Source organism: Paenibacillus caseinilyticus (assembly GCF_027533645.1).
Classification (GTDB): Bacteria; Bacillota; Bacilli; order Paenibacillales; family NBRC-103111; genus Paenibacillus_G; species Paenibacillus_G caseinilyticus.
In genome coordinates this window covers 3,393-61,063 of the sequence record NZ_JAQAGY010000032.1, presented here as the reverse complement: position 1 = coordinate 61,063, position 57,671 = coordinate 3,393, and the positions used below count along the sequence as shown (strand labels likewise).

Sequence of the window (57,671 nt, the reverse complement as noted above, 5' to 3'; positions counted from 1 at the left end):
AGCGTAGGGAATGCACGTTCATGGTCTGGATCCGGGTCTGTGAAGGAAGCCCGATGGAGCTCATTAATCCCGCTTCAACCCCTTACGGTACCCTGCTTCCCATTCAGGAAAAGGAGATGAATCTGGTGGCGATACATGGTACATTCCTTCTGAAAGCTGGGAGGTGCTCGGGCCGAGTGCCCTCTCTGGTCAAGTACTTGGCGATGCTCCTGCAGGCCAAACGGCAGCGCGGCGGAGCGGCAGGTCCATGAGCACGGGGCTGCTTCTCATCTGTCTCCTGACGCTCGTCATTCATGCGGCGGAGACCAGCTCCTATGCGATCCGGCTGGCCGGCATCCGCAGCCGGAAGCTGGCTGTAGCTCTGTCGCTGACCGGCATGGTGCTGCTCGTGGCCCGGACATCGAATTTATTCCAATCCAAGTACGTCGGGGCGTTGGTGGATGAGGCGAAGGCGGGCCAGGGCGCCGATCTCGGCATGCAGCTGCACCTGATTCTCGGAGGCGCGGCTCTTGGGACACTGGCCTCTATCCTGCTCTTCCCAACGCTGGCCTTCCTCTCCATGAGGCTGGTAGCCCGCCTGGAGGCGGTAGGTTCGATCCCTGCGCTTATGCGCGAATCGGTCTCCGTAGATAAGCTGAAGATGGTTAGGCACTATGCCCGTCTGCCGAGATTGCAGATGCTCTCCCGGCTGCGTATCGGCGGTATTCCGAAGCGGCTCCTTCTGCTCAACACGTTGATTACGGGCATCTATACGGTGGGCGTGCTCTCGGCCATGTACGCGGCCTTCTTGGTTCCCCAATCGGCGACGGAGGCAGTAGGCTCTTCCGGCATCATCAATGGGGTCGCCACGATCCTGCTGACGCTGTTCGTCGATCCCCGGGTAGCGTTGTTGACTGACCGCGTCATGGGCGGGAAGACGTCTGAGGCCGAGATGCAGCGGATGTTCGGTCTGCTGATGATCTCCCGCCTGGCCGGTACGCTGCTGGCGCATCTGCTGCTGTGGCCCGGCGCCCAGTTCGTCGTCTGGTATATATCGCTCGACTAGGTCTATAGACCCCGGATGAATACAAGTTGGAAATTTAAGGTTTCGTAAAAGGGTCTCATGGGAAAAAGGAATACCTCGGTTTATGTCGAATACGATGAAGGTCAGCTAAATTTTGCTTAAAGGGGCTAACGGGTAGCTTATGATTGAATTCCAGAATGTATCGAAGGTCTATCCCAACGGTACGGCAGGTCTCAAGAACATTAACCTGACGATCAAAAAAGGCGAGTTCATCGTCATCGTCGGGCTGTCGGGAGCAGGTAAGTCCACGCTGCTCCGTTCCATAAACCGCCTTCACGAAATCACCGACGGTCAAATTCTGATCGACGGCCGTTCGATTACGGGGGCCAAAGGGCTCGAACTGCGCCGGCTGCGCCGCGATATCGGGATGATCTTCCAGAGCTTCAACCTGGTCAAGCGGGTGTCCGTGCTCCGCAACGTCCTCTCGGGCCGGGTGGGCTACCATTCGACGCTGCGCACGCTTCTCGGCCTGTTCCCGAAGGAAGACGTGGAGCTCTCTCTGAAAGCGCTCGAGCGCGTCAACATCCGCGAGAAGGCCTATGCCCGGGCGGATGAGCTCTCCGGCGGCCAGCAGCAGCGCGTGTCCATCGCCCGGGCCCTCGCGCAGGAAGCGAAGATCATCCTCGCGGACGAGCCGGTCGCTTCCCTGGATCCCCTGACGACCAGACAAGTCATGGACGACCTGAAACGCATCAATCAGGAGCTCGGCATCACGACGGTAGTCAACCTTCACTTCATCGATCTGGCCCGGGAATATGCCACCCGTATCATCGGGCTGCGTGCCGGCGAGGTGGTCTTCGACGGTCCCGTATCCGAAGCGACCGACGAGAAGTTCTCGGAGATCTACGGACGCGCGATCAAGAAGGACGAGCTGCTGGGGGTGGATGCGTAGATGACGCCCACCGAACGCAAGGACATCCTGAAGAAGCCGCCGCGCACGAAGTCTTATATGACGACGCTGCTGCTTATCGTACTCTTGTGGTGGAGCGCGGATATGACGGACTCCAGCCTGTCGACGCTGATCACGGGCATGCCCGAGATGGGCAAGCTGCTCGTCGAGATGGTTCCCCCGGACTGGAGCTATATCGACGTCGTCTGGGCGCCGATGATGGAGACGGTCCAGATGGCCGTCATCGGCACGACGGTCGGCGGGATCTTCGCGATTCCCGTCGCTCTGCTGGCCGCAGGCAACGTCACGCGCTCGCCTTGGATCTACCAGCCGGCGCGGATGATCTTGAACCTGATCCGGACCATTCCGGAGCTTCTCTTCGCAGGTCTCTTCGTAGCGATCTTCGGGATCGGCGCGGCACCGGGCGTACTGGCTCTCGCGTTCTTCTCCTTCGGCCTTATTACGAAGCTGACGTATGAGTCGATTGAAGCGGTCGATCCAGGTCCCCTCGAAGCCATGACAGCGGTCGGTGCGAACAAGCTGCAGTGGATCCACTTCGGCGTGCTGCCGCAGGTGGCGGCACAGTATATGGCGTATTTCCTGTATACCTTCGAGGTCAATGTCCGCGCCGCCGCGGTGCTCGGGCTCGTAGGTGCCGGGGGGATCGGTCTGTTCCTCGACCGGACGCTGCAGCAGTTCCGTTATGACCGCGCCTCGCTGATCATTCTGTTAACGCTGGCGATCGTTCTCGTGATCGACTACGTCAGCACGAAGGTGAGGGAGAGATTGTTATGAGAACGGAGACATCCAAGACTTCTTCTTTCCGTATCCGGTATTGGCTGGTAGCCTTGGTCGTTCTGGCGATTTATATTTGGTCCTTCCTCGGTATCGAGTTCGGGGGGCTAACCGAGAACGCAGGACGGGATTTCGTGACGATCCTCAAAGGATTATTCAGCCCCGACTGGAGCTATGTGTATATTCCTGAAGGCGAGGACTTGCTCCGCGGGCTGCTCGATACGCTGGCGATCTCCATCATCGGTACCTTCATCTCGGCGATCTTGTGCGTGCCGTTCGCCTTCTGGGCGGCAGTGAACATGAGCCGCCACGGCTGGGTATCCGGCAGCGGGAAGTTCATGCTGAGCTTCATCCGTACCTTCCCGGAGATCATCATGGCGATTATCTTCATCAAAGCGGTCGGTCCCGGGGCCTATGCCGGGGTGCTCGCGCTCGGGCTGCACTCGATCGGGATGCTCGGCAAGCTGTATTCCGAGGCGATCGAGAACCTGGACCTCGGGCCGACCGAAGCGCTGACGGCCTGCGGCGCGAACCGTCTGCAGGTGCTGTGGTTCGCGGTCATTCCGCAGGTGCTGCCGCACTTCTTCTCCTTCGCGCTGTACCGCTTCGAGATCAACATCCGCTCCGCGTCCATTCTGGGGCTGATCGGGGCCGGCGGGATCGGCGCCCCGCTGATTCTTGCGCTGGAAGCGAGAGCATGGGACCGCGTCGGTGTGATCCTGCTCGGCATCATCGTCATGGTTACGGTCATCGACATCATCTCGTCGTCGATCCGCAAGAAGCTCGTATAGAGCCCATCGGCCCCATGCAGGCAAGCCTGCTCTCCCAAGATCCGGGAGGGCGGGCTTTTTGCAGTATGGCTGCTGCGCCTCATACACCGCCGGGCCAAAGAGGCAGAGGCCGGCGAAGCGAAGGCGACATCCAAAATGCGAGTTATGATTTGTCTCCCGGGAACCGATACTAATGGATAAGAAGACCAGGCCGGAGTGCCTGCCGGAGCCGCCTTGGAGTCAAGGCCACCTATCCTGCGGATTTCGGCCTACGGAGGAGTGCAGATGAATAATCACATCAGCGATGATGAGCTGCTGGGACTGATCAAGAACATGGATCTCGAGGAGACGGCTCTGGAGAAGGCAGAAGTGCGGGCTGCAGGCGATTCCGCCCCGTCCGGCGAAGGGGCTGCCGTCTCCGTGGAGAATAACCAGATCCTGGTGAGGGAGATAAAAGGCGGAGCTTATCCGGTCGTGGAAGCCCTTCCCCCCGTCCAGCTGTTTAAGAATGGTCAGCTTGTGGAGGGGAAGACCCGTGTGGGAGCGGGGGATAAGCTGGAATGGCAGATTGCCCGCGAACCTCTGTACCGGATTGAAGTAGCGGAGAACAAGCTGGAGGCCTACTTCCAGCTCCTGTCTAAGGTAAGGCATGGATGGAACCTCTTGGACCGGCAGGCAGACGCCCATCTGGTTATCGAGGCGGTGGAGGACAAGAATGTCGTACTCGAGACGGTGAATCTCTCTGAAGTCATGAAGACGCTCCAGAGCATGGCGATCGTGAAGAATATCCGGAGCTCCGTCATCTTCCAGGAGCTGGCGAATCCGACGCATGAACGGCGCATCGTAGCCAAAGGAGTCCGGCCCGAGCCGAGCCAGGATGCGCGTCTGGAGCTGTATTTCTCGCAAGAGGTGCAGAGCAGCATCGATGAGCAGGACCGCAACAAGGCGGTGGACTACCGCAATCACCTGCATATTCCCTCGGTCAAAGGCGGCGACCTGATCGCCAGGAAGTTCCCTATGGTTCCCGGCGTCATCGGCTATACGGTATACGGCGAGGTGATCGAGCCCGTACCTCCCACAGATATCACGGTCATTGCCAAAGAGAACGTGGAGATCCGGGGAGACGGAGAAGTCTATGCGATGAAGGACGGGCGGCCCAGGGTGACAGGTACGCATCCCGTCCGGTATTTCGATATCGCGACGGCCTATGTCGTGAACGGGGATGTCGATCTCAAAACCGGGAATATTGCATTCTCCGGGGACGTGATCGTCCACGGCAGCGTCAAAGAAGGCATGATGATCGAGTCTCTCGGGAACGTCTATATCTTCGGCAATGCTTATCAGGCGACGGTGACGGCTACAGGCAGCATCCAGGCGACCGGCAACATCGTCAAAAGCCATTTCTATTCCGGGTATTACGGGGTCCTGTTCAACCGCCTCTATATTAACTGTAAAGCGTTGAATGAAGTGCTGGCCCATCTGATTCAAGCCAGTCAGCTGCTCATGAGTGTCATCGAGTCCAAAGGCCAGATCGTGCGGATCGGGCAGGTTCTGATGACGCTGATCGAGAGTAAGTTCAAAGAAATTCCGAAGACTGCAGCGGATACGCTGGCCTGCGTCAAGAGTATCCAGCGCTTGGCGAGCAAGGAAATGAATGAGCTTCGCGACCAAATTACGCTGCTGACCGATCCCAGGCGAATCCTGGCCTTGGATTCGTTCAACTTGATCTATGCGATCCAGAATATTGTCCGCGAGACGTACGATATGGTGGAGCGCATGCAGGAGATCGGGGCGGACATCGACGTCGGCCAGTGCTATCTGTCCGAGGCGAAGGCGACTGGCGACATCCTCATCCGCAAGGAGGGCGTGCTGCAGAGCAGCCTGTACTCCAAGGGCAGCATCACGTTCTTCGGCCGGGATGCCGTCTGCCGGGGGAGTCAGCTCGATGCGCAGGATACGATCACGGCTCATGTGGTAGGCGGGGACTTCGGCGGGGAGACGATGCTGAAGGCGGGAAGGCGTATTACCATGCACCGGATGAACCCGGGCAAGCTCTGTATCGGCAAGCTGTGCCGGCAGATTCTGCAGCCGATCAAGCAGGTGAATGCTTATGTGCAGGATGATGAGCTGGTATTGGAATTTGAGAAATAAGCAGAGTAACCTAAGGATAGCAATGAAAAAAGCACTGCGCTGGGGCGCAGTGCTTTTGGGGATGTGCCGGATTATCCCATTGATGGGGCAGCCGGTTTATTTGCCGCTGATCAGCTTGTTGTATTCGCGTACGACATCGAACTTCTTGTCGTCAGACTTTACATAACCGCGGTGGGAGTAGACGTCATAGATGATCTGCTGGCTTGCAGGATCTTTGCCGATCTCGATGAACGCTTGAGCGATCTTCTCTCTCCACTCGTTGGACATATCCGTACGCACGGTGATCGTGTCGTTAGGAATGGCGGAAGTGAAGGTGAGCACCCGGGTCTTCTCGAAGATGTCCGGCATATCTTTCTTGACGGTGTTACGGGCATCCTGGAAGATTGCAGCCGCATCGACTTGGCCGTTAACGACGGCGAGCACGCCTTTGTCATGGCCTTTCACTTCGATGCTTGTTACGTCTTTCTCCGGGTCGACGCCGGCTTTCTTGAGCTCGTTGGCCGGCCATACATATCCGGCGGAGGAAGTTACGGCCTGCCAAGCGACTTTCTTGCCTTTGAGGTCCTTCAGTTCCTTGATCGGCGAATCGGCCTTGACGATAATCATCGCCTTATAGAAGTCGACGAGGTCTTTGGTCTCGGCGCCTGTTGCGTCTTCGATGCCGAAGCGCTGAGCCTGGAGCAGCAGATCCGCCGCTTTGCGCTCGTCATGAGCCATGACATAGGAAGTCGGAGGCAGGAAGCCTACGTCCACCTGCTTGGAAGCCATGGCTTCGATCACCGTATTATAGTTCGTGGAGACGGATACCTTCACCGGGATGCCGAGCTTGTCCCCAAGGAGCTTCTCGAGCGGCTTCGCTTTGGCTTCCAGTGTTTCGGCGTTCTGGGACGGCACGAACTGTACCTTCAATTCTTTCGGAGCATAACCGTTGGCAGCGGGAGCTTCTTTCTTATCCGCTGGAGCAGGGGTTGCGGGCGTTGTATTCTCTGTTTTTTGACCGCAGCCGGCTGCAAGACCCGCCGTAAGTACGAGAGACAGACCGAGTGTTGTGAACTTCTTAAACATGGAATTGACCTCCTGTTAAATGGGCTTCGTGCAATCAACAATGACTACTATACCACAAACTGGATAGGACCTGGAGTAAATCTTTTGTGAAGCTAGCGATCCTTGTCGGTATAAAGGGACTCTTGTCGGAATTGGTTGCACGGGCGGAATTTGGTATAGTGTAATCAATGACAATAGAGGCGGAGTTGACATTCCATGGACCCAAAAATGACAATCACCATTCTGGAAACCAGTGACATTCATGGGCATATCTTGCCCATTCAATATGCAAATCATAACCCCACGGAAACCGGACTCGCCAAGATCGCGACCCTGATCCGCAGGGAGCGGGAAGCAGCCGAAGCGCTGCTGCTCATCGACAACGGAGACCTCATCCAGGGGACGCCGCTCGCCTACCATCATGCGAAGCTGAACGGATCCCAGGAGAACCCGATGATCGGGATCTTGAACGAGCTCGGCTACGACGCCGCCGTCATCGGCAACCATGAGTTCAATTACGGGCTCGACCACCTCCGCAAGGCGATCCGGGAATCTTCGTTCCCTTGGCTCAGCGCCAACACCGTCGATGCGGCCACGGGGGAGCCATACTTCGGCCAGCCTTATGTGATCCGCACGCTTGAAGGCGGCGTGAAGGCGGCGGTACTGGGACTCACGACGCAGTATATCCCGAACTGGGAGAAGGCGGAGCACATCCGGGGCCTCCGGTTCGAGGATGCCGTCGATTCCGCCCGCCGCTGGGTCCGTCATCTTCGTGACAACGAGGGGGCCGATATCGTCATCGTCGCCTATCACGGAGGCTTCGAGCGGGATCTCGCCAGCGGCGAGCCGACCGAACCGCAGACCGGCGAGAATCAGGGCTACGCCATCTGCCGGGAGGTCGAAGGCATCGATGTGCTGCTGACCGGCCACCAGCACCGGCTGATCTCCGGCGTAGAGGTCGCAGGGGTGCCCGTCGTGCAGCCGGGCAGCGGCGGTGCGCGGCTCGGCCGGGTAAAGCTTACGCTCGTGCGGGAAGACGGAGGCCGCTGGCGCGTGGAGCAGGCGCAGACGGATCTCCTCTCCCCCGAAGGGGTGGAGCCGGATGCGGCGGTGCTGGAGCAGGCCCGCCCACATGAAGAACTGACGCAGCAGTGGCTGGACCAGCCGATCGGCCGGCTCCTCGGCGATATGCGCGTGCTTGATCCGATGGGCGTGCGCCTCAAGGAGCATCCGCTCATCGAATTCATTAACCGGGTGCAGATGGAACTCTCGGGTGCGGAGATTTCGAACACCGCCCTTTTCGACAACATCTCGCCGGGGTTCCCGGAGCATATTACGATGCGGGATATCGTATCGAACTATATTTACCCGAATACGCTGCAGGTGATTCGGGTGACGGGCAGCGACATCCGGGAGGCGCTGGAGCAGTCAGCCGGCTACTTCGCCACCTATCATGGGGAAGGGCCGATTCAGGTCAGCCCTGCATTCAGCGACCCGAAGCCGCAGCACTATAATTACGATATGTGGGAAGGCATCGAGTATACGATCAACATCTCCCGCCCGGTCGGGGAGCGCATCGTCCGCCTCACGCGTCAAGGGCAGCCGCTGGATCCGAACGGGGAGTACGAAGTCGTCATGAACAACTACCGGGCCGCCGGCGGCGGAAATTACCTGATGTTCCAGGGCAAGCCGGTCGTGAAGGACATTCCGACGGATATGGCGGAACTCCTGGCGGGCTACATCATGGAGCGCGGCACGATTCAGGAGTCCTTGAACCGGAACTGGGAAGTGGTATGGGATGCACATGGCACGGAGCAGACGGAGTAGCCGGTAAGGCGGTGCCCTGGGGCAGAGAGGTTAGGAAGGCGGAAGGACAGTAAGCATGCGGATCGTTGGGGCCTTAGGCCGCGTACGCAGTGCCGGAGTCCTTCCGTCTTTTTTTGGAGTTACGGATACAGGGCGTGAGGGACGGCCCAAACGGAATAGGGATGCTCTAGAAAGTTGAGTGGAAGCATGGAATGAAAGTTTGGATGGAAGCTTAGATGAAAGTTTGGATGAAAGCTGGGGATGGACGCGAGAGCCTGGGATAGAAACTTATGGCGGCGCGATGGGAAACTTGCCGTTTATGGGGAAGAGGTTCTGTAGTATGATAGGGTTATAGATATATGCAAACGTGAACAGGAGGCTGAAAAGATGAGTATAGCGTTATGGCCCGAAGGCACCCCGGGGGCTCTGGGAGAAGAAGCGGAGGATCGGCCGGTGCTGGTCCCTTACCTGGCGGAAGGATCCGAGCCGAAGGCGGCGGTGATTGTATGTCCCGGCGGAGGGTATGGCCGCAGGGCGGAACATGAAGGGGAACCGGTGGCCCGCTGGCTGAACGGGCTCGGCATCTCGGCCTTCGTCGTGCACTACCGGGTCGCGCCGTACAAGCATCCGCATCCCTTGTCGGATGCGCAGCGTGCCATCCGGATCGTGCGGCACCGCGCCGCGCAATGGAACGTGGATCCGTCCCGGGTCGGAATCCTCGGCTTCTCCGCGGGCGGGCATCTGGCCTCCTCCGCCGGAACGCACTACGATGCAGGGAATGCAGAGTCCCCCGATGCGGTGGAGCGGCAAAGCTGCCGTCCGGACCTGCTCGTGCTCTGCTACCCGGTCATTACGTTCGGCCCTCATACCCACGAAGGCTCCAAGCTGAATCTGCTGGGAGAGGACGCACCGGAAGCACTCGCGGATCTCATGTCGTCGGAACGCCAAGTGAACGCGGAGACCCCGCCGACGTTCCTCTGGCATACCGCCGATGACGGTGCCGTACCGGTCGAGAATGCGCTGCTGTTCGCTTCGGCGCTGAGCCGTCATGGGGTTCCATTCGAGCTTCACGTATACGAGAGCGGGCGCCACGGCCTGGGGCTGGCGGAAGAACATCCGGAGGCGCATACCTGGACTTCGTTGTGCGGCACGTGGCTAAAGAAGCGGGGATTCTGACGCCATGGGCGCAGAAGCGGGGGATAGGCTCCCCTACGAACTGTACCCGCTGGGGGAAAGTGCCGTAGTCATCCGCTGGCCTGGAGAGGCCGGAGAGTCAATCCTGCAGCGGTTGGACCGGGCCGTGAGGCTCCTGGAAGCAGCTGCTCCGCCCTGGGTAACTGAGTGGGTCCGGGCTTATACTTCGCTGACAGTCTTCTACGATCCATGGCTGGTCTATCATGAGGGGGCTTCGGGCTCTACCGGCGTATCTCCCCCCAAGGAGGGGCTCGGGCGGCCTAGACTTCCGGAGGCCAAAGCATGGTCTGAGGGTGCGTCACTGAAAGCGGCAGGGAGACCGGCTGAGGAAGCTGAATATAACGGGAGTGGAGCGGTCCGGGAGACTGACGGCTCTCCATTCGAGCGGGTATGCGGGTGGATGCGACAGATGCTGCAGGAGCTGGATCAGGAGGGAGAAGCAGGCGCAGAGGTTGGCCGGCTGCTGGTCATTCCCGCCTGCTTCGGCGGCCCGGCGGGACCGGATCTAAGTGGGGTGGCGGCGCGTGCAGGCCTCTCGCCGGAAGAAGCCGTGACGCTGTACTGCTCGGCGGTCTACACGGTTCATCTCATCGGCTTCCTGCCGGGATTCCCCTACTTAGGCGGCCTGCCTCCGCGGCTGGAGTCCCCGCGGCTGGCACAGCCCCGGACGGTTGTGCCTGCGGGTTCCATTGGAATTGCCGGCAGGCAGACGGGGGTTTATCCGGTGGACAGTCCGGGCGGCTGGCAGCTAATCGGCCGTACGCCGCTGCGTCTCTTCGATGCGGAGCATACACCGCCTGCGCTGCTGCAGCCCGGGGACCGCGTCCGCTTCGAAGCGGTGTCTGCCGAGACTTGCGCCGAGCTGGAACGGGAGCAGTAAGGGAAGAGGATAAGCCCGGTTGGCAGAGAGAATCGCGGCTGGAAATGGAACCTCTGCGGGTATCCGGAGCGGTGATTCTATCGGGAAGGCAGCGTCTCGGTTAAGAGGATAAGCCATAGGAAGAGATGCAGCGCCCAGGGAGTGAAGATGGTCCTGTAATAAGAGCGGAGGGGCCTTCGTCTGCGACGGAGCGTGCTGCGTCTGCGGGGCCATGTGAAGGAGAGGAGAGACGGCGATGAGCTTGGTGGTGGTGGAAGCGGGCCTGCTGACGACGGTGCAGGATCTGGGGCGGTTCGGCAGCCGGGCGTCGGGTGTCGTGACCAGCGGCGCAGCGGATCGATCGGCGCTGCGCACAGCCAACGCGCTGGTAGGCAACGAGCCCGGAGCGGCCGCGCTCGAGCTGACGCTGACCGGCGGTGTCCTGCGCTTCGAGCAGGACACCGTCGTCGCGCTGTGCGGCGCAGCGATGGACGGGCGCGCCGAAGGCGGGCCGCCGCTGCCGGCAGGGCGGCCCGTGCTCGTGCGCGCCGGCACGGCGCTGCGCTTCGGCGCTGCGGTCCGCGGCGTGCGCGCGTACCTCGCCGTCGCGGGCGGCCTCGCCGTGCCGGCGGTGCTCGGCAGCCGCAGCACGCATGTGCGCGCCCGGCTCGGCGGCGTCGCCGGCCGGGCCCTGCAGGCCGGCGACCGCCTGCCCGCAGGGCCGCCGACGGCCGCGGGCCGCGCGCTCGCGGAGCGCCTCGCGGCAGCAGCAGCGCCCGGGGCGGCGCTGACGCCGGCGCCTTGGGCGCTCTCGCTGCGGCAGGCGCCCGGCGCCGTGCCGCGCAGCGGCCCCGGCGGCGAGCTGCGGCTGCGCGCGGTGCCCGGGCCGGAGGCGAAACGCTTCGAGGCCGGGAGCCTCGAAGCGTTCTTCGCCTCGCCCTACCGCGTCAGCGCGCAGGCGGACCGCATGGGCTGCCGCCTGGAGGGCCCGGCGCTTACGCTGCGAGAGAGCGGCGAGATGCTCTCGGAGGCCGTTGTGCCGGGCACCGTGCAGGTGCCGGCCGGCGGCCAGCCGATCGCGCTGCTCGCCGACGCGCAGACGACCGGCGGCTACCCCCGCATCGCCCAGCTCGCGGCGGTGGACGTGCCGCTGCTCGCGCAGGCCAGGGCGGGGACGCTCCTGCGGTTCGAAGCGATCTCTCTGGCGGAGGCACAGGCGCTGTACCTGCTGCAGGAGCTTGCCTTCCGCAGGCTCGAGGCCGCGGTACGGGCTAGGATAGAATCGTTATAAGTATTCTTCACCTTGCCGCTACCGGCCCGATATGAGTTAATAAGAGGGTAGCCGGCCGGCTGACACTCGGGGCGAAAGGAGTGATCGTGAACATGATTACAACTGCTGAGGTGGTCTTCGCGTAAGCGAAGGCTCCATCATGTAAGGAGGGGCCTCCGGGCCCCTTATCTTTGCGGCGTGTTGGATTGCGGCACGGTAGCAGCACTCTTGGCGCACGAACGGCCTAGGGCCGGGTGGCAAGCCAATCCGGCGAGCAGGCAACGTCCCCTCGCGAAATTCCGCTCTCTTCCCGGTAGACAGCAAGTGGAGGCTGGGTTATAATGGGAGCGTGCAAGAGCATAGAATGTCACAGAACATTCAACAATGAAGCAAGGAATTCCAAGCAGGCAAGTTTCGTAACCGTAAGGCCGCAAGACCATACTATGACCTAATCAGGTGAAAGGAGTGTCGTACAATGTTGGTAACAATTGTCACGATCATGATGAATGGAAAAGGAACTGCTCCCAATTGAATAAGCATTTTCTCCATCACCGTCACCTGAAACCGTCAAGGACAGAGGCCTCCACATACTAGAGGCATTCGGGCACGATACGGCAGATCGTGTTTTTTTGTTTTATTGGAGGGTGCGCGTTTGGCCGCTTGCGGTCGCCGGCTCCGATAAAACCATGCCCCCACCAGCTCACGACGACGAACAGGTTTTGCAGGTGCAAAACTAAGGAGGTGTGAAGATGAAAATGCTTATTACTTTCGGAGCTAAAGCTATAACGGCACGAAAGGAGGCATTCATCAGTGGGGTACAAGAACGGGAAGGATATTCTTCCGGCTAGTTTGCTCAAACAGCTGCAGGATTACATCCAAGGCGAGATCATTTATGTTCCCAAAAAAGAGCAAACCCGGGCAGGCTGGGGCGAGAACAACGGCACCCGCCAGTCGATTCAGCGGCGGAACCACGAGATCTTCCGGTTGTATGAGAACGGTCTTTCGGTGAGCGAACTTATCGGACAATTCCATTTGTCCGAAGACAGCATCCGCAAAATTATCGTGAAGACCCGCGGCTTGACCGCAAGGCAGCAGGAAGCGGCGTCCACAAGGCACTAATTGACGGGATCCGCTGCGGTGGATCCGGTTTACCATAGCATGTACGGGAAGGAGCCAGAAGTGGACGCTTTTGGCTTTTTTTCTTATGTACGTACATCATCATCAGAGAGTATGAGGTGCAGGGATGGCGAAGGTGAAGCGTATCGACCTGAACGGCGACATGGGGGAGAGCTTCGGGGTGTACCGGATCGGAGCGGATGAGCAGCTCGTGCGGCTGGTGACGTCGGCGAATATTGCTTGCGGCTACCATGCGGGCGACCCCCAGACGATGAGAGCTACCGTACGCTTATGTGCGGAGCACGGGACGGCGGTCGGCGCCCATCCCGGGCTGCCGGATCTTGCCGGATTCGGGCGCAGGCATCTAGCGGTGACGCCGGAAGAAGTGTATGCGCTGGTGCTCTACCAAGCGGGAGCCCTGCAGGGATTCGCTCACGCGGAAGGGGTGCGTATGACGCATGTCAAACCGCACGGGGCGCTGTACAACATGGCGGCTGTGCAGCCGGGCCTGGCCGAAGCGGTGGCCGAAGCCGTGTATCGGCTGGATCCGGAGCTGATACTCTACGGTCTTGCCGGGAGCGAGCTGGTTGCAGCGGCCCGGCGGATCGGTCTGCGGGCGGCCCGGGAAGCGTTCGCGGACCGTACATATGAAGCGGATGGCACACTTACGCCGCGCAGCGAGCCGGGAGCGGTCGTTCATGATGCGGCGGAAGCGGAAGCGAATGTGATCGGCATGGTGAAGGACGGAATCGTACGAAGCCGGAAGGGGGAGATGATCCGGCTGGAGGCCGACACCGTGTGTATTCACGGGGACGGCCCCGAGGCGCTGGAGATGGCCGCGCGCCTCCGGCGGCGTCTGGAGGAAGAAGGGATCGAGGTGCTGCCCCCGGGGGGCAGCCTTAGATCAAGTTAATGCCGCTGATGAGGATGATGCTCGCCATAAAGGTGCGCAGCGGCTTCGCCGGCAGCTTCGCCGAGAGGCTGCTGCCGAGCAGGACGCCGGGAACCGATCCGAGCAGAAGATTCAGGGCCAGCAGGTAATCCACATTCCCGAGACCCGCGTGTACCAGGCTGGCGGCGCTGACGAGCAGGAAGGCATGCACGATATCGGTTCCGACCAGCTCAGCGGCTTTCAGGCGGTAGAAGAACATCATAGCCAAGGCGAACAGCGAGCCGGATCCAACGGAAGTCAGTCCGACGACGAAACCTAGCAGCACGCCGATGAGGATCGTCAGCCCCTTTTTTTCTTCGAGGGGCTTTTTTTGGATCGAATTGTCTTGCTCCTTCAAGATCCAGAGCTTCGCGATGCTCAGTACAGCGACGATAATCAGCACAATCCCGAGTGCATGCTTGATAATGGCGTCTTGAAGGATATGCAGCGGAGGAAAGAAGCGGATGAGCAGTACGGCTGTGACGGCCCCGGGAATACTGCCCATAGCCAAGTAAAGCACGAGCTTTTTCTGCAGGGTCCCTTGACGGAAATGCTGAATACTTCCGAACAATTTGGTGATGGAGTTGTAGAATAAGTCCGTTGCAACGGCTACGGTAGGCTGAATGCCGATCAGCATGAGCAGCGGGGTCAGCAGTGCGGCCCCGCCGACACCGGTCAATCCAACGAGCAGGCCGACCAGGGCCCCCATCAATACAATGCTCAGTTCCATTCGAATGGTCACCTCAATATAAGCTTTTCTCATAAATCCGATATGATTATGTTATTTCAGTATAATTCCTACTAATCACATATGCAATAACTATTTAAACGGTCTCTCCTTCTTTTTTGGATTCGGCCGGCCGGATTTCCATAGCAAAAAACACCGCTTCCGGCGGAAGCGGTGACGGGATTCCCCATTACTGTTCCGGCTGCCCGGAAGCTTTGCGCAGTGCATTGGCGAGCCGTTTGAATTCCCTGCGGGCCTCCTCCGACTCCGTGCAATAATAAGCGGCGGACAAAAAACGGATGATCTTCTCCGCATCTTCGGGAGTGAGCATGCAGAACCCTCCTTCTTGCTGTCGCTTGGCATTCTAAAACAGGCTGCGGCTGCTGTTCTTTCAATGTATGCATGGCGAGAGCGGAGTGTCACCGTCATGGCAATATCTGGGGTGGCAAGTCTCCCGCGCAGCATGGGCGGTATGATATGATAATCAAGGGTTAGGGTAAAGATATGGAGCTAAGGAGGGGCCGCATGATCCGTGTATTCGTGTACGGTACGCTGCTGGAGGGCGAAGCCAACCATGAGGTTGTCGCACCTCATCTTCTATCGGTTCGTCCCGGTGCGGTCAGGGGGCGCTTATATGATGCGGGCTGTTATCCCGCTTTGGTGCTGTCGGGGGATGTCTCTGCCGATCCGTTGATCGAAGGGGAGTGGATTGTCGTTTCGGAGGAAGGGCTTCTAAGAATGGATGAGCTTGAAGATTATCATGGACCGGGGGAGGATAACGATTACGAACGGGTATGGATCCGCGATGCCATCAAGGAAGAGCGGGAAGGGTGGGTCTATGTATGGCGCCATCCACGCGGCTGTCCGCCCTTGCCTTCGGGCTCTTGGAGAAAGTACCTCCGCGAGAGAGAAGCGGGTGGGAGCAGCCCAGGACATAGCGGCGCTGGATAACGAGGAATAACGCTGAAAAAGAAAGATTAACGGCGGGCGAGGGGCTTCCAATCGTCCTTCTCGGATTTTTTGACGATTTCGGTCAGCCGGATGATAATGCTCTCCGCCTCTTCTTCGCTGATCATGGCCCGCAGTTGTTCGAAACTTAGCGTTTCTCTCAGGAGCTGTCGGGTGACATTGCTCTCCCGGTACCAGGACTCGGTGACCGCGAAATTCCCGTCTTTTTTGAGCCAGAGTTCATAATAGTGCTGCTCTTCCGGGTTCTGCAGTTGGTTCATAAGATAGTAAGCCACAATGGGAATACGGGGGTCGGACAAACGCTGGCTGATGACGGATCCCGAAGAAACCGGCTGCCCGAAGGTAACATACTTGGAAGCCTTTTTGATCAAATTTTCTATACTATTCACAAATTATCATTCCTTTCCAGGTACTAAATACTTATTTTTTATAAAGTTATTATAAAGTTTTGTGGAATCACGAACATCATAGCATAATTGACAGAGTGAGGCTACCGTCAAAGGCGGCGAGAGGGACGCCAATTTATGCTTTTTGAGTAACCGCCGGGCGCATCGCTTCCCCCGACCATGGTATAATGCTCATAATAAAAAATGTTGCGGCAAAGGAGCGTGTCCCATGGCGAACTACCATATTCTTCTTGCAGATGATGAAGCCGCACTGCGATTCCTGCTTACGGAAACGCTGGCGGACGAAGGATACGACATTACGGAAGCAGAGGATGGACAGGGTGCGTTGGATCACCTGCAGGCGAAACGGTTCGATCTGATTATTCTGGATTATATGATGCCCGAGCGCACCGGCGTCGAGGTCTGCGAGTGGCTGCGGAGCCACGAGAACCCGAACCGGAAAACGCCGGTTATTCTTCTTACGGCCAAAGCGCTGGAGAAGGACCGCGAACGCGCCAAGGCTGCAGGTGTTACTCAATATATCGTCAAACCGTTCAGTCCGCTGCAGCTTTTGGATACGGTAGGAGATCTCATCGGAGACTCGGAGAAGTGACTCATAATTGTAGACAGGAACGGATGTGGCTATAATCCCATGAACGAGAAACCTGCCGAAGACCGGGCAAGCCGGGAGCTTCGGCTGATGAAGGAAGGAAGAAGAAGATATATCGACGAGCTGCACAAGCAGCTTCGTGAACTGAAAGCAGTCGTGACTGCCGGGGAGCCTAACAACTTGGCAGAACAGGCCAAGCGGTTCTACCGGACCGTACATACGCTCAAAGGCAGCGCCCCCATGTTCGGATTCGTCCGGGTAGGTACCGTGGCCGAGAAGCTGGTCGAACAATGGGAATGGACGCAGCAGGAGACTCTCTTGGCCGACCCGGGGGAAGTGTCCCGGCGGTTCCGCGAATCGGCCGCGGCCGCGGCACCCCGTCTTGTGGAGCTCGGACTGGAGCTCGAGATCTACACGCAGGAATTCGAGCTGGATGAGAACCAGGAGCAGCTGCAGCGCAAGATCGGGCTCCCGATGGGCGAGCGGCTGCTCGTGATTGACGATGACGAAGTGCTCCGCTCGTACCTCGTGCGCCGCCTGCGCTTGGATGGCTATGAAGTGGACGAAGCACCCGATGTGATTACAGCCCGCCGCCTCCTCCGCGAACATGCCTACCAGCTCATTACCCTGGACCTGATGATGCACCCGGAGAGCGGATATGAATTGTTCGAGCTGCTCAAGAACGATCCGACCTTGAAGTATGTCCCTCTGATCGTCCTCTCAGGGCGCAATGATGTGCACGATAAGGTCAGGTGCTTCTATCTCGGAGCCGACGATTACGTAACGAAGCCGTTCCAATATGAAGAGCTCCATGCCCGGATCTACAGCCTGCTCAAACGAACCCGCACCTTCGAGCAGATGGCGTTCCGCGACCCGCTCACGGGCGTGTATAACCGGCGCTTTTTCGATCATCAGATCGGGGTGGAGCTGCAGCGGATCGCACGCTACCCGTCACCGATCTCGATGGCGTTCATCGATATCGACCGCTTCAAGTCAGTCAATGATCTGAACGGACATCATATCGGGGATCTGGTGCTTCAAGGGCTCGCTTATCTGCTGCAGAACCATCTGCGCTCCACGGATCTGCTTGCCCGGTTCGGCGGCGAAGAATTCGTCATCGTCATGCCGGGATCCACGGGCGAAGATGCCAAGCGGGCCATCGAACATATCCTGGAGCTGGCCAGGGAAGGACCGGTCACGCAGAATGAGGGACAGGCCTATCATATTACTTTCTCTGCGGGGATCGCGGAGTGGACGCCCGGCCTGTCCGTGGAGGAATGGATCGCCCGGTCGGATGAAGCCATGTACGAAGCCAAGCAGGACGGGCGCAACCGGGTCGTGCTTCAATCGGGGCCCTCACGGCAGGAAGCGGGTGACTTGTCTTCGGGCGGAGCGGAACGCAAGAGGGTTCTCATAGCCGATGATGATAAAATCCTCCGTTCGATCCTGCTGGCGAAGCTAAAGCATCTGCCGGTAGACTTCCAGGAGGCGACCGATGGGGAAGAAGCGTATAGGGCGATTCTGGCTTCCCCGCCGGATCTCTGCATCCTCGACGGGGTAATGCCGCGTCTGGACGGCTACGGGGTGCTGGAACGCCTGCAGGAGCGCGGCGAACGGCCGCGGGGCACCCGGGTGCTCATTCTCTCGGGCCGCAGCCGGGAGGAGGATATCACGCGGGCTCTGCAGCTCGGCGCCCATGCCTATATGCACAAGCCGTTCTCCATGGTGGAACTGGAACTGAAAGTGAAGGAACTGCTGGAGATCTGGTAGGGCTGGATACTTCCTATTGGATCATCTGTCTTTCCTGTCTCAACGCAAAAAGACCGGCTTCGCGGCCGGTCTTTTTGCGTTGAGACTGATCACAGGTCGTCCCAGTTCAGGTTGGACGATTTGCTGTAGTTGGTCACTTTTTGTTCGAAGAAGTCGGTTTTGATCGCATTCATGTTGCTGAAGCTCTCCACCCATTTCATCGGATGCTCCACGACCTCCGGGAAGAGGATTTCGAGGCCGAGCTTCTTCATCCGCTCGTTGGAGAGATACTTGATGTATTGGTCGATGATCTCGTTGCTGAGGCCGTGAATCTTGTTGTTCGTGATATATTGGCCCCACTCGATCTCATGCGCTACGGCGGTGCGCATCATGCCGCGCAGGTCTTCGATAAGCTCGTCCGTGAATACTTCAGGATTCTCCTTGCGAATCTCCCGGAAGATGTTCTGGAACAGCGCCAGGTGCGTAAGTTCATCGCGCTGGATGTATTTGATCTCGGATACGGTGCCGAGCATCTTGCCTTGGCGGCCGAGCGCATAGAAGAAGGAGAAGCCGCTGTAGAAATAGATGCCTTCCAGGATGTAGTTCGCCATGATGGTGCGCATCAGGTTATCGGTCGTAGGCGATTCGATGAACCGCTCGTACAAGTCGGTGATGAACCGGTTGCGCTTCAGGAGATGCTTGTCTTCGCGCCACTGGTTGTAGATCTCGTCGCGGACGTCGGCGGAGCATACGCTGTCGAGGATATAAGAGTAGCTCTGGCTGTGCACCGCTTCCTGAAACGTCTGCACGGTCAGGCACAGGTTCACCTCGGAGGCCGTGATGTATTCGTTGATGTTCGGCAGGTTCGCGGTCTGGAGCGAGTCAAGGAAGATCAGGAACGAAATGATTTTATCATAGCTTTGGCGTTCTTCTGGTGTCAGAAACTTATAATCCTTCGCATCCTGAGCCAGCGGAATTTCTTCCGGAATCCAGAAGTTGTTCATCATGTTGCGGTACATCTTCGTGGCCCAGTCGTACTTGACGTTATTGAGCTCGATGAGGTTGGTCGTGTTGCCGCCGATCATACGGCGCTTGCCCCAATCACGGTCTCCGTTTTCGTTGAATAGTTTCTTTTTCTGCAGATCCATTGTGAATACCTCCTAATTGGCGAACAACCCCCTAAATCCCCCTTAGTAAGGGGGACCCCAGGAGGCACCGGCCCCCTGGACCCCGGAAAGCTGTCCGAATAAAGCGGCAGCCTGCAGGTGAGTTGCGTGTGATGTGGAAGAATCGCGTTCGTAAGCCGTGCAGTACCTCCATTGCTTGGGCAAGGAGGCACTGCACGGCTTACACGCTTGACGTTGGCGCAGATACGGCTTGTTCTCGCAGGGCTCGAACGCGGTTTCGGCTCCGGCTGCTGCGCCTGCCTGCGGCCGAAGGGAAGAGCGGGCGGATCGCTTCGCTGCCGCCACGTGGGGGAGGTCTGCGCGGCTCCAGCCGGCTCGACCTCCCCCACTCGAAGAAGACAAGGGCTTAATAAGCACAAGAGCACAAGAGCACAAGAGCACAAGAGCACAAGAGCCAAGAGCAAAGGACGATCGGACAGATTGCTTCGCTGCTGTCCTTGTCATGGGCGCGGCGGCTCCCGCCGCGCCCATGACTCAAGAGACAAACACCGCAAGGCGGCGCGTGTGTGTACCTTTACTTTGCCCTATAAAGCGGAGGGTCACCCGCGCATGAAGCGGGCATGACAGCGAGCGTGGGAATATCCCACGCCCGGCTGTTTGTGCTGCTTTATGCGCTGCAGGAGACGCAGTCTTCGACTTCGAGGCTCTTGTTGCGGCAGTAGTAGACGGTCTTCAGACCGTGCTTCCACGCAGCGAGGTAGAGCTCGAGGAACTCGCGTGCGGACATCTCCGGCGTGATATACAGATTGAACGACTGCGATTGGTCGATGTGGCGCTGGCGGGCGCCGGCGGCGCGGATGCTCCACAGCTGGTCGATCCGGTGGGCTTCCTTGTAGTACCACATCGTCTCGGCGTTCAGGTTCGGCGCCGTCTGCGGGATGACCGCGTTCTTTTTCTCTTCCACGAAGAACTTGTTGAAGATCGGGTCGATGCCTGCGGTGGAGCCGGCGATCAGGGAGGTGGAAGCCGTCGGTGCGATGGCGAACATCCAGCCGTTGCGCACGCCGTACTTCGCGACCTGCTCCTTCAGCTCCAGCCACTCGGGGCTCGTATAGCCGCGGTCTTCGAAGTAGACGCCGGTCTGCCATTCGCTGCCTTCGAAGGCAGGGTAGGCGCCTTTTTCCTTGGCGATCTCCATGGAGGCCTTCACGGCGTAGTAGTTCATCCACTCGTAGATCTCGTCGGCTTTCTCCACGTGCTCGTCAGACTCCCAGTTGATCTTCATCTGCGCGAGCATCTGGTGGTAACCGCTGGAGCCGAGCCCCACAGCCCGATACTTCTTATTCGTGATCTCCGCCTGCGGGATCGGGTAGTAGTTCAGGTCGATGACGTTGTCCATCATCCGCATCTGGGTGGTAACGACGCGCTCGATGTCCTCGCGGGTATATACGCGGCCGAGGTTGGTCGACGACAGATTGCACACGACGAAGTCGCCGCTCTTCACCTGCTGGGTGATGATGCCGTCCTCGTGCTGCGTCTGGATGAGCTCCGTCGGGCTCATGTTCTGCGCGATCTCCGTGCAGAGGTTGGAGCAATAGATCATGCCTTTGTGCTTGTTCGGGTTCGTCCGGTTGACAGTGTCGCGGAAGAAGACGAACGGCGTGCCGGTCTCGAAGGAAGAGGTCAGGACGCGCTTCATGATGTCGATCGCCGGAATTTCTTCCTTGGAAACTTTATCGTCGTTCACGCACTCCCAGTAGCGCTTCTCCCACTCTTCGCCCCACGAATCTTCGATGGAGTAGCCCTTGGCCTTGCGGATCTCATGCGGATCCATCAGGTACCATGTACCGCGCTCCTCGACCGTCTTCATGAACAGATCGGGAATGCACACCCCAGGGAAAATATCATGGGCCTTCATACGGTCGTCCCCGTTGTTCGTCTTCAGGTTCAGGAAGTCGAGAATGTCTTTGTGCCATACGTCGAGGTAGACGGCAACGGCACCGGAGCGCACGCCGAGCTGGTCGACGGCTACAGCCGTGTTATTGTAGTTCTTGATCCAAGGCACGACGCCTCCGGCTACGCCCTTGAAGCCGCGGATATTGGAGCCGCGGGAGCGGACCTTGCCGACATAGATGCCCATGCCGCCGCCGTGCTTCGATACCTGTGCGAAGTTCTGGTCGACATTATAGATGCCCCAGAGGTTGTCCGGTACGGTATCGATGAAGCAGGAGGAGAGCTGGTGCAGCGGCTTGCGCGCATTGGCGAGCGTCGGCGTGGCTACGGTCATCTCCAGCTTGCTCAGCACGTCATAGAAGTGCTTGGCCCATGTCAGCTTGTCAGCTTCCTTCATCGCCAGGTGCATCGCTACGCCCATGAACAGCTCTTGTGGGAGCTCCAGCACTTCTTTGTCGAGGCCGCGGATGAGGTAGCGGTCGGCGAGCGTCTTGAGCCCGATGTAGTTCAGAAGATGATCGCGGTCCGGCTTGATGTAGCCGCCGAGCTCCTGGATGTCTTCTTTGCTGTAGTGCTCGAGGATATAGCTGCCGTACAGCCCGGTGTTCGTCAGATAGGTAATCAGCGAATAGAGGTCGCCGTAGCCGAAATGTCCGTACTTGCGGTTGAGCTGGGCTTCCTTATATAGATCGTAGGCGAGCAGCTTCGCGGCGACATACTGCCAGTTCGGCTGCTCCACGCTCGTTTTCTCGACGGCGACTTGAATCAGCAGGCGCTGAATTTCTTTGGTGGAGATGCCGTTGCGGAACAGGGGGAGCAGTGCAGTCTCCAGCTCCAGCGGATCGCATTCGGGGTAGCTTGCGCAGGCGAAGTCGATCACCTTTTTCATTTTGGCGAAAACAAGCTCTTCTTGGGTGCCATCACGTTTGACGATAATCATGCTTACAGCTCCTTCGGGGGTTTACTCTCTCTTAGAAAAAGCATGCACTCTTCTGCTGGAGAAGAAATGCATGCCGAATGGATTCGAACGGTAGATTCGAGTCTTCTTAAGGGCAGCACTCCCTATCGCTCGTAGGGCATTCGTACTGAAGAATCCGGCAGGTCTTCTGGCTTCGAAGAGGCATAGCTCTGCGGCGGAAGCCGCGCAGCAGCGTTCTTCTTACAGTGGCGGGACCGCACCGGAGTCGCACCGGTTTCCCTATTCTCTTCCTACCATATCTCGTAGCAGGAAGCACCTGATTCTACCATATGTAGTTGTTTTGTAGAGACAATAGTATGAATTTACTCTTTTCCGCGACTCCTGTCAATCTCTTCTTTCGAACAGAGAGGGGCTGGAAACAGGCCCCAGACGTTACGAATTGGTGGCAGGCCTTGGTGGCTCCGAGAGGATTGTGCTACAGTTAGAAATGCGGTTACAATCGAGGCCCGGCGGGCCTGGAAGGGGTGCCGGAAGGATCGTAGGGATGGCCGGCATCGTCTTTACTTTTGGAACCCAATCATACCTTTGGATACAGGGGGAATTTCATTGCGGCTTCATCATATATTCATTAAATGTTCTCGGGGGTGTGCAGCGCTGCTGCTCCTCCTGACGGTACTCTTGTCGCTTGCGGCAGGAGGGACGCCTGCAGCGGCTCATGCTTCACTAGTAGAAGCGATACCCGCTGCGGGAAGCGAACTAAAGGCAGGGCCAGACAGCATCAAGCTGACCTTCAACGAGCAGCTGGAGAACAGTCTGTTCTACGTAAGAGTATACGACGGCCGCCAGAAGCAGGTGACGGAAGAGAAGGCGGTCCTGAACGCGGACCAAACCGCCGTTACTTTGGATCTGCCCGAACTGGGCCAGGGGAATTATCTCGTAACTTATCATGTGATCTCTGCGGACGGGCACCCGGTGGAGGGGACTTATCTCTTCGCTGTTGGCCAGAGTCTGTCGGAAGCCGCCCCGGCTGCCCCCTCAGCGGCACAGCATTCCCACGGAGGAGCGGTAGAGGTGGGCGGGACGTCCTTCAAGGAGGTGCTGCAATCCGCTTCGCGGATCCTGCTGTATGCCTCTCTGCTCATATTCACAGGCTGGGTGCTGTGGTACCGGCGGTTCGGCGCTTCCGCTGCGAAAGAGACGCGAGGCCGGCTGCGCAGCTTGGCGGAGAAGTGGCAGCAGCTCTATCTGATCGCCTACATTCTGTTCATGTGGGCGCACCTGCCGGATCTGATCGGAGACAGCGGCGCCGAGGGCATCGTGACGCTCTTCACGAAGACGGCGGCCGGCTATGCCTGGCTCGGGGGCCTGCTGCTCGCCCTGCTGAGCTTCGTGCTGCTGTACCGCCGGGTCTGGCTGGATCTGCTCTGGATCGCCTTGATCTGGCTGGCGAAGTCGCTGCTGGGCCATTCGGCCGCGTTCGAGCCGGTGCAGCAGACGCTGCTGCTGGATTGGCTGCACCTCGCAGCCGCTTCCGTCTGGGCGGGAGGGCTCGTTATGCTGCTCGTGCTGTGGAAGTCGGAACGGGCGCAGGCGAAGCTGCTCCTGCCGATGTTCTCGACGGCCGCATGGATCAGCATCGTGCTGCTCTCCGCCTCGGGTGTGCTGCTCACGCTGATTTTCCTCCCGGATATCCGATATGTCACCGAAACCGCCTGGGGCCGGCTGCTGCTGGTCAAATGCGCTTTGGTGCTCGCGGTAGCCGTGACCGGGGCTCTGATCCGCCTGGCTTACCGCAGAATGCGGGATCGGACGGGAGGCCGGCTGCTCCTCGCCGACACCATTCTGATGTCCGCGATCGTCGGCGTAGTCGGCGTGCTCACCTATTTGTCTCCGCTGCCAGTGAACGAGCCCTTGCACTGGCATGTGATGGGTGAGAAGATCCACATGACCGCGCAGATCTCGCCGAAGGTGCCCGGCGTCAATGATTTTACACTTAAGGTGTGGCTTCCCGAGAAGCTGGGGAAACCTAAGGATATCGTGATGAAATTGCATTCTTTGGACGGCCCTGACATGGCGCCGCTCACCGTGCCCGTCCAGCCCTTCGAGGACTCGAGCTTCGAGGACTCGTACGATATGAAGCGATATAGCTACCGTGTCCGCGGAGCCTACCTGCCTTATGCGGGGCGGTGGAAGGTGGAAGTGCGGGTGATGGATTCCGAGGACAATGAAACGGTGTATCAATCCGAGATCCGAGTGTACTGAATCGGCGGGAGAGCTCGGCATCTCTAAAGTATGGAGGCGGATCTGTCGAGATATAAGATGTACTCATTTTAGATCTCTAAGTCCATTCGGATACCAGGACGACAAGGAAAGATCACCTTTCAAAAAGGAAGCAGAGGAGCGACATGGCCCACAACAAAAGCCCTGCCGGAGAATGGCAGCGGACCAACAGAACCTGGCGTGACCGCTTATTCCAGCACGCTTCGTTGATCCGCTTGTGGTTCACCTTATCCGGCGCAGAGCTGATCATGCTGGCTGTCGGGCAGCTGCTCGGCGAAAGCAACGATTGGCTGGATGTTTCGAAATCGACCGTGGTGATTCTCCTTACCGCACCTGTACTTTATTACACCATCCGCAAGTTCCATGTCAAAGTGTCAAGTATCTGTGCTGCCGTCCTCCTCCTTCTGCTCAGCGCGGAAGTGCTGGAGACCGTGGTCCGTTACGGGCTGGAAGGGGTCCTGAGCTGGGAGGAATCTGCCGTCGACCTGCTGCTCACGCTGATTCTAGTAGGGCCGCTGACGCTGTGGATTGCCTCCGACGTACGTTACCGGGATTACACGGAGCGGCAGCTGACTTATCTCGCTTATAACGATATGCTGACGGGACTGCCGAACCGGCAGATGTTCCAGCAGTCGCTTACGAAATCCATTGGCTCCGCCAAGCTGGAAGAACGCAAACTCGTCGTGATGTTCATCGACTTGGACCGCTTCAAGAATGTGAACGATACGTTCGGACATGCCTTCGGCGACCAGCTGCTCGTAGAAGCCGCGGAGCGCCTGAAAGGAGGACTCGGTGCGAAGGACGTCGTCTCCCGCCAGGGCGGTGACGAGTTCACTGTGCTGGTCGAAGAGGCGGCAGACCCGGAGGATGCGGAGCAGGTGGCTCACCGGATTATCCAGCTGCTCAGCCAGCCGTTCTTAATCGAGGGTCATGAGCTGCGGGTAGGCTGCAGCATCGGCATCGCCATGTATCCGCAGGACGGCGAAGATTCCATCACGCTGATGAAGAATGCGGATACGGCCATGTACCGGGCCAAGGATTACGGTAAGAACGGTTATCAGTTCTATAAAGCCGAGATGAATGATACCGTCATCCAGAAGCTGGTCATGGAAGAGTGGCTGAACAAGGCGATCGAGCACAACGAGTTCGTCCTCTACTACCAGCCCCAAGTCGATATCTTCACCGGCAAAATGAACGGCATGGAAGCTCTCATCCGCTGGAACCATCCGCGGCTTGGCTTCATCTCGCCGGGAGAATTCATTGCGCTGGCCGAAGAGACAGGCCAGATTATTCAGATCGGAGAATGGGTGCTGCGCGAAGCCTGCCGCCAGAACAAAGCCTGGCAGGACGAAGGCTTCGCTCCCCTGAAGATGGCGGTGAACATCTCGCCTGTCCAGTTCCATCAGCACAACTTCATTCAGATTGTGCTGGACGCGCTGCAGGAGAGCGGACTCGATGCGCAGTATCTGGAGCTTGAGATTACTGAGGGCATCGCGATGTATCACGTCGACCAGGTCATTGAGAAGCTGAGGACGCTGCGGGAGCTCGGTCTTCATATCTCGATGGACGACTTCGGGACGGGGTATTCCTCCCTCAGCTATCTCAAGAAGTTCCCGATCACGAAGCTGAAGATTGCCCAGCAGTTCGTCCGCGACATTCCGGAGGACCCGGACGACGCGGCGATCGTACAGGCGATCATGGCGATGGCTCTCAGCCTGAAGCTCAATGTGATTGCCGAAGGGGTGGAGACGGACGCGCAGCTGTCGTTTCTGCTCGACATCAAGTGCCAGGAGATCCAAGGCTACATCTTCAGCCGGCCGATTCCGGCCGCGGACTTCACGGAGCTTTTGAAGCGGAACTCGGGGTAAGATCCAAGAGATCCTTGGGGAGGAGGGAGCTGGCTTCCGCCGGTTCTCCGATGCTGCGGATCCCGTAACATCCTTGGCTCCCCCGGTTACTGTACGGCCAGGAAAGCCAGAACGCCCCTTACCGGATACCGGTAAGGGGCGTTCTGGTTTATTGTGCGGATGCGGGTTCTCCGCCGGTCCAGTGCTGGGGATGGCCTTCTCCGACGTAGGCTGCCGCCGCGGCGTTAGCCAGCACCTGCTCGGGGCTCTTGCAGCCGGGAATGACGGCCGTGACGGCCGGATGCTTGAGGCACCAGGCGAGCGCCCAGGTCGGCATCGCCATGCCGGCCGGCAGCTCCTCGGCCTTGATGCGGCGCACTTCCTCGAGCTTCAGCCGGGTCTGCTCCGGATCGTGCCGGCGGCGCACGTCATCTTCGGAGAACGAGTCGCCGGGCTGGTATTTGCCGCTGAGATAGCCGCTCGCCAGCGGCACGCGTGCCAGCACGCCGAGGTTCTGGCGCAGGCAGGAGCCAAAGACGCGTTCTTCCGGCTTGCGGTCCAGCCGGTTGTATACGACCTGGATCACCTGCGAACCGACCTTCTCCGAGGCATCGGTCTGGTGCAGGTTATCATTGCTGCCGATGGAGGTGCCGAGATGGCGGATCTTGCCGGCCTGCACCTGCTTGCCCAGCAGCGTCCACAGCTCTTCCTGATCGAAGGCTTCGTCCGAGCCCGAGTGGAACTGGTATAGATCGATATAATCGGTCCGCAGCGCCTTCAGCGAAGCGTCCAGCTGATCGAGGACTTCCTGCGGGGACCAGTGCTGGCTGCGGTCCAGGTGGGCATGGAACTTGTGGCCGAACTTCGTGGCGATCACCCAGTCCTCCCGGCGCCTGCGGGACACGTAGTCGCCGATGAGCGATTCCGAAGTATGGTCGCCGTAGCATTCCGCGGTATCGAGCAGGTTGATGCCCGACTCCGCAGCTTGATCGAGGATTGCGTCGACTTCGCCTTGGGAGAACGGCTTGCCCCATTCGCCCCCGAACTGCCAAGTGCCTACGCCGATCACGGATACTTTCAGGTTCGTTGTGCCCAGTCTGCGGTACTTCATGGTTCGTCGCCTCCTGCGGTATAAGAATGATTCCTGCAGCAGCCAATCCGGGAGCTGCAGCGTTTATGCGGCTGCATCCGCTGTGATGCTCTTGCCTTTAGTTTGCCCGGCTTCCAGCCCTTTCTTCCAGTTCTATCTATGGAAGAACTTCACTCCTATTGTACAGGGCGGGAGAAGCGGCGTGCAACGGTTCGGGGAGGGAAGACAGTAAGGCCGTTCGGACTATGGACAAAAGGGCGGGGATCCCCTATGCTTTATCTAGGCAGCACTCGTATGAATGAACTGCGAAGCACTGCGTAATGCGCGGGTGTAGTTCAATGGCAGAACTCCAGCTTCCCAAGCTGGTGGCGTGGGTTCGATTCCCATCACCCGCTTACCGAAAAAACCTTGAGAAATCAAGGTTTTTTTCTTTTTTATTAAGGATTGCCGTTGTATTGATAGATCAGTTGGGGACGTAAGTTTCCGACGATCTATATATGGCCCGTTGCTGATAACAAATTGCATCCTACAGGAAATGGGTACGAAAAAGCAAATTCTTTGCCTGATGCTTGTCTCAAAACGACGGTTTTTGAGACGTGGTCATTCCAGTAATGGGCAGTTTAACGCAAAGACCCGTAACTCTCGCAAGGTAGTAGGGCCAGAGTAATTATAGCTAGTGAGTACCACCGAACCATACAAGCACGGCAACCCCCAATAGACCGACCCATCCAGGATGTTTCGCCTTTGTGCCAATCAAGATCAAAACCGCCCCAATAAGCATGGAGGCTGCCACAGTGTTTTCAAGTACTCTGAATGTACCACTGACCAATGACTGTTGAGCAAGCCATAACAGAAGGAGGGCCATACCCCACCCAAAGACAGTCAGTACATGCCAACTGGCCCAAAGAATGCGCACGTTAGATTCTCTCAGTACGCTTCCACCATGGGTCGGTATGAAACCATCACGCCTCATTCTTCGAAATATCAGGACCTCACCCAGTATTGTATGGATAAGTCCAACTACAAATGCGAGGACTGAAGCTGATAAAAGGTACCCGTTCATTTTGAATTCCCCTCCAATAGATCCCCTTTTATTAACATCTTATCATTATGTAGCCAATAAGAATCCAAGGAAATTTGAAACACTACCTCTCACCTCGTTGTAGGAATTGATATGGCCAAGGAAACTCCAGACGATAGCACCATAACCAGGGAGCATATCACGCGGCAGCTGCTCCCTTCTTCATTAAAGTAACGGGTAGTTTTCTTCAATTCATGCTAAGATACGGATGAGATGCTGGAATAAATTTATAAAGGGATACAAATTTATGACTAATTCAAGATTTAACGATACCGGTGAGGGAATTTACGATTTTGTATTCAAACATAACGTACTCATTGAGTGCCCACATTGTAAGAAATGCGCCAAAGGAATAAGAAAGGATGATGGTAAATTCGGTTATATCCTGCAGTGTAAACGTTGTGGGGTTTTAAGTGACCCACTAGTTAGCACGTGGGGAAATGGAACATTTATGGGTTTCAATCTTTGGTTAAGGACTAATTCTTGTGGAAATGTGCTCTGGGTTTATAATAAAGAGCACTTAGATTTTCTAGATGGGTATGTTAATTCTTCATTACGTGAAAGAATCCCCAATAAAAATCAGAGTTTGACTAGCAGGCTTCCTATTTGGATTAAAAGCAGAAAGCATCGGGAAGAACTCTCAAAAGGCATAGTCAAATTGCGAAAGAGGCTTGAGATAAGCGTTTAAAAGTAAATTTCATCCGCCGGGAACATGAGTTAGACCCATAATGGAGCAATTTTGCCCGGCGGCAGCTGCTCCATAAGGAACTCCACAGTATAAATGAAATGTTAGCTGCGGCAATAAATAACCCTGGCGTTGAACTAGTGGCACAATCGGACGAGTAAGATTCCCTCCTCAGGGTACCGTATTCAGGTAGACCAATGGAGGGAGGGAAGCGGAATGTCGAGGAACACAACGAACAACAACGGCAAAGGGAAACAACCCGGCAACAATCAGGATTCCGATGCAGCCGAGTCGACAAAGAACAAGAAGTAATAATAGCAAGTAAATAACCACGCAAGCCCTAAGCCCCTTTACCGGGTTTTAGGGCTTGTTCTGCTGCTTCCTTCGATCTTCCAGTTCATCGGATGAGACGATGCTCAGCTTGAGCAGCAGGGCCCAAGGTGCCATTTGGGCCGATTGAACCGGGTCATGGTTGATGATATTCGAACCGCTGCCTTCCATGCCAACCAAGGCACAGATACAGGCGCCCTCCGACTCGAAGGCGGTGAGCGGCTGGGTAATGGGACCCCAAGAATGACCGGTGCTGCCAGGGATTGCGGGAAAGGTGGAGCCAAGGCCGGATGTGCCACCGCCTGGTTTGGTGTAGGAAATCTTGAACTCCCATATGGGATCGCGTTCTAAAGGATATATTTTGGAACGAATAATGGAATTCGCCCTATCTGGGTTCCCGTTATCGCTCTAGGGGCTGGAGGAGCCGAAAGGTTACACAGGAATATATAACGAAGGGGTTCCCTGCGCGGACAGCAAAAAGGACGCTATCCCAGCGTCCCCAGGTAGAACTCGGCCTCTCTGCGGACGTGTTCCACAAATACGAGCGGCAGCTTGTCGAGCACGAGATTGCCGGCTTCCAGGCGCTCCAGCTCGCGAAGCGACAGGAGGAACGCCGAGATCTCGCGGCGGACCATATCCCGGAACCGGTCCATTGCCGGAAAGTCGGTAAGCCCTGTACGCAGGAAGCCCGCCAGCTCAACCGCATAGGCATAGGTTTCTTCAAAGCGGTGGGCATGGCCGATATAGAGGCGGATGAGTTCCTTCTCGATCTCGTCGAGCGCTCCCTGGATGACGAAGGCGTCCCCGGCTAGTATGGGAAGCCACAGCAGATGGCTGCGCAGCTGCGGATCGAGGCTGCTCCGGGAAGGGCCGCTGCCCAGTACCCGCAGGGCTTCCTCGCTTTCGGATACGGTGTGACTGAGATAGGTGGGGGTGAGGAGCATGCTTAGTCCCTCCGTCAGCTGCCTTCTCAGCAGGTGGAGCAGGAACACACGGAGCGATTCGGCTCCGGAGGCTAGCGTATCGGTGCTGGCGGTGCTGCCTTCCTTCAGCCGGGCATCGAACCAGCGGAGATAGTAGAGTGCCCGCTGCCGCTCGGATTCCTCCTGCGGAGAGAGCGTATCGTACACGAACAAGGCATGGTCCCGGAGATTCCGTGTCCAGAAGCTGGCCGTATCGGCATTCAGTGTAGCGATAGAGATTCCTCCCTTACAGGCAGACGAGAAGATGTTTTATTACATATATATGTATGTCGCCTGGGGAGGAATGATGTCGGCTTGCAGATGCTTGTCACGGACCGGATGAGGCGGCCGCGAAGGACCGGTGGGATTACAGGGCGGGACGTTCCGATTTGGGCAGGTTGCGGCAGACGAGCAGGTAGGATTCCTCCAGCATGTCCAGAATTTCCTGGTCGCTTAGGGTTCCGTCGAGCAGGACGGTGTTCCAATGCTTTTTGTTCATGTGGTAACCGGGGAGCACGGTGCCCGGGTAGCTCTGACGCGAGAGAGGGTTCGTCTCGGGATCTCCCTTGAGGTTCACGCTTGGCCGTCCGCCGTGCGTGCCGAGCAGGGCGAACATCCGGCTGCCGACAAAGAGCACGGGCATCTCGGGATCGAAGGGATAGCGGCACGATGTGCCAGGACGGGCAAGTCCATGCTGCATGAGAGTCGCGTGATTCACGGGTAGAATGCCTCCTTTGGCAGGGTATGGGAACTGCTGTGGGCAGGGCGAACATATGCTGTAAGTCCGGGATGATAGGCCCGTTTGACCCTACGCTGTCCGGCCGCCACGGTAGACAGGTCCCGAAAGATCATGCTATCATGAATGAAACAACAATGCAGCATTTTCCAAGCCAGGCGGACAGCCCGCAACTTCATATATGGTAACGAACAGGTGACGATCTCCCTGCCGGAAGGCAGCGGAGTCGGATGAAAAGGGAAGCCGGTGAGAGTCCGGCACGGTCCCGCCACTGTAAGCGAGGAGCTTCACCGTTTTCTAACGCCACTGTTGAGCATTCGATGGGAAGGCAGCGGAGCGGAGCGATGAGACGCGAGTCAGGAGACCTGCCTGTTCGGCTGCGGCTGCAAGATCCGGCAATGCCGGTGCTTGCGGCCGCATCCATTCACCATGCGACCTACGCGGATAGGGAGGTGAACGAGAACGGCAGCAGGCTGTACCTTGCGGCCGGCAGAATCCGGAGCCCCTTACGGGCGGATATCCGCCGGCGGGTCTGAGAGGTACGGAACCTATACCGCAATCGTCCAAGCATCTTCCATAGGGAGGATGCTTTTTTGATGTTGTTCATAGATAGAAAGGGTAGAGGCACGGGAATGGAAGGTTTGGGGAAAGCGGAGAGGGGGAGCAGGATGAAAGGCAAATTATTGATTATCGGCTTCGGGCCGGGCAGCTTCGAGCACATTACGCAGCGGGCTCGGGAGGCGATTCAGGAAAGCGATATCGTCATCGGGTACAACACGTATGTTGATCTCATCCGCGGACTGCTGAGCAGCCAGCAGGTCGTGCGTACGGGCATGACCGAGGAAGTATCCCGTGCACAAGAGGCGGTGCGGCAGGCCGAAGCGGGCCTCAAGGTAGCGGTCATCTCGAGCGGTGACGCGGGCGTGTACGGTATGGCCGGTCTCGTCTACGAGGTGCTGATGGAGCGCGGATGGCGCAAAGAAACCGGCGTGGAGGTGGAGGTGATTCCGGGGATCTCGGCGATTAACTCTACCGCGTCGCTTCTCGGAGCGCCGGTGATGCACGATGCGTGCACCATCTCGCTGAGCGACCATCTGACGCCATGGGAGCTGATCATCCGGCGGGTCGAAGCGGCGGCGGCGGCGGACTTTGTGATTGCGCTCTACAATCCGCGCAGCGGAAGGCGCACGCGGCAGATCGTCGAGACGCAGAAGATGCTGCTGAAGTATCGTTCGCCGGATACCCCGGTCGGTATTGTCAAAAGCGCCTACCGTGACCGCCAGGAGATCGAGGTCACTACGCTGGAGGCGATGCTGGAGCATGACATCGGCATGCTGACGACGGTGATTATCGGCAACTCGACGACCGTCGTGTATGACGGTCTAATGATTACGCCGCGAGGCTACCAGCGCAAGTATACGCTGGGTGCGGATGTGCAGCCGCTTCGGCCGCACGAGCGGCTGCGCCAGGAGGCGGAGCCCTGGTCGCTGGAAGCGACGGAGGAAGCGGCCGGAGGCGAGGCTGCGGGTGACGGCGCTGCGGAGCGGGCGTGGCCGACGGGCGACGAGGACGACGGCTGGGACGACGGCGAGGCCGTCAGCAGCAAAGCGGACGACGCGGCGGCGCTGAGGGCAGCGGCCCGCGGGGGTGCAGCGCCGCAAGTCGGCGGCCCAGCCGCGGTGGCGGCGAGCGGTGCAGCGCCAGGCGGCACGGTGGCCGTAGCCGACCGGGAGGCGATGCCGGCGGCAGCAGGTGCGGCCGGGCCGCTGGCTCTGGCGCTGGAGGCGCTGGGACGCGTCAGCGGGCAGGGCGCAGCTCCGGCTGCGGCAGGCGCGACAGCGGCCGCCGGGCTGTTCCGGCAGGAGGCGATCCTCGAGTTCGCCGTCTCGCCGGGGCTGGCGGAGAAGCGGATTACGAGCGCCCAACTGGCTCTGCTGGCCGAGGTGGTCGGCGAGAAGGGCTCGATGGAGTACACGCCGCACCACCAGCTGCTGATCCGGCTGCGGACGGCGGATCCGGACAGCGTCACGAAGCGGCTGTCGGCCGCCGGGCTGCTCCTTGCGCCGGTAGGCGATGTCGTGCAGCTCAAGGGCTGCGACTTCTGCAACATGGATAAAGGCGACTCGGTGCCCTATCTGGAGGCGATCCACGGGAAGCTCGGCGGCATGAAGGTGCCGAAGGAGCTCAAGATTGGGTTCAACGGCTGCGGGATGGCCTGTTACGGTGCGGTGAAGGAAGATATTGGAATCGTCTACCGCCGGGAGAAATTCGACCTGTTCCTCGGCGGCAAGACGGTGGGCCGCAATGCGCATCCGGGCGTGCCGGTTGCCGAAGGCATCGAGCCGGACCGGCTGCTAGAGACGATCGAACGCATCGTGCACGGGTATGCCGACAAGGGGCACCCGAACGAGCGGTTCCATAAGTATTTTGCCCGGGTCAAGGAAGTCGAAGGGTTCAAGTACCGGGAGCCGGCGGCCTTCGAGATCGCGGATGCCCTCTGCGGGGATTAACAACCCGGCCCGGACGGGAGCGGGATAGGTCGCGAGGAGCCGTAAGCATCCTCTTAGGGGAGGGGCGAAGCTGCTACCCGGGGGTATCGGGCGAGAGGGGCAGCCCATTCGTGTCCGCCAGTATGGCGGTTGGTGAATCTGGCAACGGCAGGCACTTCAGGGCAGAGATAAGGGCCATGATTTGGCTGCTTCCTGCGGGCCGGCGGGGACATAAGGAATACCATTGCAATCATATAACCATGGGTATAAGGAGGGTGACGTATTGAAAGCGATATTGTTCGTAGGACACGGCAGCCGGGATGCGGAAGGAAACCAGGAGGTCCGGGTGATGGTAGACTCCTTGACGGGAAGTCTGACCGTGCCGATTGTAGAGACGTGCTTTCTCGAGTTTGAGGCGCCGTCGATCCGCAAAGGGATAGCCACGTGCGTCGAGCGGGGAGCCACTCAGATTGCCGTCGTGCCCATTACATTGTTTGCGGCAGGGCATGCGAAGCTGCATATTCCGGCAGCGATCGATGCGGCCCGGCTGCAGTATCCGGGTGTCCAGTTCGATTACGGACGGCCGATCGGGGTGCACGAGCTGGCGCTCGATATCCTGGCCTCCCGTATTCAGGATGCGGGCTTTGACACCTCGCTGGAGTATGACGATACGGCGGTGCTTATCATCGGACGGGGCAGCAGCGACGCCGATGCGAACAGCGACCTGTTCAAAGTCTCCCGCCTGTTGTGGGAGCGCCTGAAGTTCAAGTATGTGGAGACGGCGTTCATCGGGGTCACGGCTCCGCTTGCGGAAGAAGGCGTGGAGCGATGCATCCGACTGGGCGCCAAACGGGTCATCGTGCTGCCTTACTTCCTGTTCACAGGGGTGCTCATCAAGCGGATGGAAGCCATGACGGCCGAGTTTGCGCTGAAGTATCCGGAACATAGCTTCGTGCTCGCCGACTACTTCGGGTTCCACCCGATGCTGCGCGAGATTCTGCGTGACCGTGCCGAGGAGGCGCTGGTCGGTGAGGCCAAGGCCAACTGCGATATGTGCCAATACCGCACGGAAGCGCTCAAGCACGCGGATCATCATCATCACGATCATGAGCATGGGCACGACCACCATCATCATGACCACGATCATGATCACGACCATGGGCATGTACATGCGCATGATCACAGCCACGACCATGGGCACGATCATGACCACGACCACGTCCATGCGCATGGGGACGGAGATCACGCGCACGATCACAACCACGGTCATGCACATGAGGGCAGCACGAGGCCTGCCCCGGAGGCGGGAAAAGGGGTGCCGGTATGATCCTCGTCCTCGCCGGAACCAGCGACGCCAGAGAGCTGGCGCTGCGCATCCAGGCGGCGGGCTACCCGCTGCTCTGCACCGTCGTGACCGAGAGCGCAGCCGCCTCGCTGGAGGAGGCCGGCCTGCCAGTGCAGACCGGGCGCTTGAACGCTGAGCAGCTCCGCGGGCTGATCGCTGACCGCGGATTCCGCGCCGTCGTCGACGCTTCCCATCCGTTCGCGGAGGAGGCGTCGCGCAACGCGATGGCGGCAGCAGAAGGCGCCGGCGTGTCGTACGTCCGCTACGAACGGGAGCGGGGCCAGTATGCGGCCCACCCGAAGCTCCACTTCGTCGACGACTACGAGCAGGCGGCGAATCTTGCCGCCGAGAAGCGGGGCACGATCCTGCTCACGACGGGCAGCAAGACGCTGCAGATTTTCACTGAGAAGCTGCTGGGGCAGCCGGATACGACCCTGGTCGCCCGGATGCTGCCCCGCAAGGACAACATGGAGAAGTGCGAGGCGCTCGGGCTGCCGCAGAAGCACATCATCGCGATGCAGGGGCCGTTCGGCAAGGAGCTGAACCAGGCGATGTACAAGCACTACGGCGTCACGACGATCATCACGAAGGAAAGCGGGCAGGTCGGTGCAGTGGAGGAGAAGCTGTCCGCCGCCCTCGAGCTCGACATCGACACGATAGTCATCGGGCGCCCGCAGCTGGAGTACGGGGTGACCCATTCGGATTTTGAAGGCGTGACGGCCGAGCTGTCCGCAATGGAACTATTACAGGAGGTGCGGGATTAATGGATTTTCGTACGGAGTTCAAGCCGCTGAGCGTTCAGCCGCAGGAGATTGAGGAGATTTCGTTCAAAATGATTACCGAGGAGCTCGGGCCGCATGACTACTCGGACGAGCAGTTCAAGGTCGTACAGCGTGTCATTCACGCATCGGCCGACTTCGAGCTCGGACGCAGCCTGAGGTTCCACCCGGATGCGATCCAGGCTGGCATCCAGGCGATCCGCAGCGGACGGCCGGTCATTGCCGACGTGCAGATGGTACAGTCGGGCATTTCGAAGCCGCGTATCGAGAAGTTCGGCGGCGACGTGCGCGTCTATATCTCGGATCCGGACGTCATGCAGGAAGCGAAGCGCCTGAACACGACACGGGCGATCATCTCCATCCGCAAAGCAGTGCGCGAAGCGGAAGGCGCGATCTATGCCATCGGCAACGCGCCGACGGCGCTGCTCGAGCTGATCCGCATGGTGAAGGAAGGCGAAGCGAAGCCGGGCCTGATCGTCGGCGTGCCGGTCGGGTTCGTGTCGGCGGAAGAGTCGAAGGACGAGCTCCTGAAGCTCGACATTCCGTTCATCACGAATATCGGGCGCAAGGGAGGATCGCCTGTAGCGGTAGCGACGGTCAACGCGATCTCGCTGCTCGCGGAGCAGATGGGGTAAGAGGCCATGGCGGAAGCGCTGAAGGACGGCAAGGAAGAGAAGCCGCTGCGCCATGGCTATACGACCGGCGCGAATGCGGCGGCAGCAGCCCAGGCGGCGCTCGAAGCGCTGATCGTGCAGGAGGGGCAGACGCACTCGGCCATCCGGCTGCCCATCGGGCAAGAGGTCACCTTCGAGATCGTCGCCTGCTCCTTCTCGGCGGAGCGCGCGTCGGCCGAGGTTATCAAGGACGGCGGCGACGACCCGGATGCGACGCATGGCGCCCGCATCATCGTCGAGGTGAGCTGGCGCGATGAGCCGGGCATTGAGCTCGACGGCGGCGTCGGCGTAGGCCGGGTGACGAAGCCCGGACTGCCGGTCGAGGTGGGCGAGGCGGCGATCAATCCCGTCCCGCGCAAGATGATCCGCGAGGCCGTCACGGGGGTGTTGAACCGGTACGAGCTCATTCACCGGGGGGTGCGGGTGGTTGTCTCCGTGCCGGACGGCGAGGAGATCGCCAAGAAGACGCTGAACGGCCGGCTTGGGATCATCGGCGGCATCTCGATCCTTGGTACCCGGGGGATCGTAGTGCCTTTTTCCACAGCAGCGTACAAGGCCAGCGTGGCGCAGGCGATCCGGGTAGCCGTCAAGAGCGGCTGTACCCACGTCATCCTGTCCACCGGAGGGCGGACCGAGAAGTTCGGCATGGACCTGTATCCGGAGCTTCCCGAGGAGGCGTTCGTGGAGATGGGCGACTTCGTGGGATTCGCGATCCAGCAGTGCGCGAGGCAGGGGATCCGCAAGGTGACCCTCGTCGGTATGATGGGCAAGTTCTCGAAGGTAGCACAGGGCGTCATGATGGTACACTCCAAGAGCGCGCCGGTCGACTTCGGCTTCCTCGCCCGGATGGCCGAGGAGGCCGGTGCTTCCGAAGAAACGCTGGAGGAGATTCGCGGGGCGAATACGGCGGCGCAGGTCGGCGATCTCATGGACGGGATGGGCTGCAGCGCCTTTTTTGACATCATGAGTACGTACTGCTGCAGGGAAGGCTTGAAGGAAGCGGCGGGCAAGGAACCGCAGCGGGAGATGGACCTCGAGGTCGAGACGGTCATCATCTCCATGAAAGCGAAGCTGCTCGGGAGGCAGGGCCTGAAGTGGGGCGAAGCGTGAATCCGGCAGCCTAAGCAGGTATTGGGTAGAGAGGGTGTGCGAAGGCGCAATGAACGGGGAACAAGGCAGTGAGAATAAGCGAATTACCGTGATCGGCATCGGGGACGACGGGGCGGCAGGTCTGCCGTCGCTCTATGCCGAGCGCATTCGAAGCAGTGAGGTGCTTATCGGCGGAGAACGGCAGCTGGCGTTCTTCGAGGGGCATCCGGCAGAGCGGATTGTGCTCAAGGGAGGGCTCAGCGAGCTGGTCGAGAAACTGCGTGCGGAGGAGCGGCCCACGGTCGTCCTCGCATCGGGCGACCCGCTGTTCTACGGCATCGGCGGCTACCTGGCGGGCAAGCTGTCCGGACGGGTAGAAGTGCTGCCGCAGGTGTCGTCCGTGCAGCTGGCGTTCGCCCGGATGGGCGAGAGCTGGCAGGACGCTGTGATCACAAGCGTCCACGGCCGCAGCATGAAGGGCTTGGCCCAGCGGATCGACGGCTGCGTCAAGGTGGCGCTGCTCACCGACGAGAAGAACACGCCGGGGGCAATCGCGAGGTACCTACTGAGCTTCGGCATGACGGAATACCGCGTGTTCGTCGGAGAGAATCTGGGCGGACCGGGTGAGCGCACAGGCTGGTATGGGCTGGACGTGCTGGCGGAGACGTCGGATGATGCGTTCTCCCCGCTGAACGTGGTCGTGCTGCGCCGGCGGGAAGACGCTGAAGCGCCTCCCGCTTGGCCGCTCGGCATCGACGATGCGGAATTCGCGCAGCGCAAGCCGGATAAGGGGCTCATCACGAAGAAGGAGGTCCGCATCCTCTCGATAGCGAACCTTGGCCTGAAGCGGGACAGCATCGTGTGGGACATTGGCACCTGCACGGGCTCGGTGGCGATCGAGGCGGCGCGGATTGCGCGTGACGGAGCCGTGTACGCCGTGGAGAAGAACGAGGGCGACCTCGAGAACTTCCACCAGAACGCGCGCAAATTCCGCACGGACATTACGGCAGTCCATGCCAAGGCGCCACAGGGGCTGGACGGCTTCCCGGACCCGGATGCGGTGTTCATCGGCGGCAGCGGAGGCGAGTTGCGGGAGCTGCTGGCGCTCTGCTGCTCAAGGCTGAAGCCCGGCGGGCGGATCGTGCTCAATGCGGCGACGATCGAGAATCTGGCGGCAGCGACGAAGGCGTTCGGCGAGGAGGGCTTCGAGACGGATATTACGCTCGCCCAGCTCAGCCGGAGCAAGCCGATTCTGGATATGACGCGGTTCGAAGCGTTGAACCCGATCTGGATCATTACCGCGAAGCGGGGCAGCGCTGCTGCACAGGAGGGCGATGAAGCCCCGGCAGCAGGTGCAGGCAGGAAAGAGAGGAAGAAGAACGATGAGTAAGCTCGGCACGTTATATGGACTGGGAGTAGGGCCGGGGGACCCGGAGCTCATTACGGTGAAGGCGTTCCGCCTGCTGAAGGAGTCGCCGGTCATCGCTTATCCGCGCAAGAAATCCGGCGCGAAGAGCTATGCACTGCAGATCACGGAGCTGTACGTCGATACGGATGAGAAAATCATGCTTCCGCTGATCTTCCCGATGACACGGGACCGTCAGGCGCTGGAGCTCCAGTGGAACAAAACGGTCGATACCGTGTGGGGGCATCTCAGCGAAGGGCGTAACGTCGCTTTCGTCACCGAGGGCGATCCGATGCTCTACAGCACGTACATCCACCTCATGCGCCTCATGCAGGAGAAGCATCCGGAGGTGACGTGTGTCTCGGTGCCGGGTATTTCATCCGTGCTCGGAGCAGCTTCGAGGCTGAACCTGCCGCTGGCGGACGGCGACGAGCAGTTCGCGGTCATCCCGGCTACGGAGAATTACGACGAGATGCGTCGCGTACTCGAGACCCACGACTGCGTCGTGTTCATCAAGGTGGCGAAGGTCATCGACCTGATGCTGCAGGTGCTCGGCGACCTCGGACTGACGGACAAGGCGTCGGTGATCACGAAGGTGACATCGTCGGAGGAACAGGTATGGCGCAATGTACGGGAACTGGCCGGGCGCGAGCTCGAGTATTTAACTCTAATGGTGGTGAGAAAATGAGCGGACTGAACAGCGAGAACCTCAAGATCCAGATTATCGGTGCGGGTCCCGGCGACCCCGATCTCATTACGGTGAAAGGCCTGCGGCTGCTCCAAGAAGCGGACGTCGTGCTCTACACGGACTCCCTCGTCAGCGAAGAACTGATCGCGCGGGCGAAGCCGGAGGCCGAAGTGCTGCAGAGCGCAGGCATGAGCCTCGAAGAGATGGTGGAAGTGATGGTGGACCGGGTGAAGGCGGGCAAAAAGGTCGTGCGCGTGCATACCGGCGATCCGTCCGTATTCGGGGCGATCATGGAGCAGGCGGCCCTGCTGAAGCGGGAAGGGGTTGGCATCGAAGTGATTCCCGGTGTATCCTCGGTCTTCGCTGCGGCAGCGGCCGTCGGCGCCGAATTGACGATCCCCGACCTGACGCAGACGCTGATCCTCACCCGTGCGGAAGGCCGCACGCCGGTGCCGGAGCGCGAGCAGCTCAAGGAGCTGGCGTCGCACCACAGCACGCTGGCGCTCTTCCTCAGCGCGACGCTGACGAAGAAGGTCGTGCGCGAGCTGACCGAAGCGGGCTGGAGCCTGCAGACGCCGGTGGCGGTCGTGCAGCGCGCGACCTGGCCCGACCAGCTCATCGTGCGGACGACGCTCGAGAAGCTGGATGAGGACATGCGCGTGAACGGCATCCGCTCCCATGCGATGATTCTGGCGGGCTGGGCGCTGGATCCGAACATCCATGAGAAGGACGAGTACCGGTCGAAGCTCTACGACAAGACCTTCACGCACGGCTATCGCAAGGGAGTGAAGGCGTAAGATGGCGGACGAAGCGAAGCGGCCGGAATCCTCTATTCCGGCCGCAAACTCCAATACAGCCTCCTCGGCCGTCTCCGGGGATCCTGGCATCATCGAGCTGCAGGAAGGCGTTCTTCCCGTGCTGCAGCCGAAGCGGAATTACGCGGTGCTGGCGATCACGAAGCACGGGGTGGAGCTGGCCCGCAGGCTGCAGGACGCCTTCCCGGCGGCGGACGTGTATTATATGTCCAAGTTCGCCCGGGGAGACGAAGCGGAGCGCGGTATCCGGCTGTTCTCCGGCAGCGTGCGGATGCTGTATCCGGCGCTGTTCCCGGCATATCACGGCATCATCTCCATTATCTCGCTTGGTGCGGTGGTGCGGATGATCGCCCCGCTGCTCCAGGATAAGAAGAAGGACCCGGGCATCGTCGTCATCGACGACAGGGGAGAGAATGTCATCTCCGTGCTGTCGGGCCATCTTGGCGGCGCGAACGAACTGACCCGCGAGGTGGCGGCGGCCCTGGATGCCCGCGCCATCATAACCACCGCGTCCGACGTGCAGAAAACGATCGCGGTCGACCTGTTCGGCCGCCGCTTCGGCTGGGTCTGGGAGTCCGCCGACAAGCTGACGCCGGTGAGCGCCTCCGTCGTGAACGAAGAGCGCGTCGCCGTCGTGCAGGAGTCCGGCGAGCGGAACTGGTGGCATCTCGACACGCCGCTGCCGCCGAACATCCATGTCTACGATACAATCGGAGCGGCCCTGCAGGAGCCGCCCCATGGGGCGCTCGTCGTCACCCACCGGGAGCTTGCGCCGCACGAGGAGGCCATCCTGGCGAACGGGGTGCTCTACCGTCCGAAGGTCATCGTGCTAGGCATCGGTTGCAACCGCGGGACGCCGGCGGAGGAGATCGAAGCGGTCATCGCGGAGACGCTTGGGGAGCTCCGCTTCTCGATCCGCAGCGTGAAGGCCGTGTGCACGATCGATCTCAAGAAGGACGAGGAAGGCCTGCTCGCCGTCTGCGGCAAGTACGGCTGGCCGCTCGAGTGCTATACGCCGGCGGAGCTTAACGAGATGGAGATCGAGGCGCCGTCCGAGACGGTGTTCAAGTTCACGGGCGCGTACGGCGTCAGCGAGCCTGCAGTGAAGCGGTATACAGGCGAGAACCATCTCGTCCTCACCAAGAAAAAAAGCGGCAACGTCACGATCTCCGTTGGCTTGCTTTCCTTCCCGGAAGTGCAAGCGGCGGAACAGACTTCCGGCATGAACGAAACTGCTGCCGCTCCGGCACCTGTCTCGATCAGCGGAGGCATGGCAGCAGGAGGCCGGTCATGAGCGCCAAGGGACATCCGGGCCTCATCATCGCCGGCACCGGCAGCGGGGCCGGCAAGACGACCGTCACGATCGGGCTGATGGCGGCGCTGCAGCGCAGGGGACTGCGCGTGCAGGGCTTCAAGTGCGGCCCGGATTACATCGACCCGACGTACCACCGGGCCGTCACTGGACGCGCCTCACGCAACCTCGATTCCTGGATGCTCTCTCCGGAGGGCGTCCGGGAGATTTACCAAAGGGCCAGCGCGGACGCCGACATCTCGATCATCGAGGGCGTCATGGGCTTCTATGACGGCAAGGAAGCGACCTCGAACCGGGGCAGCACGGCCGAGATCTCGCTCGAGCTCGGCGTGCCGGTGCTGCTCGTCGTGAACTGCCAGAGCATGGCGCGCTCCTGCGCCGCCATCGTGAAGGGCTTCCAGCTGCTTGATCCGCGGGTGCGGATCGCGGCCGTCTTCGCGAACAAGGTCGGCAGCGAGGGGCACTACCGCATCGTGAAGGATGCGGTAGAGGCGGAGTGCGGCGTGCCGGTCATCGGCTATATGACGCGCCAGGAAGAGCTCGCGCTGCCGGAGCGGCACCTCGGCCTCGTGCCGTCGATCGAGCGCGGCGATCTGAACGCATTCTTCGGGCTGCTTGCGGACCGCATGGAGGCGAACGTAGGGCTCGAGCGGCTGCTTGAGCTGGCCGCCGGGAGCAAGCCGCTGCCGGAGGAAGAGCCGCGCCTCTTCGCGCCTCCTGCGAAGACCTACCCTGTGAAGTTGGCCGTGGCGCACGACGCCGCGTTCCATTTCTACTATCCCGAGAACCTGGAGCTCCTGGGGCTGCACGGGGCGGAGCTTGCGTACTTCTCTCCCTTGGCGGGCGAGCCTCTGCCCGAGGGGGCCCAGGGGCTGTACCTCGGGGGCGGCTTCCCGGAGGAGTTCGCGGAGCGGCTCTCCAGGCAGACCCGCACCGCGGAGTCCATCCGCCACGCCATAAGGCAGGGTCTTCCGACGCTGGCGGAGTGCGGCGGCTACATGTACCTGACCGAGAGCATCACCGGCACGGATGGCCAGACCCATCCGATGCTGGGCCTGGTGCCCGGGCGCGTCACCATGCAGCGCAAGCTGGCCGCCCTCGGCCTGCGCGAGGTGAAAGGGGCCGAAGGGAACTTCCTGTTCGAGGGCGGGCTGACCGCCCGGGGACATGAGTTCCACTACTCGGCCTATGAGCTTCCGGAGGGCGGTGCCCCGCTTCCGCCGGCCTACGAGACCTCGGGCCTGCGGGGGACGAAGCCGGAGGGCGGGCTGCTCCACAGCGTTGTGGCCGGTTACACCCACCTTCACTTCGGCTCGCAGCCCGGGCTTGTGGAGCGCTGGCTGCAGCGCTGTGCGGTTTATGCCCCGCAAGCGCCGGTACCGGCAAGAGAACCGTTTGCGGAATAGCCCGCAAACGGTTTTTTGAGGTTTTCGAGGCCTTTGAAATCGAAATCTAAGCATCTATATCTCACCAGGGCTCGATTCGGTCATCTTCTTTTTCTTATTAACGCGCATTGTATGGGGTGGAAGAGCGAAGCGACCGCCTTTACAGTCATGTGACTACCGCTAGAAAATAAATTCATGTCCACAGGACTTTAACACCGGCTGGAACCCCGCACCCATCCCTCCCCACGTATAAATGTTTGGACAAGCACGCGAAAGGACCGTCCGGGCTGCCGGACGGTGTTTCTTACATGCTCCCGCCGGCAAGCCGTGTCAGTCCGTAAGAAAGCATTCTCCATGTACATCCAATTGTGATATGATGATGGTCGGAACGTAGACGGAAGTCTAGAGGAGGACCAGACAACATTGGATTACACGGCCGATCACGGGGATCAGAAGGATTCCGAAGCAGCGCACAGCCTGCTGCAGGCTTTTATCCGAAGCATACCGGATGCCGTACTGATTTGCGACTATTCGGGTGTTCTTATAGAGTGCAACACCGCCTTCACGGACATCTTCGGTTGGACCAGAGACGAGATCCTGGGTGTCCATGTGACCGACCTGATGTTCCTGCCGAACGATCCCGAGATCCGGGAAGAACAGGAGCGGGTGTTCCACACCCTGCAGGAAGGCCGCACCTACCAGAATTACAAGAGCCGCCGGGTGAACAAGCAGGGAAAGGTGATGGAGCTGTCGATCACCTATTCGCCGGTACGCGACGAGTCGGGCGATCTTATCGCCCTCTCGGGAATATACCGGGACGTTACGGAACTGTACCGTCTGGAAGCGGCGGTCTCCGCCGCCGAGACGAATTACAGGCTCATCGCCGAGAATATGAAGGATATGATCGCCCTGCTGGACTTAACAGGCTTGGTGAGATACGCCTCTCCTTCTTACCTGCATGTGCTTGGATTCCCGAGGGAAGAATTCGAGGGGACGAACTGCTTCCGTCTTGTGCACGAAGAGGATCTCTACCTCGTACAGAACAAGTTCGGGCGGCTGCTGACGACCGGGGAGCAGCAGACCGTGGAGTTCCGCTATTCGCGTGCGGACGGCTCCTACGTGTGGGTAGAGACCCAGGCGAGCCTCCTGCAGGAGCCGGATGGCAGCCACTCGGTACTTGCGGTCTCCAGGGACATTGGCGGGCGCAAGGAGCTCGAAGAGCAGCTGGCGAGCATGGCGCTGGAAGATACGCTCACCGGTACGGCCAACCGCCGGCTGTTCAAGGAGCTGCTCGAGCAGGCGATCCGCTTCTCCGACCGGGACCGGGGCCGGCTGGCGATGATTCATGTCAACCTGAACGGCTTCCGGGCCGTGAATGAGACTTACGGACGCGCAGCAGGAGACCTTGTGCTGAAGAATACGGCGGACCGGCTGCAGGAATGCGTGGGCGAGAAGGGCAAGGTATGCCGAACGGGCGGGGATGAGTTCCTGCTGATGCTCTACCGGGTGAGGGATGCGGAGGATGCGGCCCGCACGGCTTCGGAATGCATGAACTGCATTCATGAACCGCACGCTGTGGCCGGCGGCGAGATCACGCTGACGGGAAGCATGGGCATCTCGCTCTACCCGGAGGACACGGCCGACGCCATCGAGCTTATGAACAACGCCCATTTGGCCATGTTCAAGGCGAAGGAATCGGGAGCGAACCGGTATGCTTTCTACGCCGAGAAGCAAGATCAGGAACCAGCGAATAACATACATCTGCAGTGAGTAAGCGAAAGCGGCCGGGTCCCTCTCTTAACAGTCAAGAGAAGGTCCGGCCGCTTGCTTATGCCCTAGGGGAACCCGGCCGCCGGGTATCCGTACCGGAACAAGGGAGGGGGGGATTCCTGTCCTCTCGCCCAGCGGCGCCAAGCAGCCGTAACCAAACACCCCGAAGCCCCACCCCACAGGGGATGCGGCTTCGGGCGCGCGCACACGGGATATAGCTATTCAACAGGCTGGGCTTCGGGTACCATTCCTGTGGCAATGGCAAGGCGGTTCCAGCCGGAGATCGTATTCACCGCCATAATAAGCGTTACGAACTCGGCTTCGTCCACATGCTTCCTTACGCGTTCGTACAGCTCCTGGGGCACTCCGGCATCGCCGATGCGCACGAGCGCCTCGGTCAGCTCGAGCACGACCCGCTCTTTGTCGGTGAAGAACGGCACCTCCCGCCAGACTGGGATCAGATGCACCCGCTGCTCGCTCTCGCCCATGCTGCGGAGCTCCCGTGTATGCATATCAAGACAGTAGGCGCATCCGTTCATCTGCGAGGCGCGGATCTTCACCAGTTCGTAGAGCGTGCGGTCCAGGCCGCTGCGGGTGATGAAGCCTTCCAGCTTCAGCATGGTCTGCATAGCCTCCGGATTGACTGTCGTGTGGTTCATTCTGAGTTCCATTATGAATCGTCTCCTCCATTTCGGTGCCGGCAAGCTCCTGCGGGCCCGCCGGTTTTGGGTTTACACTAAAGAAGACAATATAGAGACCGAATTTGTGACAGAAGCTCCCGAAACTCCGCAAAAAAGTGATAAGGAGCCTCCCAAAGCGGGTAATCATCGCCTAAGGAAAGAGTACTGCAGACGGCCCGGTGTCCGGTTCCCTGCCGATGACGGCTGCGCCCGCGAGCTTGTCGGGATTACTGATCATGTAGATCCGCCGGATCCCGCTGCCTCCGGCATCCGGCACTACCGTGAAGGCGAAGCGGACCCTGCCTTCCTGCAGCAGGAGCAGGCCGGGCTGACCGGACAGACGGGCCGGTATGAACTCCCCGGCGAGCGAGCCCTTGCGGGCGATGCCTTCGAAGAAGGCACGGACCCGGCCTGCGCCGAGGATCGGGAGGAAGGCGGCGCGTACCTTGCCGCCGCCGTCACTCACCAGCACGGCATCTTCGGAGAGCAGACCGAGCAGCGTGTCGTAGCGCCCGGTCGCCGCTGCGCCGAGGAACGCCGTCGCTAGCGCTTCCGCCTGCGGGGAGGCCTGCGACGGCCCGGAGAGCTCCGCCGCCGCTTCGAGCTTGCGCCGCGCCCGGCTGTAGAGCTGGCGGCAACCGCTCTCCGTGCGCCCGGTCAGCTCAGCCAGCTCGCCGTAGCCGAGATCCAGCGTCTCACGCAGCACGAAGACCGTCCGCTCCGGCGGGGAGAGCTCCTCGAGCAGCACGAGGAACGCGTAGGTGAACGCCTCTTGGTCGAGGACGTGCCGGAGCGGATCCCCGGCGGCGACAGCTTCGAACAGGGGCTCCGGCAGCCAGGGTCCAGGATACGTCTCCCGGCGGCGCCGGGCGGACTTCAGCACATTCAGGCAGCGGTTGGTCAGCAGCTTGAGCAGGTAGGCCTGCTCGCTGCGCAGGCTTTCTCCATCCGCCCCTGAGGTGCCGAGGGCGGCGAAGAGGTCATGCACCGCATCCTCGGCTTCGGCGGCGGATCCAAGCATCCGGTAGGCGGTGGTGAAGAGCAAGGGCCGGTACGTACGGTAAAGGCGGTCCAGATCCATAACATGATCCCTCCGTATGAAATGTCATCTTATGCTAAATCATAGCATGGTAGAAAAGGCGCCGGGCAGCCTTTTTGTCAACGGACGGGTACAGCGGTATACTTAAGTAATCCGGCGGCGCGCCTTGGGATGCACGGAGGGCCGCTCAAGAAGAGGGGCGGCCGCGCTCCCCGCGAATGGACCCCAAAAGGGCATTGACAATGGTGATGAGAACGATTATCATTGAGAAAATGTCACGATATCGGGAAAGCGGGGCACAGCATAGTGAAGAAGATCAGATATTGCTGCAGAAACTTCAAGCAGGGGACGAAGGGCGTTTACCGCGCCTTGAAAGAGGAACACCACGGGCTGAAGCAGAAGAAGCGGGGCTGTCTCGGACATTGCAAGCTGTGCTCCCAGGCGTGTTTTGCCGTTGTGGGTAAGTCGAAGAAGCTCGTCTCGGCTTCTTCGGCCGAGGCACTGCAGAAGAAGCTGGAGAAGGCGATCAGCTGAACAATCAGGAGAGGGAAGGTGTGGCGGCAATGAATGAAACATTAAGCCAAGCGCTCAATGACCAGATGAACTATGAGTTCTACTCGGCGCAGGTATACCTGGCTATGGCGGGATACTGTTCCGGGGAGAGTCTGGACGGATTCGCGAATTTCTTCATCGTGCAGGCGGAAGAAGAGCGGTTCCACGCCATGAAGATCTACAAATTCCTCAACGACCGCGGCAAGCGCGTCACCGTCGCGGGGATGGAAGACCCGAATAACGAGTACGAGTCGATTCTGGACGCGTTCGAGCACGGCTACAACCACGAGCAGATCGTAACGAAGAAGTTCTACCATCTCTCCGATCTGGCCATGGACCAGCGGGAGCATGCCACGATCAACTTCCTGAAGTGGTTCATCGACGAACAGGTGGAAGAGGAAGCGCTCTTCGACTCCATCATCAACAAACTGAAGCGCATCGACAAGGACAGCAACGCGTTCTTCATGCTCGATGCCGAGTTTGCCCAGCGTTCGTTTACGCCTCCGGCGGAGTAGGATGGATAGGGAAAAGCGGTTTTCGCCAGTGGGCGGGAGCCGCTTTTTGCTATATATCTCATAAACGCGCATCGTCCTTAAAGGATGGCGAAGCCGTTTATCATGGTTCAGGCGCGATCTTCGGGGAGGTAAGCATCGTACAATCCCATATGATGCCCAGGGGTGAAGAGTAGAGGTGGGGCGTCATGGGAAAGAGTCACTGGCTTCTGGGCTCCGGCGCCCTGTAACTTTCTGGAGCGTCCTTCCGTCTAAGAGGGTAACGAACCGATACCGGGGAGACGGGGGAATTGAATCCATATGACCCAATTGATTGCGATCGCCGCGTTGTGTCTGATGCTGGCTGCAGGGACGGCAGGGAGAACCGAGGCGCCGGGAGGCCTGCCGCCGGCTGCCCCGCAGCCGCCCGCAACTGGTGCTCCGGTCATGCCGGAATCCGGGGCCGGACCCGCCGGGGAACATCTGCAGGAGCCGGTCTTCTCCATTCGGCTGAACGCCGATCCGCGCCTGCAAGCCCCGATCCGGACGCTGGTCTCGCCGCGGACGCAGACGTTCACGCTGACGTTCCCGGAAGCGATGGATCGCGCTTCCGTCGAAGCGGCGCTCCGGGAGCATGCCGAGCCGTCTGGTACGGAGCCCGGAACGATCCCGGGGGAGCCAGTGAAGGTACAGCTCGCCTACCGCTGGCAGAGCGACCGGGCGCTGGGGCTCGAGGTGCAGGTGCTATCCGGGCAGCCGGGGGATTATCCCGTCTACGCCTACCACGTGGACGCGAACGGGGCCAAGACGGCGGCCGACCGCGAGCTGCGGGAGCTGCCGGTCTTCAAGACCGTGCTGGAGCGCCCTTACGAGGTCTGGAGGGTACCGGTCAGCGGCGCGGCGGCGGTACGGACCGGTGAACTCGCGGAGCCCTATTCCCTCCAGCCGCTGGAGTCCGGCTCCCGCTACGCCATCGCTACGAAGACGGCGGGCTACTGCAACTGTGACGCCACGTTTGCGAAGCACTACTCCCTTTATGATCTCGAGCAGGGCGTCATGACCGATGTGTCCTTCCCCCTGATGGCGAGCTACCAGGGGCCGGGGGATCTGTATGCGGACCCGCGGGGACTCTTCTTCGGCGCGGACGCGGCGGCGGGAGAGCTGCCGGGCTCCTCGGAGGCGAAGCGGATTCAAGTTGGCGGGTATGTGCACGGCAGCGGCTGGAGCAAGGACCGCACGAAGGTCCTCCTCGCGGTGAGTGCGGCGAAGGAACAGGAAGAGAACCTGGATCTGGTCGTGTATGACATCGTGAAGAATACCCCGAAGCGGCTGCCCGGCGTACTGAAGGGCAGGGTTGATCGCAGCCAGGTCAGCGATGAAGTCAAAATACCGGTCGTGTTCCGCGACGATGGCACCGAAGTGCGGATGGCCCTGAGGGAGGCGGAGACGTTCGCGGAGATCCCGTACCGGTACAGCTGGAGCACGGGCAAAGTGACGCGGTGGCAGCCGCCTCCGGTCCATGATAGTTACAGCTCGGATTACAAGGAGAGCACGGACGGCAGGCTGCGGTTCTACACCACCGGAGAGATCTTTGACCGGGATGGCAAGAAGGTGTGGGCGCCGCCTATGAATAGGGCAGGGCATTGGATTCCGGGAACGCACCAGCTGGTTTTTGCGGAGGGGGTCGAGACGGGGACGGCAGATCAGATCCAATCCCATTACGAGCTGAAGACTTATGACGCGGATACGGGACGCACCTCGGCCCCGTTTGCCAAGCTGCACAGCCAAGCTTCCGTGCTGGGGCTGGATGCGGAGGGAACCGGCGTGTATGTGATGTCACCGGCTGCTCCCGAGCCGATGAAGTAAACTCTGGCTTGGCTTACTTTCACGAAGCCGGATCGGCGGCAGGCTTCCCGTTCTCCTGTGAGAGAGCGGGGAGCCTTTTATTGCGCCATCGGCAGCGGACGGATTCCTCACGCCGGCGGACCTCATGCATGTCTTCTGCCAAGCGGACCATACTAAGGCATACCTTCCAAGTTCATCCTTGGTTTTTCAGAAAGGGGATTGCTATGACCGCTTCGCCTGCCCGGCCGCTGCTAATGCTTGCCGTCTACGCCGTATACTGGGCCTGGATGGCCTGGCACCCGAAGGACCGTACGATATGGATGTTCGAGAATGTGCTCGTCGTGCTCGTCGTTCCCCTGCTTCTATTCTCCTGCAGGCGGTTCCGTTTCTCGGACGGCTCTTACTTCGCTATGTTCGTGTTCCTTTGTCTGCATACGTATGCTGCTCATTATACCTATCAGGCGACACCGTTTGACGTCTGGCTCAAGGAGCTTTATCCGACGCCGCGGAGTTATTTTGACCGGATCGTCCACTTCCTGTTCGGCTTCCTTCTGGTGATTCCCGCCAGAGAGTTCTATGTCCGCCGCAGCGGGCAGAGGGCCTGGTGGTCCTACGCCGTGCCGGCAGCGATCATCATGGCGCTGAGCTCCCTCTTCGAGGAGATTGAGATGGTGGTGGCTCTGATCGGCCAGGGGGCGGGGCAGGAGTATGTCGGCATACAGGGGGACGTCTTCGACAGCGAAAAGGATATGGGACTCGCCGCGATCGGCGCCCTGCTGACCCTCGGCTTCGAAGCTTGGCGGTCCCGCAGACGGGCGAAAGCTTGAGGCGTTATGCTCCCGGGGCTTGTACGGGACTGCCGCAAGGACTCCAAGCTCTTGCATCCTTCACGGGGATTGCATATAATGGTCAGTAATTCCATACCGTCCAAATGCAGCGACGGAGAATAGTAAGCAGTGCTTCCTCACAGGGAGGCCGCGCCGGAGATTGAGAGCGCGGTCCGTGGAATCAGGCTGCCGAAGTTCGCTCCCGAGCAGTCCTTTGAAACCGCAATGCCCGATGCCGGGCAGACCGGCAAGTAGAAGGAACCGGTTAAACCGTTATTGTAATGAAGTGAGAAAGCTTCTTTCTTATGGGATCCTGTGCCGCGGCCGGGAGCCGGGAGAGCTTTCTAACAAGGGTGGTACCGCGACTTGTTCGTCCCTTATTCCGGGATGGAGAGGTCTTTTTTGCGTTGATGGAGCGGGTGTACATACCAATTGAAGGAGGCAGGATGCGATGAAAGAACGGTTATTGGCGTTGAAGGAAGAAGCGCTTCGGGAGCTGGCGGGCGTAGAGAATCCCCAGCAGCTCAGCGAACTGCGCATCAAGTATATGGGGAAGAAAGGGCCGCTGACGGAAATTCTACGCGGCATGGGCGCGCTCAGCGCGGAGGAGCGTCCGGTCATCGGGCAGGTAGCTAACGATGTGCGCGGAGCAATCGAGGAAGTCATCGAAGCGAAGCAGGCGGAGTACAACGCAGCCGAGACGCAGGCGCGCCTGGCCGCCGAGACGATCGACGTGTCGCTGCCGGGCCGTCCCGCTGCCCAAGGCGCTGCTCATCCGATTTCCAAGGTTATCCAGGAGATCGAGGATATTTTCATCGGGATGGGCTATACGGTAGCCGAAGGTCCCGAAGTGGAGCAGGACTACTACAACTTCGAGGCGCTGAACCTGCCGAAGAACCACCCGGCGCGCGACATGCAGGATTCGTTCTATGTGACGGACGAGATTCTGATGCGCACCCATACGTCTCCGGTGCAGGTGCGCACGATGGAGAAGAGGAAGGGCGAAGTTCCGGTGAAGATCATCTGTCCGGGCCGCGTCTACCGGCGCGACGATGACGATGCGACGCATTCGCATATGTTCACGCAGATCGAGGGACTGGTCATCGACCGGAATATCCGCATGAGCGACCTGAAGGGCACCCTGCTGCAGTTCGTGCAGGAGTTGTTCGGCAAGCAGACCCAGATTCGTATGCGTCCGAGCTTCTTCCCGTTCACGGAGCCTAGCGCCGAAGTGGACGTAACGTGTGCGATGTGCGGCGGCGAAGGGTGCCGGGTGTGCAAGCAGACGGGCTGGCTCGAGATTCTCGGCTCCGGGATGGTGCATCCGCGCGTGCTGGAGATGGCCGGCTACGATCCGGAGGAATACAGCGGGTTTGCATTCGGCCTCGGCGTAGAGCGCATAGCGATGCTGAAGTACGACATTGAAGACATCCGTCATTTCTATACGAACGACCTGCGGTTCCTGAAGCAGTTCGTGCATCTATAAAGAGAGGAGCGTGAGACGGCGATGAAAGTATCTTACCAGTGGTTGTCCCAGTATGTGGACGTTAGCGGATTTACGGCCGGAGAGCTCGCGGAGAAACTCACCCGCAGCGGCATCGAGGTCGATATCGTAGAGAATCGCAACAAAGGAGTTACCGAGGTGTACGTGGGTTACGTCAAGTCCCGCGAGAAGCACCCGGATGCCGACAAGCTCAGCGTCTGTATCGTGGATGTGGGCAAGGGCGAAGACCTGCAGATCGTCTGCGGGGCGAAGAACGTGGCAGCCGGCCAAAAGGTGCCAGTAGCCGTCGTGGGCGCGAAGCTTCCGGACGGACTGGCGATCAAGCGCGCGAAGCTGCGCGGTGTCGAGTCCCAGGGCATGATCTGCTCGGCGAAGGAGCTTGGCTTGAACGACAAGCTGCTGCCGAAGGAAATCCAGGAGGGCATTCTCGTGCTTCCGGAGGACACGGAGATCGGCGCAAGCATCCTGGATGTACTGGCGATCGCCGATGAGGTCATGGACCTTGATCTGACGCCGAACCGTTCCGACGCGCTCAGCATGCTTGGTGCGGCTTACGAGATCGGTGCCATTCTGGGACGCGAAGTGAAGCTTCCTGGTGCGGAGCAGGCAGGTACGGGCGCCGTGCAGGCGGCGGAGCGCATCTCCGTCGAGATTACGGCCAAGGAGCAGTGCACGCACTATGCCGCTGCGCTGATCGAAGGCGTGAAGGTCGGCGTATCGCCGCTGTGGATCCAGAACCGCCTCATGGCGGCCGGCGTGCGCCCGATCAACAACATCGTCGACGTGACCAACTACGTCATGCTGGAGTACGGGCAGCCGCTGCACGCCTTCGACGCCGACAAGCTGGAGAACGGGCACATCGACGTCCGTCTGGCGAAGGCCGGCGAGAAGCTCGTTACCCTCGATGAGGTAGAGCGTACGCTCGAGCCGCATATGCTGCTGATTACGGACGGCGTGAAGCCGGTCGCGATCGCAGGCGTGATGGGCGGAGCGAACTCTGAGGTGACGGACGGCACCGTGCGCATCCTGCTCGAGTCCGCGAAGTTCGACGGGGGCACGGTCCGCAAGACGAGCCGCCAGCTCGGCCTGCGCTCCGAAGCGTCGCTGCGCTTCGAGAAGGAAGTGAACCCCGAAGCAGTCCTGCCGGCACTGCACCGCGCTGCCGCTCTGATCGCGGAGCTCTCCGGCGGAACCGTGGCTTCGGGCGTGGTCGAAGCCCGTACAGCGGAGCACAAGCCGGTGACGATCGAGTTGACGGTGGACCGCATCAACGGCTATCTGGGCACTTCGCTGTCGGTGGAGGAAGTGCAAGGGATCTTCGGCCGTCTGAACTTCTCTGCCGAGCCGGTGGGGGCGGACGGACTGCTCGTGCATGTGCCGAGCCGCCGGGGCGACATTACCCGTGCCGTCGATCTCATCGAGGAAGTCGCGCGTCTGCACGGCTACGACAACATTCCGACGACGCTGATGCACGGCGTCACGACGCCGGGCGCCTTGACGAAGGAGCAGATCATCCGCCGTCTGACCCGTACGCTGCTGACCGGCAGCGGGCTGCATGAGGCGATTACGTACTCGTTCACGCATCCGGACCAGATTGCAGCTTACCCTGGCGCCTATGGCAGCGCTCAGCCGGTGAAGCTGGCCATGCCGATGAGCGAGGACCGCAGCGTGCTGCGTACGAGCCTGATTCCCCACCTGCTGGATGTCGCGGTCTATAACCGCAACCGGAACCAGGATGACGTGGCCGTCTTCGAGATGGGCCGGGTCTTCGTGACCGGCGAAGCCTCGCTGAGCTCCCTGCCGCAGGAGAAGCTGCTGCTGGCGGCGCTGCTCACGGGCAAGCGCAGCGAGCTGCACTGGACGGGCAAACCGGGGAACGTGGACTTCTACGACCTGAAGGGCGTGCTTGAAGGCCTGCTCACTTACCTGGGTCTGGATGCGAAGTTTGTGCCGGCACAGCCCCAAGGCTTCCACCCGGGACGCACCGCTGAGATTGTGGTACAGCGCAGCGGTGAGCGTAAAGTGGTCGGCGTGATCGGACAGCTGCATCCGGAGCTCCAGCAGCAGAAGGATCTCTCCGATACTTATGTGCTGGAAGTGGAGCTGGAGACGCTCGTGGAGCTTGTGGATGATTCCTTCGCCTACAAACCGCTCCCTCGGTTCCCTGCAATCTCCCGGGATACGGCTGTCGTCGTCGACCGGACGGTGGCGGTCGGGGATCTCATCGCCAAGGCGCAGGAGACGGCCGGCGGGCTGCTCGAGTCGATCCAGGTGTTCGATATTTACACGGGCGAACGACTGGGTGACAGCAAAAAAAGCGTGGCGATTTCCCTCGTCTACCGGACGCTGGAGCGCACGCTGACCGACGAGGAAGTAAGCGAGCTGCACGCGCGTGTCGTGGCCTCGCTGGAAGAGACCTTCGGGGCCGAACTTCGCAAGTAGGACGCGGCATCCGGGTTACGGAACCCCTCCCTTAAGTTCGACAAAAGGTTGAGGGGGACAGCAGGAAAAGGGATTCTCCGTATCGAATGTTTTAGGATACGGAGAATTTTTTTGTTTTTGTGCGAAAGGGGAGCAACTTTAGTGAGCGGTGAAGAGAAAGTCAAGATGACCGTCGACATCTATGGCACCCAGTATAAGCTGGTTTCGAGGTCTACGCCTTCATATATAAAAAAAGTCGTTGAGGTCGTCAACGATCAAATGCAGCGGATCGCTACGGGGAGTCCGAGGCTCGATCTGCCGAAGATTGCGGTGCTCGCCGCCGTCAATATGGCGGACGAATGGACACGCATGCAGCAGGAGCTCGAAGGGGCGGCGGAGCGGCAGCGGCAGCTCGATATCGCCCAGCGGGAGCTTACTGCGCTTCGCGAGAAGCATACGGCGGCGCAGGAGGAGCTCGGGCTCTCGCAGGAGCGCCTCTCTTCGCTGACGGCGGAGCATGAGAACCTGCAGCTCGAGAAGGAGATCGCAGCGGAGGAGACGTCAGAGCTGCGCTCCCAGCTCGGCAGCCTTCAAGAGCGGAGAGCGGCGCTGGAATCGGAGCTGGCGGAAGGCCGGGAACGGCTGACAGGCCAGCTCGAGCTGACCGGGGACCTGGAGCGCCAGCTCTCGGACGCGCTGGAGAAACTGCGTGAGACGCAGGGCCTTCATGCTCAGGATGCGGCGGAAGCCGAACGGCTCGGTAAGCGTGTGCAAGAGCTGGAAGCAGCGGCACGCGGATTGGAGCAGCGTTCGGAAGAGCTGGCGGAGGAACGGAGCGGACTACATAACCGGGTTGCGGCACTGGAAGCGCAGCTGGAGGAGCAGGCTCAAGCGGAGATTGAGGTACGGGGGAAGCTTGCCGCACAAGAAGCCCGTGTAAGCGAGCTGGAGGAAGAGCTGCTGTCCGCGGAAGTGGCGCGGGAGGATCTCGCTGCCCGCTTGACCGCACGGGAAGCCCAGTATGCGGAGCTGAGCGATCAGCTCGATTCCATGCAGGAGCAGCTGTCTGCGCAGCAGCAGGAGGTCGAACTGCAGGTGGCTCTCTACAATGAGCTGCTGGAGCAGAGCGGTGTCCGCGAGAGCGAACTGAAGCGGCAGCTCCAAGAGGAGCGGGAACGGCTGGAGCGGGAAGCGGCCGAAGCGGAGCAAGCGCTGCGCGGGGAGATCGACACCGCATTGCAGCAGGCTGCAGCCGCCCAGAGCCAGCTCGCCGAGCGGGAGCTGGAACTGCAGCTGGAGCTGGAAGCGCTCGAAGAGGCGCGCCGGGAACAGGCGGAAGCGGCTGCGGCAAGGCTCGCCGAGCGCGAAGCGGAGCTGCAGCAGGAGCTCGAAGGCGTGAAGCTGGCCCGCAGAGAGCAAGCGGAAGCAGCTGCGGTGCAGCTGGCAGAGCGTGAGGCGGAGCTGCGGGGCGAGCTGGAGCTGCTTGAGCAGCTGAGCCGTGAGCAGGCGGCGGAAGCGGAAGCGAAGCTGGCGGCGCGAGAGGCGGAGCTGCTGGAAGCGCTGGCTGCAGTGCAGCAGGCCGGCCGGGAGCGTGCAGCGGAGGCTGAGGCACGGCTGGCGGCGCGCGAAGAGGAGCTGCGGGGTGAGCTGGAGCTGCTCGAGCAGCTGAGCCGTGAGCAGGCGGCAGAAGCGGAGGCACGGCTGGCGGCGCGCGAAGCGGAGCTGCGGGGCGAGCTAGAGGCGCTGGAACAGCGTGGACGCGAGCAAGTGGCGGAAGCGGAAGCGAGGCTGGCGGCGCGCGAAGCGGAGCTGCGGGGCGAGCTGGAGGCGCTGGAACAGCGTGGACGCGAGCAAGTGGCGGAAGCGGAAGCGAGGCTGGCAGAGCGCGAAGCGGAGCTGCGGGGCGAGCTGGAGCTGCTTGAGCAGCTGAGCCGTGAGCAGGCGGCAGAAGCGGAGGCACGGCTGGCGGCGCGCGAAGCGGAGCTGCGGGGCGAGCTGGAGGCGCTGGAACAGCGGGGACGCGAGCGAGTGGCGGAAGCGGAGGCACGGCTGGCGGCGCGAGAAACGGAGCTGCGGGGCGAGCTGGAGGCGCTGGAACAGCTGAGCCGCGAGCAGGCGGCGGAAGCGGAAGCGAAGCTGGCGGCGCGCGAAGCGGAGCTGCGGGGCGAGCTGGAGGCGCTGGAGCAGCTGAGCCGCGAGCAGGCGGCGGAAGCGGAGGCACGGCTGGCGGCGCGCGAAGCGGAGCTGCGGGGCGAGCTGGAGGTGCTGGAGCAGCGTGGACGCGAGCAGGCGGCGGAAGCGGAGGCACGGCTGGAGGCGCGCGAAGCAGAGCTGCGGGGCGAGCTGGAGGCGCTGGAGCAGCGTGGACGCGAGCAGGCGGCGGAAGCGGAAGCGAAGCTGGCGGCGCGCGAAGCGGAGCTGCTTGAAGAGCAGCAGGGGCTGGAAGCGCTGTGGAAAGAGCAGCATGATGTGCGTGAGTCGGAGCTTCAGCGTGAGCTTGAGGCCGCAAGGCAGTCGGGTCAAGAGCAGGTGAGAGCGGTAGAAGCCCTGCTGGCTTCACGGGAGACGGAGCTGCGAGGCGAGTTGGAAGCGTTGGCCAAGGCTGGACAGGAACAGTCGGAGGCGGCACAAGCCAGACTTGCGGCGCGTGAAGCGGAGCTGCTGGAAGCACTGGCTGCAGTACAGCAGGCCGGCCGTGAGCGTGCTGCGGAGGCGGAGGCCAGGCTGCTGGAGCGTGAGCAGGAGCTGCAGGCCGAGCAGCAGGAGCTGGATCGGCTGTGGCAGGAGCAGCTGGCGGAACGCGAAGCGGAGCTTCAACATGAGCTGGCGGCATTGGAACAGCGCAGCCGGGAGCAGTCCGAGGCATCGGAAGCGAAGCTGGCCGCCCGCGAAGCGGAGCTGCAGCAGGAGCTCGAAGCGCTGCGGCAGGCCTCGCAGGATCAGACGCAAGCCGCCGAGGCTAGGCTGGCCGCCCGCGAAGCGGAACTGCTCGAGGAACAGCGCGAGCTCGAGGCGCTGTGGCAGGAGCAGCTTGATGCGCGGGAATCGGAGCTTCAGCGTGAGCTGGAAGCCGTGAGGCAGGCGGGACGCGAGCAGGCAGAGGCATCGGAAGCGAAGCTGGCCGCCCGCGAAGCGGAGCTGCAGCAGGAGCTCGAAGCGCTGCGGCAGGCCTCGCAGGATCAGACGCAAGCCGCCGAGGCTAGGCTGGCCGCCCGCGAAGCG

General features: G+C 60.3%; 48 protein-coding genes, 1 tRNA gene, 2 riboswitches and 1 other annotated feature. Of the genes, 37 read left to right on the top strand and 12 right to left on the bottom strand.

Annotated elements, in window-relative coordinates:
• Positions 1-247 precede the first annotated feature (247 nt).
• From O9H32_RS29955 to O9H32_RS29935, 5 genes are all read left to right on the top strand, one after another.
• Positions 248-1,045 carry a lipid II flippase Amj family protein gene (locus O9H32_RS29955; RefSeq protein WP_269869780.1) on the top strand — a complete coding sequence of 266 codons (798 nt, stop codon included), beginning with the start codon at positions 248-250 and terminating at the stop codon, positions 1,043-1,045.
• 139 nt (positions 1,046-1,184) lie between these two features.
• Positions 1,185-1,955 carry a phosphonate ABC transporter ATP-binding protein gene (gene phnC / locus O9H32_RS29950; protein ID WP_269869779.1) on the top strand — a complete coding sequence of 257 codons (771 nt, stop codon included), beginning with the start codon at positions 1,185-1,187 and terminating at the stop codon, positions 1,953-1,955.
• Complete coding sequence (phnE, locus tag O9H32_RS29945; RefSeq protein WP_269869778.1) at positions 1,956-2,747, top strand: phosphonate ABC transporter, permease protein PhnE; 792 nt, start codon at positions 1,956-1,958, stop codon at positions 2,745-2,747.
• Positions 2,744-3,538: a phosphonate ABC transporter, permease protein PhnE gene (gene phnE / locus O9H32_RS29940; protein ID WP_269869777.1), complete on the top strand. Its 795-nt coding sequence runs from the start codon at positions 2,744-2,746 to the stop codon at positions 3,536-3,538. The genes phnE (O9H32_RS29945) and phnE (O9H32_RS29940) overlap by 4 nt, the downstream gene beginning before the upstream one ends.
• A 264-nt stretch (positions 3,539-3,802) precedes the next feature.
• Positions 3,803-5,668, top strand: a complete 1,866-nt coding sequence (locus O9H32_RS29935) for a FapA family protein (protein ID WP_269869776.1) — start codon at positions 3,803-3,805, stop codon at positions 5,666-5,668.
• 96 nt (positions 5,669-5,764) lie between these two features.
• On the opposite strand, the gene O9H32_RS29930 is transcribed toward O9H32_RS29935, so the two are convergent.
• Positions 5,765-6,733 carry a phosphate/phosphite/phosphonate ABC transporter substrate-binding protein gene (locus O9H32_RS29930; RefSeq protein ID WP_269869775.1) on the bottom strand — a complete coding sequence of 323 codons (969 nt, stop codon included), beginning with the start codon at positions 6,731-6,733 and terminating at the stop codon, positions 5,765-5,767.
• Positions 6,734-6,928: 195 nt separating this feature from the next.
• Here O9H32_RS29930 and O9H32_RS29925 point away from each other — a divergent pair, with 195 nt between their 5' ends.
• The 6 genes from O9H32_RS29925 (at position 6,929) to O9H32_RS29900 (ending at position 13,870) form a co-directional block, all read left to right on the top strand.
• Positions 6,929-8,539: a bifunctional metallophosphatase/5'-nucleotidase gene (locus O9H32_RS29925; protein ID WP_269869774.1), complete on the top strand. Its 1,611-nt coding sequence runs from the start codon at positions 6,929-6,931 to the stop codon at positions 8,537-8,539.
• A gap of 366 nt (positions 8,540-8,905) precedes the next feature.
• Positions 8,906-9,694: an alpha/beta hydrolase gene (locus O9H32_RS29920; protein WP_269869773.1), complete on the top strand. Its 789-nt coding sequence runs from the start codon at positions 8,906-8,908 to the stop codon at positions 9,692-9,694.
• Positions 9,695-9,698: 4 nt separating this feature from the next.
• Positions 9,699-10,592, top strand: coding sequence for a 5-oxoprolinase subunit PxpB (pxpB, locus tag O9H32_RS29915; RefSeq protein ID WP_269869772.1), 894 nt, complete (start codon positions 9,699-9,701; stop codon positions 10,590-10,592).
• Between the two features lie 235 nt (positions 10,593-10,827).
• Positions 10,828-11,862, top strand: a complete 1,035-nt coding sequence (locus O9H32_RS29910) for a 5-oxoprolinase subunit C family protein (protein WP_269869771.1) — start codon at positions 10,828-10,830, stop codon at positions 11,860-11,862.
• Positions 11,863-12,651: 789 nt separating this feature from the next.
• Positions 12,652-12,960: a CD3324 family protein gene (locus tag O9H32_RS29905; protein ID WP_269869770.1), complete on the top strand. Its 309-nt coding sequence runs from the start codon at positions 12,652-12,654 to the stop codon at positions 12,958-12,960.
• Between the two features lie 133 nt (positions 12,961-13,093).
• The gene (locus tag O9H32_RS29900) at positions 13,094-13,870 is read left to right on the top strand and encodes a LamB/YcsF family protein (RefSeq protein ID WP_269869789.1); all 777 of its coding nucleotides are present in this window, start codon (positions 13,094-13,096) and stop codon (positions 13,868-13,870) included.
• Here the strand turns inward: O9H32_RS29900 and O9H32_RS29895 are convergent.
• On the bottom strand, positions 13,857-14,618 hold the full coding sequence (locus O9H32_RS29895) for a sulfite exporter TauE/SafE family protein (RefSeq protein ID WP_269869769.1): 762 nt from the start codon (positions 14,616-14,618) through the stop codon (positions 13,857-13,859). The genes O9H32_RS29900 and O9H32_RS29895 overlap by 14 nt on opposite strands.
• Positions 14,619-14,805: 187 nt before the next feature.
• A complete protein-coding gene (locus O9H32_RS29890) occupies positions 14,806-14,946 on the bottom strand; it encodes an N-acetylmuramoyl-L-alanine amidase (RefSeq protein ID WP_269869768.1) in 141 nt (46 codons plus the stop codon).
• Positions 14,947-15,140: 194 nt separating this feature from the next.
• Between O9H32_RS29890 and O9H32_RS29885 the strand changes: the two genes are divergently transcribed.
• Complete coding sequence (locus tag O9H32_RS29885) at positions 15,141-15,566, top strand: gamma-glutamylcyclotransferase family protein (protein ID WP_269869767.1); 426 nt, start codon at positions 15,141-15,143, stop codon at positions 15,564-15,566.
• Between the two features lie 26 nt (positions 15,567-15,592).
• On the opposite strand, the gene O9H32_RS29880 is transcribed toward O9H32_RS29885, so the two are convergent.
• Positions 15,593-15,955, bottom strand: coding sequence for a hypothetical protein (locus O9H32_RS29880; protein WP_269869766.1), 363 nt, complete (start codon positions 15,953-15,955; stop codon positions 15,593-15,595).
• Positions 15,956-16,199: 244 nt separating this feature from the next.
• On the opposite strand from O9H32_RS29880, the gene O9H32_RS29875 reads away from it, so the two are divergent.
• Both O9H32_RS29875 and O9H32_RS29870 read left to right on the top strand, forming a co-directional pair.
• Positions 16,200-16,583 (top strand): response regulator, encoded by a 384-nt coding sequence (locus tag O9H32_RS29875; RefSeq protein WP_269869765.1) that lies wholly within the window; start codon positions 16,200-16,202, stop codon positions 16,581-16,583.
• Between the two features lie 39 nt (positions 16,584-16,622).
• Entirely contained in the window at positions 16,623-18,350 is a 1,728-nt protein-coding gene (locus O9H32_RS29870) for a diguanylate cyclase (RefSeq protein WP_269869764.1), read from the top strand.
• 89 nt (positions 18,351-18,439) lie between these two features.
• Here the strand turns inward: O9H32_RS29870 and O9H32_RS29865 are convergent, their stop codons facing one another.
• Both O9H32_RS29865 and O9H32_RS29860 read right to left on the bottom strand, forming a co-directional pair.
• On the bottom strand, positions 18,440-19,477 hold the full coding sequence (locus O9H32_RS29865; RefSeq protein ID WP_269869763.1) for a ribonucleotide-diphosphate reductase subunit beta: 1,038 nt from the start codon (positions 19,475-19,477) through the stop codon (positions 18,440-18,442).
• Positions 19,478-20,123: 646 nt separating this feature from the next.
• Positions 20,124-22,349 (bottom strand): ribonucleoside-diphosphate reductase subunit alpha, encoded by a 2,226-nt coding sequence (locus O9H32_RS29860; RefSeq protein WP_269869762.1) that lies wholly within the window; start codon positions 22,347-22,349, stop codon positions 20,124-20,126.
• A 139-nt stretch (positions 22,350-22,488) separates the two neighbouring features.
• Positions 22,489-22,663, bottom strand: a riboswitch (cobalamin riboswitch).
• A 271-nt stretch (positions 22,664-22,934) separates the two neighbouring features.
• On the opposite strand from O9H32_RS29860, the gene O9H32_RS29855 reads away from it, so the two are divergent.
• Positions 22,935-24,590, top strand: a complete 1,656-nt coding sequence (locus tag O9H32_RS29855; protein WP_269869761.1) for a copper resistance CopC/CopD family protein — start codon at positions 22,935-22,937, stop codon at positions 24,588-24,590.
• Between the two features lie 143 nt (positions 24,591-24,733).
• Positions 24,734-26,476 (top strand): putative bifunctional diguanylate cyclase/phosphodiesterase, encoded by a 1,743-nt coding sequence (locus O9H32_RS29850; protein WP_269869760.1) that lies wholly within the window; start codon positions 24,734-24,736, stop codon positions 26,474-26,476.
• A 148-nt stretch (positions 26,477-26,624) separates the two neighbouring features.
• On the opposite strand, the gene O9H32_RS29845 is transcribed toward O9H32_RS29850, so the two are convergent.
• A complete protein-coding gene (locus O9H32_RS29845) occupies positions 26,625-27,566 on the bottom strand; it encodes an aldo/keto reductase (protein WP_269869759.1) in 942 nt (313 codons plus the stop codon).
• 303 nt (positions 27,567-27,869) lie between these two features.
• Between O9H32_RS29845 and O9H32_RS29840 the strand changes: the two genes are divergently transcribed.
• Positions 27,870-27,940: transfer RNA gene (locus O9H32_RS29840), tRNA-Gly, on the top strand.
• Between the two features lie 933 nt (positions 27,941-28,873).
• The gene (locus O9H32_RS29835; protein ID WP_269869758.1) at positions 28,874-29,314 is read left to right on the top strand and encodes a hypothetical protein; all 441 of its coding nucleotides are present in this window, start codon (positions 28,874-28,876) and stop codon (positions 29,312-29,314) included.
• 357 nt (positions 29,315-29,671) lie between these two features.
• On the opposite strand, the gene O9H32_RS29830 is transcribed toward O9H32_RS29835, so the two are convergent.
• The 3 genes from O9H32_RS29830 to O9H32_RS29820 all read right to left on the bottom strand — a co-directional run bounded on the left by O9H32_RS29830 (position 29,672) and on the right by O9H32_RS29820 (position 31,321).
• Entirely contained in the window at positions 29,672-29,812 is a 141-nt protein-coding gene (locus tag O9H32_RS29830; protein WP_269869757.1) for a hypothetical protein, read from the bottom strand.
• A 314-nt stretch (positions 29,813-30,126) separates the two neighbouring features.
• Positions 30,127-30,828, bottom strand: coding sequence for a DUF2935 domain-containing protein (locus O9H32_RS29825; protein WP_406627419.1), 702 nt, complete (start codon positions 30,826-30,828; stop codon positions 30,127-30,129).
• A gap of 142 nt (positions 30,829-30,970) precedes the next feature.
• Positions 30,971-31,321 carry an MmcQ/YjbR family DNA-binding protein gene (locus tag O9H32_RS29820; protein WP_269869755.1) on the bottom strand — a complete coding sequence of 117 codons (351 nt, stop codon included), beginning with the start codon at positions 31,319-31,321 and terminating at the stop codon, positions 30,971-30,973.
• A 194-nt stretch (positions 31,322-31,515) separates the two neighbouring features.
• Positions 31,516-31,726: riboswitch (cobalamin riboswitch) on the top strand.
• Between O9H32_RS29820 and O9H32_RS29815 the strand changes: the two genes are divergently transcribed.
• The 12 genes from O9H32_RS29815 to O9H32_RS29760 all read left to right on the top strand — a co-directional run bounded on the left by O9H32_RS29815 (position 31,684) and on the right by O9H32_RS29760 (position 45,090).
• Positions 31,684-31,875, top strand: a complete 192-nt coding sequence (locus tag O9H32_RS29815) for a hypothetical protein (protein WP_269869754.1) — start codon at positions 31,684-31,686, stop codon at positions 31,873-31,875. It overlaps the preceding riboswitch by 43 nt.
• 132 nt (positions 31,876-32,007) lie before the next feature.
• On the top strand, positions 32,008-33,849 hold the full coding sequence (gene cobJ, locus O9H32_RS29810) for a precorrin-3B C(17)-methyltransferase (RefSeq protein WP_269869753.1): 1,842 nt from the start codon (positions 32,008-32,010) through the stop codon (positions 33,847-33,849).
• 262 nt (positions 33,850-34,111) lie between these two features.
• A complete protein-coding gene (locus O9H32_RS29805; RefSeq protein WP_269869752.1) occupies positions 34,112-35,155 on the top strand; it encodes a sirohydrochlorin chelatase in 1,044 nt (347 codons plus the stop codon).
• Positions 35,152-35,937 carry a precorrin-6A reductase gene (cobK, locus tag O9H32_RS29800; protein WP_269869751.1) on the top strand — a complete coding sequence of 262 codons (786 nt, stop codon included), beginning with the start codon at positions 35,152-35,154 and terminating at the stop codon, positions 35,935-35,937. The genes O9H32_RS29805 and cobK overlap by 4 nt, the downstream gene beginning before the upstream one ends.
• Complete coding sequence (locus O9H32_RS29795; RefSeq protein ID WP_269869750.1) at positions 35,937-36,587, top strand: precorrin-8X methylmutase; 651 nt, start codon at positions 35,937-35,939, stop codon at positions 36,585-36,587. Before cobK ends, O9H32_RS29795 begins: the two co-directional genes overlap by 1 nt.
• A 6-nt stretch (positions 36,588-36,593) precedes the next feature.
• Positions 36,594-37,736, top strand: coding sequence for a cobalt-precorrin-5B (C(1))-methyltransferase (locus O9H32_RS29790; RefSeq protein ID WP_269869749.1), 1,143 nt, complete (start codon positions 36,594-36,596; stop codon positions 37,734-37,736).
• Between the two features lie 49 nt (positions 37,737-37,785).
• Positions 37,786-39,105 carry a precorrin-6y C5,15-methyltransferase (decarboxylating) subunit CbiE gene (cbiE, locus tag O9H32_RS29785; protein ID WP_269869748.1) on the top strand — a complete coding sequence of 440 codons (1,320 nt, stop codon included), beginning with the start codon at positions 37,786-37,788 and terminating at the stop codon, positions 39,103-39,105.
• Positions 39,098-39,808: a precorrin-2 C(20)-methyltransferase gene (gene cobI, locus O9H32_RS29780; RefSeq protein WP_269869747.1), complete on the top strand. Its 711-nt coding sequence runs from the start codon at positions 39,098-39,100 to the stop codon at positions 39,806-39,808. Before cbiE ends, cobI begins: the two co-directional genes overlap by 8 nt.
• A complete protein-coding gene (cobM, locus tag O9H32_RS29775) occupies positions 39,805-40,605 on the top strand; it encodes a precorrin-4 C(11)-methyltransferase (RefSeq protein ID WP_269869746.1) in 801 nt (266 codons plus the stop codon). The genes cobI and cobM overlap by 4 nt, the downstream gene beginning before the upstream one ends.
• Position 40,606: 1 nt before the next feature.
• Entirely contained in the window at positions 40,607-41,917 is a 1,311-nt protein-coding gene (locus tag O9H32_RS29770; RefSeq protein ID WP_269869745.1) for a cobalt-precorrin 5A hydrolase, read from the top strand.
• A complete protein-coding gene (locus O9H32_RS29765) occupies positions 41,914-43,341 on the top strand; it encodes a cobyrinate a,c-diamide synthase (protein ID WP_269869744.1) in 1,428 nt (475 codons plus the stop codon). The genes O9H32_RS29770 and O9H32_RS29765 overlap by 4 nt, the downstream gene beginning before the upstream one ends.
• A 402-nt stretch (positions 43,342-43,743) precedes the next feature.
• Positions 43,744-45,090, top strand: coding sequence for a PAS domain S-box protein (locus O9H32_RS29760; protein WP_269869743.1), 1,347 nt, complete (start codon positions 43,744-43,746; stop codon positions 45,088-45,090).
• A gap of 218 nt (positions 45,091-45,308) precedes the next feature.
• On the opposite strand, the gene O9H32_RS29755 is transcribed toward O9H32_RS29760, so the two are convergent.
• Positions 45,309-45,761, bottom strand: coding sequence for a carboxymuconolactone decarboxylase family protein (locus O9H32_RS29755; RefSeq protein ID WP_269869742.1), 453 nt, complete (start codon positions 45,759-45,761; stop codon positions 45,309-45,311).
• Between the two features lie 160 nt (positions 45,762-45,921).
• Positions 45,922-46,851 carry a sigma-70 family RNA polymerase sigma factor gene (locus O9H32_RS29750; protein WP_269869741.1) on the bottom strand — a complete coding sequence of 310 codons (930 nt, stop codon included), beginning with the start codon at positions 46,849-46,851 and terminating at the stop codon, positions 45,922-45,924.
• 264 nt (positions 46,852-47,115) lie between these two features.
• Between O9H32_RS29750 and O9H32_RS29745 the strand changes: the two genes are divergently transcribed.
• The 7 genes from O9H32_RS29745 to O9H32_RS29715 all read left to right on the top strand — a co-directional run.
• Positions 47,116-47,343 carry a DUF1450 domain-containing protein gene (locus O9H32_RS29745; protein WP_269869740.1) on the top strand — a complete coding sequence of 76 codons (228 nt, stop codon included), beginning with the start codon at positions 47,116-47,118 and terminating at the stop codon, positions 47,341-47,343.
• Between the two features lie 29 nt (positions 47,344-47,372).
• Complete coding sequence (locus tag O9H32_RS29740; RefSeq protein ID WP_269869739.1) at positions 47,373-47,876, top strand: ferritin; 504 nt, start codon at positions 47,373-47,375, stop codon at positions 47,874-47,876.
• A 297-nt stretch (positions 47,877-48,173) separates the two neighbouring features.
• Complete coding sequence (locus O9H32_RS29735) at positions 48,174-49,718, top strand: hypothetical protein (RefSeq protein ID WP_269869738.1); 1,545 nt, start codon at positions 48,174-48,176, stop codon at positions 49,716-49,718.
• Positions 49,719-49,921: 203 nt separating this feature from the next.
• A complete protein-coding gene (locus tag O9H32_RS29730) occupies positions 49,922-50,524 on the top strand; it encodes a DUF2238 domain-containing protein (protein WP_269869737.1) in 603 nt (200 codons plus the stop codon).
• Between the two features lie 100 nt (positions 50,525-50,624).
• Positions 50,625-50,905, top strand: a binding site (T-box leader).
• Between the two features lie 70 nt (positions 50,906-50,975).
• Entirely contained in the window at positions 50,976-52,010 is a 1,035-nt protein-coding gene (gene pheS, locus O9H32_RS29725) for a phenylalanine--tRNA ligase subunit alpha (protein WP_269869736.1), read from the top strand.
• Between the two features lie 21 nt (positions 52,011-52,031).
• The gene (gene pheT / locus O9H32_RS29720; RefSeq protein ID WP_269869735.1) at positions 52,032-54,470 is read left to right on the top strand and encodes a phenylalanine--tRNA ligase subunit beta; all 2,439 of its coding nucleotides are present in this window, start codon (positions 52,032-52,034) and stop codon (positions 54,468-54,470) included.
• A gap of 141 nt (positions 54,471-54,611) precedes the next feature.
• On the top strand, positions 54,612-57,671 hold a 3,060-nt coding region (locus O9H32_RS29715), incomplete at its 3' end, for a hypothetical protein (protein ID WP_269869734.1).

What these genes read in the sequence shown, in the direction of transcription:
- O9H32_RS29955 (WP_269869780.1), top strand. Translation starts at nt 248, where the DNA reads ATGAGCACGGGGCTGCTTCTCATCTGTCTCCTGACGCTCGTCATTCAT.
- phnC (WP_269869779.1), top strand. Translation starts at nt 1,185, where the DNA reads ATGATTGAATTCCAGAATGTATCGAAGGTCTATCCCAACGGTACGGCA.
- phnE (WP_269869778.1), top strand. Translation starts at nt 1,956, where the DNA reads ATGACGCCCACCGAACGCAAGGACATCCTGAAGAAGCCGCCGCGCACG.
- phnE (WP_269869777.1), top strand. Translation starts at nt 2,744, where the DNA reads ATGAGAACGGAGACATCCAAGACTTCTTCTTTCCGTATCCGGTATTGG.
- O9H32_RS29935 (WP_269869776.1), top strand. Translation starts at nt 3,803, where the DNA reads ATGAATAATCACATCAGCGATGATGAGCTGCTGGGACTGATCAAGAAC.
- O9H32_RS29930 (WP_269869775.1), bottom strand. Translation starts at nt 6,733, where the DNA reads ATGTTTAAGAAGTTCACAACACTCGGTCTGTCTCTCGTACTTACGGCG.
- O9H32_RS29925 (WP_269869774.1), top strand. Translation starts at nt 6,929, where the DNA reads ATGGACCCAAAAATGACAATCACCATTCTGGAAACCAGTGACATTCAT.
- O9H32_RS29920 (WP_269869773.1), top strand. Translation starts at nt 8,906, where the DNA reads ATGAGTATAGCGTTATGGCCCGAAGGCACCCCGGGGGCTCTGGGAGAA.
- pxpB (WP_269869772.1), top strand. Translation starts at nt 9,699, where the DNA reads ATGGGCGCAGAAGCGGGGGATAGGCTCCCCTACGAACTGTACCCGCTG.
- O9H32_RS29910 (WP_269869771.1), top strand. Translation starts at nt 10,828, where the DNA reads ATGAGCTTGGTGGTGGTGGAAGCGGGCCTGCTGACGACGGTGCAGGAT.
- O9H32_RS29895 (WP_269869769.1), bottom strand. Translation starts at nt 14,618, where the DNA reads ATGGAACTGAGCATTGTATTGATGGGGGCCCTGGTCGGCCTGCTCGTT.
- O9H32_RS29890 (WP_269869768.1), bottom strand. Translation starts at nt 14,946, where the DNA reads ATGCTCACTCCCGAAGATGCGGAGAAGATCATCCGTTTTTTGTCCGCC.
- O9H32_RS29885 (WP_269869767.1), top strand. Translation starts at nt 15,141, where the DNA reads ATGATCCGTGTATTCGTGTACGGTACGCTGCTGGAGGGCGAAGCCAAC.
- O9H32_RS29875 (WP_269869765.1), top strand. Translation starts at nt 16,200, where the DNA reads ATGGCGAACTACCATATTCTTCTTGCAGATGATGAAGCCGCACTGCGA.
- O9H32_RS29870 (WP_269869764.1), top strand. Translation starts at nt 16,623, where the DNA reads ATGAACGAGAAACCTGCCGAAGACCGGGCAAGCCGGGAGCTTCGGCTG.
- O9H32_RS29865 (WP_269869763.1), bottom strand. Translation starts at nt 19,477, where the DNA reads ATGGATCTGCAGAAAAAGAAACTATTCAACGAAAACGGAGACCGTGAT.
- O9H32_RS29860 (WP_269869762.1), bottom strand. Translation starts at nt 22,349, where the DNA reads ATGATTATCGTCAAACGTGATGGCACCCAAGAAGAGCTTGTTTTCGCC.
- O9H32_RS29850 (WP_269869760.1), top strand. Translation starts at nt 24,734, where the DNA reads ATGGCCCACAACAAAAGCCCTGCCGGAGAATGGCAGCGGACCAACAGA.
- O9H32_RS29845 (WP_269869759.1), bottom strand. Translation starts at nt 27,566, where the DNA reads ATGAAGTACCGCAGACTGGGCACAACGAACCTGAAAGTATCCGTGATC.
- O9H32_RS29835 (WP_269869758.1), top strand. Translation starts at nt 28,874, where the DNA reads ATGACTAATTCAAGATTTAACGATACCGGTGAGGGAATTTACGATTTT.
- O9H32_RS29830 (WP_269869757.1), bottom strand. Translation starts at nt 29,812, where the DNA reads ATGGAAGGCAGCGGTTCGAATATCATCAACCATGACCCGGTTCAATCG.
- O9H32_RS29815 (WP_269869754.1), top strand. Translation starts at nt 31,684, where the DNA reads ATGAGACGCGAGTCAGGAGACCTGCCTGTTCGGCTGCGGCTGCAAGAT.
- cobJ (WP_269869753.1), top strand. Translation starts at nt 32,008, where the DNA reads ATGAAAGGCAAATTATTGATTATCGGCTTCGGGCCGGGCAGCTTCGAG.
- cobK (WP_269869751.1), top strand. Translation starts at nt 35,152, where the DNA reads ATGATCCTCGTCCTCGCCGGAACCAGCGACGCCAGAGAGCTGGCGCTG.
- O9H32_RS29795 (WP_269869750.1), top strand. Translation starts at nt 35,937, where the DNA reads ATGGATTTTCGTACGGAGTTCAAGCCGCTGAGCGTTCAGCCGCAGGAG.
- O9H32_RS29790 (WP_269869749.1), top strand. Translation starts at nt 36,594, where the DNA reads ATGGCGGAAGCGCTGAAGGACGGCAAGGAAGAGAAGCCGCTGCGCCAT.
- cbiE (WP_269869748.1), top strand. Translation starts at nt 37,786, where the DNA reads ATGAACGGGGAACAAGGCAGTGAGAATAAGCGAATTACCGTGATCGGC.
- cobI (WP_269869747.1), top strand. Translation starts at nt 39,098, where the DNA reads ATGAGTAAGCTCGGCACGTTATATGGACTGGGAGTAGGGCCGGGGGAC.
- cobM (WP_269869746.1), top strand. Translation starts at nt 39,805, where the DNA reads ATGAGCGGACTGAACAGCGAGAACCTCAAGATCCAGATTATCGGTGCG.
- O9H32_RS29770 (WP_269869745.1), top strand. Translation starts at nt 40,607, where the DNA reads ATGGCGGACGAAGCGAAGCGGCCGGAATCCTCTATTCCGGCCGCAAAC.
- O9H32_RS29765 (WP_269869744.1), top strand. Translation starts at nt 41,914, where the DNA reads ATGAGCGCCAAGGGACATCCGGGCCTCATCATCGCCGGCACCGGCAGC.
- O9H32_RS29755 (WP_269869742.1), bottom strand. Translation starts at nt 45,761, where the DNA reads ATGGAACTCAGAATGAACCACACGACAGTCAATCCGGAGGCTATGCAG.
- O9H32_RS29750 (WP_269869741.1), bottom strand. Translation starts at nt 46,851, where the DNA reads ATGGATCTGGACCGCCTTTACCGTACGTACCGGCCCTTGCTCTTCACC.
- O9H32_RS29740 (WP_269869739.1), top strand. Translation starts at nt 47,373, where the DNA reads ATGAATGAAACATTAAGCCAAGCGCTCAATGACCAGATGAACTATGAG.
- O9H32_RS29735 (WP_269869738.1), top strand. Translation starts at nt 48,174, where the DNA reads ATGACCCAATTGATTGCGATCGCCGCGTTGTGTCTGATGCTGGCTGCA.
- O9H32_RS29730 (WP_269869737.1), top strand. Translation starts at nt 49,922, where the DNA reads ATGACCGCTTCGCCTGCCCGGCCGCTGCTAATGCTTGCCGTCTACGCC.
- pheS (WP_269869736.1), top strand. Translation starts at nt 50,976, where the DNA reads ATGAAAGAACGGTTATTGGCGTTGAAGGAAGAAGCGCTTCGGGAGCTG.
- pheT (WP_269869735.1), top strand. Translation starts at nt 52,032, where the DNA reads ATGAAAGTATCTTACCAGTGGTTGTCCCAGTATGTGGACGTTAGCGGA.